The sequence below is a fragment of the Nocardiopsis prasina DSM 43845 genome (genome assembly GCF_000341265.1).
In the GTDB taxonomy this organism is placed as follows: Bacteria; Actinomycetota; Actinomycetes; order Streptosporangiales; family Streptosporangiaceae; genus Nocardiopsis; species Nocardiopsis prasina.
In genome coordinates this window covers 1-56,597 of sequence record NZ_ANAE01000194.1, presented here as the reverse complement: position 1 = coordinate 56,597, position 56,597 = coordinate 1, and the positions used below count along the sequence as shown (strand labels likewise).

54 protein-coding genes and 4 tRNA genes (1 of these 58 running past the window's edge) are annotated in these 56,597 nt (G+C 69.7%); 27 read left to right on the top strand and 31 right to left on the bottom strand.

The window, feature by feature from the left end; all coding sequences use genetic code 11:
• Positions 1-636 carry the 3' portion of an ArsA family ATPase gene (locus D452_RS0123955; RefSeq protein ID WP_017546673.1) on the top strand. 597 nt of this gene lie to the left of the window's left edge, so the window shows 636 of its 1,233 coding nt (coding positions 598-1,233); the start codon falls outside the window, past its left edge; the stop codon is at positions 634-636.
• Between the two features lie 18 nt (positions 637-654).
• On the opposite strand, the gene D452_RS0123950 is transcribed toward D452_RS0123955, so the two are convergent.
• Positions 655-972, bottom strand: a complete 318-nt coding sequence (locus tag D452_RS0123950) for a WhiB family transcriptional regulator (RefSeq protein WP_017546672.1) — start codon at positions 970-972, stop codon at positions 655-657.
• A gap of 437 nt (positions 973-1,409) precedes the next feature.
• Between D452_RS0123950 and D452_RS0123945 the strand changes: the two genes are divergently transcribed.
• A complete protein-coding gene (locus D452_RS0123945; RefSeq protein WP_026129632.1) occupies positions 1,410-3,800 on the top strand; it encodes a penicillin-binding protein in 2,391 nt (796 codons plus the stop codon).
• 65 nt (positions 3,801-3,865) lie between these two features.
• On the opposite strand, the gene D452_RS0123940 is transcribed toward D452_RS0123945, so the two are convergent.
• Positions 3,866-4,318, bottom strand: coding sequence for a GatB/YqeY domain-containing protein (locus D452_RS0123940; protein ID WP_017546670.1), 453 nt, complete (start codon positions 4,316-4,318; stop codon positions 3,866-3,868).
• A 97-nt stretch (positions 4,319-4,415) separates the two neighbouring features.
• On the opposite strand from D452_RS0123940, the gene D452_RS0123935 reads away from it, so the two are divergent.
• On the top strand, positions 4,416-5,336 hold the full coding sequence (locus D452_RS0123935) for a metallophosphoesterase (RefSeq protein ID WP_017546669.1): 921 nt from the start codon (positions 4,416-4,418) through the stop codon (positions 5,334-5,336).
• 74 nt (positions 5,337-5,410) lie between these two features.
• Positions 5,411-5,484 (top strand) — tRNA-Pro (locus D452_RS0123930).
• 73 nt (positions 5,485-5,557) lie between these two features.
• On the opposite strand, the gene D452_RS0123925 is transcribed toward D452_RS0123930, so the two are convergent.
• Entirely contained in the window at positions 5,558-6,787 is a 1,230-nt protein-coding gene (locus D452_RS0123925; protein WP_017546668.1) for an amidohydrolase, read from the bottom strand.
• 167 nt (positions 6,788-6,954) lie between these two features.
• Between D452_RS0123925 and D452_RS0123920 the strand changes: the two genes are divergently transcribed.
• Positions 6,955-8,415 (top strand): amidase, encoded by a 1,461-nt coding sequence (locus D452_RS0123920; RefSeq protein WP_017546667.1) that lies wholly within the window; start codon positions 6,955-6,957, stop codon positions 8,413-8,415.
• Positions 8,416-8,450: 35 nt separating this feature from the next.
• On the opposite strand, the gene D452_RS28880 is transcribed toward D452_RS0123920, so the two are convergent.
• From D452_RS28880 to D452_RS0123905, 3 genes are all read right to left on the bottom strand, one after another.
• Positions 8,451-9,044: a hypothetical protein gene (locus D452_RS28880; RefSeq protein ID WP_017546666.1), complete on the bottom strand. Its 594-nt coding sequence runs from the start codon at positions 9,042-9,044 to the stop codon at positions 8,451-8,453.
• Between the two features lie 223 nt (positions 9,045-9,267).
• Entirely contained in the window at positions 9,268-9,888 is a 621-nt protein-coding gene (locus D452_RS30745) for a hypothetical protein (RefSeq protein WP_017546665.1), read from the bottom strand.
• Positions 9,889-10,358: 470 nt separating this feature from the next.
• Positions 10,359-10,883, bottom strand: a complete 525-nt coding sequence (locus D452_RS0123905) for a lytic polysaccharide monooxygenase auxiliary activity family 9 protein (RefSeq protein WP_026129630.1) — start codon at positions 10,881-10,883, stop codon at positions 10,359-10,361.
• Positions 10,884-11,490: 607 nt separating this feature from the next.
• On the opposite strand from D452_RS0123905, the gene D452_RS28875 reads away from it, so the two are divergent.
• Together D452_RS28875 and D452_RS0123895 are read left to right on the top strand one after the other, a co-directional pair.
• Positions 11,491-12,609, top strand: a complete 1,119-nt coding sequence (locus tag D452_RS28875; RefSeq protein ID WP_239646439.1) for a DUF4037 domain-containing protein — start codon at positions 11,491-11,493, stop codon at positions 12,607-12,609.
• A 131-nt stretch (positions 12,610-12,740) separates the two neighbouring features.
• On the top strand, positions 12,741-13,583 hold the full coding sequence (locus D452_RS0123895) for an oxygenase MpaB family protein (RefSeq protein WP_017546663.1): 843 nt from the start codon (positions 12,741-12,743) through the stop codon (positions 13,581-13,583).
• 22 nt (positions 13,584-13,605) lie between these two features.
• On the opposite strand, the gene D452_RS0123890 is transcribed toward D452_RS0123895, so the two are convergent.
• Entirely contained in the window at positions 13,606-16,584 is a 2,979-nt protein-coding gene (locus D452_RS0123890; protein WP_083927609.1) for an AfsR/SARP family transcriptional regulator, read from the bottom strand.
• Positions 16,585-16,770: 186 nt separating this feature from the next.
• Positions 16,771-16,926: a hypothetical protein gene (locus tag D452_RS30955; protein ID WP_017546661.1), complete on the bottom strand. Its 156-nt coding sequence runs from the start codon at positions 16,924-16,926 to the stop codon at positions 16,771-16,773.
• Positions 16,927-17,971: 1,045 nt separating this feature from the next.
• On the opposite strand from D452_RS30955, the gene D452_RS0123880 reads away from it, so the two are divergent.
• Complete coding sequence (locus D452_RS0123880; protein ID WP_017546660.1) at positions 17,972-18,448, top strand: NUDIX hydrolase; 477 nt, start codon at positions 17,972-17,974, stop codon at positions 18,446-18,448.
• 339 nt (positions 18,449-18,787) lie between these two features.
• Here D452_RS0123880 and D452_RS0123875 read toward each other — a convergent pair whose 3' ends face one another.
• Entirely contained in the window at positions 18,788-19,336 is a 549-nt protein-coding gene (locus D452_RS0123875) for a TIGR03086 family metal-binding protein (RefSeq protein WP_017546659.1), read from the bottom strand.
• A gap of 391 nt (positions 19,337-19,727) precedes the next feature.
• On the opposite strand from D452_RS0123875, the gene D452_RS0123870 reads away from it, so the two are divergent.
• Positions 19,728-20,165: a hypothetical protein gene (locus D452_RS0123870; protein ID WP_017546658.1), complete on the top strand. Its 438-nt coding sequence runs from the start codon at positions 19,728-19,730 to the stop codon at positions 20,163-20,165.
• Between the two features lie 146 nt (positions 20,166-20,311).
• Entirely contained in the window at positions 20,312-21,124 is an 813-nt protein-coding gene (locus D452_RS0123865; RefSeq protein ID WP_017546657.1) for a DUF2786 domain-containing protein, read from the top strand.
• Between the two features lie 212 nt (positions 21,125-21,336).
• Here the strand turns inward: D452_RS0123865 and dnaN are convergent, their stop codons facing one another.
• Both dnaN and D452_RS0123855 read right to left on the bottom strand, forming a co-directional pair.
• On the bottom strand, positions 21,337-22,458 hold the full coding sequence (gene dnaN, locus D452_RS0123860) for a DNA polymerase III subunit beta (RefSeq protein ID WP_017546656.1): 1,122 nt from the start codon (positions 22,456-22,458) through the stop codon (positions 21,337-21,339).
• A gap of 73 nt (positions 22,459-22,531) precedes the next feature.
• Entirely contained in the window at positions 22,532-22,990 is a 459-nt protein-coding gene (locus D452_RS0123855) for a DUF4442 domain-containing protein (RefSeq protein ID WP_017546655.1), read from the bottom strand.
• Between the two features lie 127 nt (positions 22,991-23,117).
• Between D452_RS0123855 and D452_RS0123850 the strand changes: the two genes are divergently transcribed.
• The 3 genes from D452_RS0123850 to D452_RS0123840 all read left to right on the top strand — a co-directional run bounded on the left by D452_RS0123850 (position 23,118) and on the right by D452_RS0123840 (position 24,105).
• Positions 23,118-23,206 (top strand) — tRNA-Ser (locus D452_RS0123850).
• A gap of 181 nt (positions 23,207-23,387) precedes the next feature.
• Positions 23,388-23,600: a hypothetical protein gene (locus D452_RS0123845; RefSeq protein ID WP_017546654.1), complete on the top strand. Its 213-nt coding sequence runs from the start codon at positions 23,388-23,390 to the stop codon at positions 23,598-23,600.
• 295 nt (positions 23,601-23,895) lie between these two features.
• Positions 23,896-24,105 carry a hypothetical protein gene (locus D452_RS0123840; protein ID WP_110051936.1) on the top strand — a complete coding sequence of 70 codons (210 nt, stop codon included), beginning with the start codon at positions 23,896-23,898 and terminating at the stop codon, positions 24,103-24,105.
• Between the two features lie 30 nt (positions 24,106-24,135).
• Here the strand turns inward: D452_RS0123840 and D452_RS0123835 are convergent, their stop codons facing one another.
• The 3 genes from D452_RS0123835 to D452_RS29915 form a co-directional block, all read right to left on the bottom strand.
• Positions 24,136-25,068: a universal stress protein gene (locus D452_RS0123835; protein WP_026129628.1), complete on the bottom strand. Its 933-nt coding sequence runs from the start codon at positions 25,066-25,068 to the stop codon at positions 24,136-24,138.
• A 97-nt stretch (positions 25,069-25,165) separates the two neighbouring features.
• A complete protein-coding gene (locus tag D452_RS0123830) occupies positions 25,166-26,083 on the bottom strand; it encodes a universal stress protein (protein ID WP_026129627.1) in 918 nt (305 codons plus the stop codon).
• Between the two features lie 78 nt (positions 26,084-26,161).
• Positions 26,162-27,910, bottom strand: coding sequence for a MinD/ParA family ATP-binding protein (locus D452_RS29915; RefSeq protein ID WP_017546650.1), 1,749 nt, complete (start codon positions 27,908-27,910; stop codon positions 26,162-26,164).
• Between the two features lie 194 nt (positions 27,911-28,104).
• Here D452_RS29915 and D452_RS0123820 point away from each other — a divergent pair, with 194 nt between their 5' ends.
• Together D452_RS0123820 and D452_RS0123815 are read left to right on the top strand one after the other, a co-directional pair.
• On the top strand, positions 28,105-29,079 hold the full coding sequence (locus D452_RS0123820; RefSeq protein ID WP_017546649.1) for an NAD(P)H-quinone oxidoreductase: 975 nt from the start codon (positions 28,105-28,107) through the stop codon (positions 29,077-29,079).
• A 33-nt stretch (positions 29,080-29,112) separates the two neighbouring features.
• Positions 29,113-29,661, top strand: a complete 549-nt coding sequence (locus tag D452_RS0123815) for a bacterial proteasome activator family protein (RefSeq protein WP_017546648.1) — start codon at positions 29,113-29,115, stop codon at positions 29,659-29,661.
• 55 nt (positions 29,662-29,716) lie between these two features.
• Here the strand turns inward: D452_RS0123815 and serS are convergent, their stop codons facing one another.
• Positions 29,717-30,997, bottom strand: a complete 1,281-nt coding sequence (gene serS / locus D452_RS0123810; protein ID WP_026129626.1) for a serine--tRNA ligase — start codon at positions 30,995-30,997, stop codon at positions 29,717-29,719.
• Between the two features lie 59 nt (positions 30,998-31,056).
• On the opposite strand from serS, the gene D452_RS30510 reads away from it, so the two are divergent.
• Positions 31,057-31,323 carry a hypothetical protein gene (locus tag D452_RS30510; protein WP_110051924.1) on the top strand — a complete coding sequence of 89 codons (267 nt, stop codon included), beginning with the start codon at positions 31,057-31,059 and terminating at the stop codon, positions 31,321-31,323.
• A gap of 10 nt (positions 31,324-31,333) precedes the next feature.
• On the opposite strand, the gene pheA is transcribed toward D452_RS30510, so the two are convergent.
• The 7 genes from pheA to D452_RS0123770 all read right to left on the bottom strand — a co-directional run bounded on the left by pheA (position 31,334) and on the right by D452_RS0123770 (position 37,454).
• The gene (gene pheA, locus D452_RS0123800) at positions 31,334-32,281 is read right to left on the bottom strand and encodes a prephenate dehydratase (RefSeq protein ID WP_017546645.1); all 948 of its coding nucleotides are present in this window, start codon (positions 32,279-32,281) and stop codon (positions 31,334-31,336) included.
• A gap of 37 nt (positions 32,282-32,318) precedes the next feature.
• Complete coding sequence (locus tag D452_RS0123795) at positions 32,319-32,906, bottom strand: DUF4446 family protein (protein ID WP_017546644.1); 588 nt, start codon at positions 32,904-32,906, stop codon at positions 32,319-32,321.
• A gap of 36 nt (positions 32,907-32,942) precedes the next feature.
• A complete protein-coding gene (locus tag D452_RS0123790; RefSeq protein WP_017546643.1) occupies positions 32,943-33,797 on the bottom strand; it encodes a glycosyltransferase in 855 nt (284 codons plus the stop codon).
• A 4-nt stretch (positions 33,798-33,801) separates the two neighbouring features.
• Entirely contained in the window at positions 33,802-34,158 is a 357-nt protein-coding gene (locus D452_RS0123785) for an STAS domain-containing protein (protein WP_193374276.1), read from the bottom strand.
• Between the two features lie 130 nt (positions 34,159-34,288).
• Positions 34,289-34,879 (bottom strand): ATP-binding protein, encoded by a 591-nt coding sequence (locus D452_RS0123780; RefSeq protein WP_017546641.1) that lies wholly within the window; start codon positions 34,877-34,879, stop codon positions 34,289-34,291.
• A 227-nt stretch (positions 34,880-35,106) separates the two neighbouring features.
• Positions 35,107-37,032 carry a sensor histidine kinase gene (locus D452_RS0123775; RefSeq protein WP_017546640.1) on the bottom strand — a complete coding sequence of 642 codons (1,926 nt, stop codon included), beginning with the start codon at positions 37,030-37,032 and terminating at the stop codon, positions 35,107-35,109.
• Between the two features lie 89 nt (positions 37,033-37,121).
• Positions 37,122-37,454, bottom strand: coding sequence for a rhodanese-like domain-containing protein (locus D452_RS0123770; RefSeq protein ID WP_017546639.1), 333 nt, complete (start codon positions 37,452-37,454; stop codon positions 37,122-37,124).
• Between the two features lie 82 nt (positions 37,455-37,536).
• Between D452_RS0123770 and D452_RS0123765 the strand changes: the two genes are divergently transcribed.
• Entirely contained in the window at positions 37,537-38,028 is a 492-nt protein-coding gene (locus tag D452_RS0123765) for an SSI family serine proteinase inhibitor (protein ID WP_017546638.1), read from the top strand.
• 59 nt (positions 38,029-38,087) lie between these two features.
• Here D452_RS0123765 and D452_RS0123760 read toward each other — a convergent pair whose 3' ends face one another.
• Together D452_RS0123760 and D452_RS0123755 are read right to left on the bottom strand one after the other, a co-directional pair.
• On the bottom strand, positions 38,088-38,699 hold the full coding sequence (locus D452_RS0123760; protein WP_017546637.1) for a TenA family protein: 612 nt from the start codon (positions 38,697-38,699) through the stop codon (positions 38,088-38,090).
• A 425-nt stretch (positions 38,700-39,124) separates the two neighbouring features.
• A tRNA-Leu gene (locus tag D452_RS0123755) sits at positions 39,125-39,210 on the bottom strand.
• Positions 39,211-39,438: 228 nt separating this feature from the next.
• Between D452_RS0123755 and D452_RS0123750 the strand changes: the two genes are divergently transcribed.
• The 8 genes from D452_RS0123750 (at position 39,439) to D452_RS0123715 (ending at position 49,053) form a co-directional block, all read left to right on the top strand.
• The gene (locus tag D452_RS0123750) at positions 39,439-40,203 is read left to right on the top strand and encodes an FhaA domain-containing protein (protein WP_017546636.1); all 765 of its coding nucleotides are present in this window, start codon (positions 39,439-39,441) and stop codon (positions 40,201-40,203) included.
• 292 nt (positions 40,204-40,495) lie between these two features.
• The gene (locus D452_RS0123745; RefSeq protein WP_193374275.1) at positions 40,496-40,996 is read left to right on the top strand and encodes an FHA domain-containing protein FhaB/FipA; all 501 of its coding nucleotides are present in this window, start codon (positions 40,496-40,498) and stop codon (positions 40,994-40,996) included.
• Entirely contained in the window at positions 40,993-42,381 is a 1,389-nt protein-coding gene (locus tag D452_RS0123740) for a Stp1/IreP family PP2C-type Ser/Thr phosphatase (RefSeq protein WP_017546634.1), read from the top strand. Before D452_RS0123745 ends, D452_RS0123740 begins: the two co-directional genes overlap by 4 nt.
• Before the next feature lie 4 nt (positions 42,382-42,385).
• The gene (locus D452_RS0123735) at positions 42,386-43,792 is read left to right on the top strand and encodes an FtsW/RodA/SpoVE family cell cycle protein (RefSeq protein WP_017546633.1); all 1,407 of its coding nucleotides are present in this window, start codon (positions 42,386-42,388) and stop codon (positions 43,790-43,792) included.
• Positions 43,789-45,252 (top strand): peptidoglycan D,D-transpeptidase FtsI family protein, encoded by a 1,464-nt coding sequence (locus tag D452_RS0123730; protein ID WP_017546632.1) that lies wholly within the window; start codon positions 43,789-43,791, stop codon positions 45,250-45,252. The genes D452_RS0123735 and D452_RS0123730 overlap by 4 nt, the downstream gene beginning before the upstream one ends.
• A complete protein-coding gene (locus D452_RS0123725; protein WP_017546631.1) occupies positions 45,252-46,733 on the top strand; it encodes a serine/threonine-protein kinase in 1,482 nt (493 codons plus the stop codon). The genes D452_RS0123730 and D452_RS0123725 overlap by 1 nt, the downstream gene beginning before the upstream one ends.
• Before the next feature lie 80 nt (positions 46,734-46,813).
• The gene (pknB, locus tag D452_RS0123720; RefSeq protein WP_040694760.1) at positions 46,814-48,625 is read left to right on the top strand and encodes a Stk1 family PASTA domain-containing Ser/Thr kinase; all 1,812 of its coding nucleotides are present in this window, start codon (positions 46,814-46,816) and stop codon (positions 48,623-48,625) included.
• 173 nt (positions 48,626-48,798) lie between these two features.
• Entirely contained in the window at positions 48,799-49,053 is a 255-nt protein-coding gene (locus D452_RS0123715; protein WP_017546629.1) for a cell division protein CrgA, read from the top strand.
• Between the two features lie 251 nt (positions 49,054-49,304).
• On the opposite strand, the gene D452_RS0123710 is transcribed toward D452_RS0123715, so the two are convergent.
• Together D452_RS0123710 and D452_RS0123705 are read right to left on the bottom strand one after the other, a co-directional pair.
• On the bottom strand, positions 49,305-50,021 hold the full coding sequence (locus tag D452_RS0123710; RefSeq protein ID WP_239646438.1) for a rhomboid family intramembrane serine protease: 717 nt from the start codon (positions 50,019-50,021) through the stop codon (positions 49,305-49,307).
• Positions 50,022-50,267: 246 nt separating this feature from the next.
• Positions 50,268-50,792 (bottom strand): peptidylprolyl isomerase, encoded by a 525-nt coding sequence (locus tag D452_RS0123705; protein WP_017546627.1) that lies wholly within the window; start codon positions 50,790-50,792, stop codon positions 50,268-50,270.
• A 243-nt stretch (positions 50,793-51,035) separates the two neighbouring features.
• On the opposite strand from D452_RS0123705, the gene D452_RS0123700 reads away from it, so the two are divergent.
• Positions 51,036-51,593, top strand: coding sequence for a hypothetical protein (locus D452_RS0123700; protein WP_017546626.1), 558 nt, complete (start codon positions 51,036-51,038; stop codon positions 51,591-51,593).
• A gap of 118 nt (positions 51,594-51,711) precedes the next feature.
• Here the strand turns inward: D452_RS0123700 and D452_RS0123695 are convergent, their stop codons facing one another.
• The 5 genes from D452_RS0123695 to D452_RS0123675 form a co-directional block, all read right to left on the bottom strand.
• A complete protein-coding gene (locus tag D452_RS0123695; RefSeq protein WP_017546625.1) occupies positions 51,712-52,362 on the bottom strand; it encodes a DUF1707 and DUF4870 domain-containing protein in 651 nt (216 codons plus the stop codon).
• Positions 52,363-52,622: 260 nt separating this feature from the next.
• Complete coding sequence (locus D452_RS31775) at positions 52,623-52,955, bottom strand: WhiB family transcriptional regulator (protein WP_026129623.1); 333 nt, start codon at positions 52,953-52,955, stop codon at positions 52,623-52,625.
• An 837-nt stretch (positions 52,956-53,792) separates the two neighbouring features.
• Positions 53,793-53,865, bottom strand: a tRNA-Ala gene (locus D452_RS0123685).
• A 155-nt stretch (positions 53,866-54,020) separates the two neighbouring features.
• Positions 54,021-54,143: a DLW-39 family protein gene (locus tag D452_RS31515; RefSeq protein ID WP_014912962.1), complete on the bottom strand. Its 123-nt coding sequence runs from the start codon at positions 54,141-54,143 to the stop codon at positions 54,021-54,023.
• 185 nt (positions 54,144-54,328) lie between these two features.
• A complete protein-coding gene (locus D452_RS0123675) occupies positions 54,329-55,159 on the bottom strand; it encodes a helix-turn-helix domain-containing protein (protein WP_083927607.1) in 831 nt (276 codons plus the stop codon).
• A gap of 227 nt (positions 55,160-55,386) precedes the next feature.
• Between D452_RS0123675 and D452_RS0123670 the strand changes: the two genes are divergently transcribed.
• Complete coding sequence (locus D452_RS0123670; RefSeq protein WP_017546622.1) at positions 55,387-55,695, top strand: hypothetical protein; 309 nt, start codon at positions 55,387-55,389, stop codon at positions 55,693-55,695.
• Positions 55,696-56,597 lie beyond the last annotated feature (902 nt).

Sequence of the window (56,597 nt, the reverse complement as noted above, 5' to 3'; positions counted from 1 at the left end):
GCCACCGGTGCGTTCCGGCTGCTGGGCGCCGGGTTCAACGTGGTGGGCTCGGTGGTGGGCAAGATCGTCGGGGCCCAGTTCCTGGCCGACCTGCGTTCCTTCGTCTCCGCGTTCGACACGGTGTTCGGCGGGTTCCAGGAACGCGCCGAGCGCACCTACCGGCTGCTCCAGACGCCGGGGACGGCCTTCGTGGTGGTGGCGACCCCGGACACGGACGCGATGCGCGAGGCCTCCTACTTCATGGACCGGTTGGCGGCGGAGTCCATGCCGCTGGCGGGCCTGGTGCTGAACCGGACGCATCCGCTGCCGTCCGGGCCGGGGGCGCGTCTGGGCGCGGACGAGGCGCTGGCGGCCGCCGGTTCCCTGAAGGAGTCGGACTCCCACCCGCTCGCGGCGGCGGCCCTGCGCCTTCACGCCGAGCGGGTCCGGGCACACGAGCGCGAGGAGCGGCTGCGAGCCCGGATGCTGTCGGCCCACCGGGGGGCGCGGGTGGTCGAGGTTCCGGCGCGGCCCGAGGACGTGCACGACCTCGCCGGTCTGCGCGGGATCGGCGTGGCGCTCGCCGGAGGCACCGAAGGAGCGTCCTTCACCGGAGGGGCCGCGAGCCCCGGGGAGACCGCGCCGGAGGACTCCTGAGGCCGTTCCGGGCCGGTGTCAGGCGGGCGTGTCCCGCAGGGTCCACGCGATCCGGGAGAGGTCGTCCGCACCCTCCCGGCGGGCCTCCTCCAGCAGGGGCGCCCAGTCGGTGATGTCGGGGTGCTTGCGTAGCAGGGAGCGGCGTTCGCGTTCGGTCATGCCGCCCCACACCCCGAACTCCACCCGGTGGTCGAGCGCGTCGGCGAGGCACTCGACACGCACGGGACAGCCGTGACAGAAGAGCTTGGCGCGGTTCTGCGCGGCGCCCTGGACGAAAAGGGCGTCGGGGTCGATCTGACGGCACAGGGCCTCTGTCGTCCACTGATGGGTCCACATGTGGCGCACTTCCCAGACGTGTGCTAGCGCTCGCGGTCAAAGGTGGTTGGTGTGCTCTGGTTGAGTGGAGGTGAACACGGTGGCCTCCCGCTACCGCGTGGGGCGCGACGTGCACGCATCGTCACGGCGCCCCGTATCTCGAAAGTACGGTTCGGATCGCCGCGCCAACAGAACCCACTCGACCCACTTTCCGTCTCACGGATATGGCCCGAGCGGGCCATTGCGCGACCGGCCGACCACCCTCCCCGACCGGGGCTGGGGTGCGTGTCGGCTGAACCACACCCGGGGCTGTCTGCGTTAACCGTGGAAGGATGGTCCGGGGATACGGCTCGTGCGTAGTCATGGGCGATTCGGCGTGAAAACGCACCGTCCGTTACCGATCGCACCGCTTCTGAGCGTTCGTGGTCACTTAGTCTGATGGGGTGGGTCAGGGGACATTGCTTCAAAGAATCAGCCAACTGGTCGTCGTCGGTGTGATCGCCGGCCTCCTCGTCGCCGCACTCGCCCTACCGGCGGTCGGCGGCATGGGGATCACCGCCCGCAACATCGCCAGCGGCTTCCTGGACATGCCCAGCCAACTCGAGACACCTCCACCTCCTCAGCGGTCGACCATCTACGACCGCGAGGGCGGTGTGATCGCGGAGATCTTCGACCAGAACCGTGAGCTCGTCGACATCGACGACGTGTCCCCGGTGATGGTCGACGCCATCCTCGCCATGGAGGACTCCCGCTTCTACGACCACGGTGGTCTGGACGTGTCCGGCACCCTGCGTGCCGCCCTCCGGACCATGGGAGGCAACACCGAGGGTGCCTCCTCCATCACCCAGCAGTACGTGAAGAACGTGCAGATCGAGGCCGCCACCTCACAGGAGGAGCTGGAGGAGGCCCGCGAGGAGACCATCGCCCGCAAGATCCGGGAGTTGCGTTACGCCGTCGCCCTGGAACAGAGGATGACCAAGGACGAGATCCTGGAGGGCTACCTCAACATCGCCTACTTCAGCGACGGCGCCTACGGCGTCGAGTCCGCCGCGCAGCACTTCTTCCAGGTGCCCGCGAGCGAGCTGGAGCTGCACCAGGCGGCGACCATCGCCGGTCTCGTCCGCTACCCCTACCTGTACAACCCGCGCTTCTTCCCCGAGCAGACCACCGAGCGGCGCAACGTCGTCCTGGACCGCATGGTCGCCACCGAGGCCATCACCGAGGAGGAGGCCGAGGAGGCCAAGGCCGAGGACATGGAGCTGGACCTGGACACCCCGCCCAACGGGTGCGTCCCCAGCGACCAGCCCTTCTTCTGCGACTACGTCGTGCAGGAGATCGAGCAGGACGAGCGGTTCGGTCCCAACGAGACCGAGCGGGCGCGCTGGTTGCGCACCGCCGGTCTGGAGATCCACACGACCCTGGACCCGCAGACGCAGGAGTCGGGCCAGAAGGCCGTGGACAAGTGGGTGCCGCGCGAGAACGACTCCCGCAAGGTGGCCGCGCAGGCGGTCGTCGAACCGGGCACCGGCCACATCCTCGGGATGATGCAGAGCCGCAACTACGGTCCCGACGAGAGCAAGCTCGGCGAGACCTCGATCAACTTCACCACCGACTCCGACCGGGGCGGCAGCAGCGGCTTCCAGGCCGGGTCGACGTTCAAGGCGATCACCCTCGCCGCCGCGCTGGAGGAGGGGTTGCCCTTCGGCACCTCCTTCAACTCACCGAGCTCCACCACGGTGAGCGGCCAGACCTCCTGCAACGGCGGTCGGCTGGAGTCGTGGTCGCTGAGCAACGCCGGTGACAGCAACGCGGGCAACCACAACATGGTGTCCGGCACCAAGGCCTCCTCCAACACCTACTTCGCGCAGCTCCAGGCCCGCGCGGGCCTGTGCAACACGATGAAGATGGCGGAGAAGCTGGGGCTGAAGCGCGCCGACGGCACCCTGTTCACGGAGAACGACAACTCGCTCGCCAACAGCAGCTTCACGCTGGGCAGCGAGGAGGTCTCCCCGCTGCGGGTGTCCAACGCCTACGCGACCTTCGCCTCCGGCGGCATGTACTGCGAGCCGCAGTCCATCACCAGGATCGAGGACCGCCAGGCGGGCGCCACGATCGACATCGAGCCGCAGTGCGAGCGCGTGATCGACGAGGACGTCGCCGACGGCACCAGCTACCTGCTGTCGCAGACCTTCAACGGGGGCACCGCCGCCAGCCTCGGTATCGGCCGTCCGGCGGCGGGCAAGACCGGAACCACCGACGGTTCCGCCGCCGCCTGGTTCGCCGGGTTCACCCCGCAGATGGCCAGCAGCGTGTTCGTCGGCGACCCGCGCGGTCCCCAGCAGTACCCGCTGCGCAACGTCAGGATCGGCGACCGGTACTTCGGGACCGTGTACGGGGCGACCATCCCCGGACCGATCTGGCAGGAGACCATGCGAGGCGCCCACGAGGGCCTGGACACCGAGAGTCTGGCGTCCGCGCCCGGCAAGTTCGGTTCCACCTCCGAGCCCCGCGCTCCCCGGGATGACGATGACGACGGGGACGAGGACGCCAGCCCGGCCAGCGACGACGGCGGCGTTCCCAACGTCGTCGGTCTGGGCGAGTCCGAGGCCGTCGCCGCCCTGGAGGCCGCCGGTTACTCGGTGAACGTGTCCGGAACGACGGTCCGCTCGTCCGAGAGCGAGGGTTCGGTGGCCGCGGTCAACCCGAACCCGGGCACCCGCCTCCCTGAGGGAGCGACGGTCAACGTGTTCCTGAGCAGCGGCGGCGGCCGTGCCAACTCGGAGGGGAGCCCGGACCGCGGCGGTTGGCACCCGGTGGTCCCGGCGGCCCAGCCCAGCCGGAGCGACTGACCCCGAGCAGCACGGAGGGGGCGGCGGTGACCTGGTCACCGCCGCCCCCTCGTCGTTCCGGGGCCCTAGGCCAGCTGGCGCTTGACCTCGGCGGCCACACGGGCGCCGTCGGCACGCCCGGCGATCTGGGCGTTGACGATCTTCATGACCTTGCCCATCTCCTTCATCCCGGAGGCGCTGGTCTCGGCGACCGCGGCCGTGACCAGCTGGGAGAGCTCGTCGTCGGTGAGGGGCTTGGGGAGGTAGTCCGACAGGACCTCGCTCTCGGCCCGCTCGTTGGCGGCGGCCTCGGGGCGGTCGCCCTTGTCGAAGGCCTCGGCGGCCTCGCGACGCTTCTTGGCCTCGCGGATGAGGAGCTTGGTGACCTCGTCGTCGCCGAGCGCCCGCTGCGAGGAGCCCGCGGACTCCTCGGTGGCGATGGTGGTGAGCACCATGCGCAGGGTGGCGGTGCGGACCTTGTCCTTCGCCTTCATGGCGGTGGTCAGGTCGGTCTTGAGACGGGCTTTGAGTTCGGACATGGCCCGATCCTACGGCCGCCCCGGCCACGCCCACCAACGGTTTGCGCGCGGGGCACCCCGGATCTGAGACGATCGGTACTCGACGAAGGAGGGCCGGATGGGCGCCGACAACAGACCACTCCTGCGCCGGATCGGGCGCGCGGCAGCGATCACCGGGGCGGTCGGTGTGGCCGGGCTGGGATACGCCTCGGTCATCGAACGCAACTGGTTCCGGCTGCGCCGCTACGAGCTGCCGCTGCTGCCCCCGGGCAGCCCCCGACTGCGTGTGCTGCACCTGTCCGACGCGCACCTGACGCCCGGGCGGAAGATGCTGATCGACTGGATCCGGGGACTGGAGGCCTACGAGCCCGACCTGGTGATCAACACCGGGGACTCGCTGGCCCACCCCGACGCGGTGGGGCCGTTCATCGACGCCCTGGGGCCGCTCCTGGACCGTCCGGGCGCCTTCGTGTACGGGTCCAACGACCTGTTCTCCCCGCAGTTGAAGAACCCGGCGCGCTACCTGTGGCGGACCAGCAAGACGGACTACCGCAAGCGCCGGGCGCCGGACCTGCCCTGGCGTGAGCTGGGCGCGTCGATGTCGGCCTCGGGCTGGTTGGACCTGAACAACCACAAGGGCTCGCTGAAGGCCAACGGGCTCGACGTGGCCCTGGCCGGGGTGCACGACTCGCACATCAAGCTGGACCGCTACGACGACGTCGCCGGTCCGGCCGACCCGCTGGCCGACATCAGGCTGGGTGTGCTGCACTCACCCGAGCCCTCGAACCTGGACCGCTTCGAGGCCGACGGGTACCAGCTGCTGCTCGCCGGACACACGCACGGCGGGCAGCTGTGCCTGCCGTTCTACGGGACGCTGGTCACCAACTGCGGTATCGACCGCAGGCGCGCGTGGGGCCTCAACGAGTACGGCGACGCGTGGCTGCACGTGTCCGGCGGCCTGGGCACGTCCCCGTACGCCCCGGTGCGGTTCTGCTGCCGCCCGGAGGCCTCGCTCCTGGACCTGGTCCCCCGCCCCTGACCAGCGGGTCCGCCTCCGCCCGAATCGAATTACCCAAGCACTCCCCGAGTCCGCTAGACTTGGGGACGTTGCTTCGGGGTGTAGCGCAGCTTGGCAGCGCGCTTCGTTCGGGACGAAGAGGTCGTGGGTTCAAATCCCGCCACCCCGACAGAGCACGAAGGCCGGTCCCACGGGACCGGCCTTCGTCGTGTCCGAGGTGGGTCCGCCGTCCGGAGCGCCCGTCAGCCTCGTGGATCGGTTCCGAGGTAGGCCAGGATTCCGGCGACGGCGGCCCGGGTTCCGGTGGTGAGCGTCGGTTCCATGACCGGGCCGAAGTGCGGGGAGTGGTTGACCGGGGCCTCCTCGCCCGGGGCCAGGTCGAACCCCCCGAACATCCAGAAGACCGAGGGCACCCCGATGGCCTCCGCCAGGTGGCCGAAGTCCTCGCTGCCCATCACCGGTTCGGAGACGGACACGTTCCCCTCCCCCAGTTCGGCCCTGAGCGCCGTCTCGACGCGTGCGGCCTGGGCCGGGTCGTTGTGGCAGCTCGGGAACGCGTAGACCTCCTCGACCAGCGGCTCCGGAGCTCCCGAGACCGCGGCCTCACCGGAGACGATCCGCCGCACGGCGGAGAGCACCTGCTCGCGGACCTCGGGTTCGAACGTGCGGATGTTCAGGGTGAACTCCGCGCGGTCCGGGATGATGTTCTCCTTCAGGCCCGCGTGGAAGGTCCCCGAGGTGACCACGGCCGGGGTGCGCGGGTCGAGTTCGCGGGAGACGATCGTCTGCAATCGGGCGATCATGTGTGCCCCGAGGACGATCGGGTCGATGGAGGACTGCGGCCGCGACCCGTGGGACTGCTTGCCGTACACCGTCACCCGCAGGGCGTCGGCCATGGCCATCGCGACCCCGTGGGAGATGTTGACGGTCCCGGCCCGGAGCGGCATGACGTGCTGGCCCAGGACGACCTCGGGGACGGGAGCGCGCTCCCACAGGCCGTCGTCGACCATCGCCCGCGCACCGGCCGCGACCTCCTCGCCGGGTTGGAAGACCAGCACGAGGGTCCCGGACCAGGCTTCCGGGTGGGACGCCAGCGCGCGGGCGGCGGTCAGCAGGGACGTGACGTGGGTGTCGTGCCCGCAGCCGTGCATGACCGGCACCGTGGTGCCGTCCTCCAGCGTTCCGGTGGCACTGCTGGCGTACTCGAGCCCGGTGTCCTCGGCGATGGGCAGCCCGTCCGTGTCGGCGCGGAAGGCCACCACCGGCCCCTCTCCGTTGCGGAGGACGCCGACCACGCCGGTGCCGCCGCAACGGAAGTTCCCGATTCCGAGGTCGTCCAGTTCGGCCGCGACGAAGTCCGCGGTGGCGTACTCCCGCATGGAGAGTTCGGGGTGGGCGTGCAGGTGCCGGTAGATCCGGTGTGCGCGCCCGGTGTCGAGTCCGGACAGGACGGTGTCGGTCGGGCTGGTCATGCGGAGGCCTTCCTTCGCGGTCGGGGGCGGGAGTGAGCCCCCGTGTGGTCGTTTCCCGAAAAACCAGGACGAATCCACAGAGGGGAGGTTCCGGAACGTGCGGCCCGCAACGGAGACTGGGGCGCCACTGAACCGGCGGAGACCGCAGAAGGAGCCAGCGCCCCACCATGAACGAGATCCAGCTGATGTCCGCGACCACCCTGGTGGCGGCGATCCGCCGCCGCGAGGTCTCCGCGCGGGAGGCACTCGACGCCCACCTGGAACGGATCGAGGAGGTGAATCCGGCAGTCAACGCCGTGGTCACCCTGGATCCGGAACGGGCCCGGGCCGCCGCCGCGGCCGCTGATCAGCGCACCGTGTCCGGCGCCGCGCTTCCTCCGTTGCACGGGTTGCCGATGACCCACAAGGACACCCACGCGGTGGCCGGGATGCGCAGCACCAGCGGCTCGCGGCTCCTCGCCGACCACGTGCCCCCCGAGGACGACGCCGTCATCTCCAGGTTGAGGGGCGCGGGCGTCGTCTCCACGGGCAAGAGCAACGTCCCGGAGTTCGGCGCCGGTTCGCACACCTTCAACGAGGTCTTCGGCACGACCACCAACCCCTACGCCCCGGAGCTGAGCGCGGGCGGCTCGTCCGGTGGCCTGGCCGCAGCCGTGGCAAGCGGGATCCAGCCCCTGGGCGAGGGGTCGGACATGGGTGGATCGCTGCGCATCCCCGCGTCGTTCTGCGGTGTGGTGGGGCTGCGGCCCTCCCACGGGGTGATCCCGGCGCCGTCGGCGAGCGACGACTGGGCGTGGCTGACCCGCACCGGCCCGATGGCCCGCGAGGTGTCCGACATCGCCCTGTTCATGTCCGCGGTCGCCGGGCCCTCGCCCCGGGTCCAACCCCCGGCACCGGTCACCGGAACCGACTTCGCCGGGCCGCTGCTCGGGGACCTGCGCGGGGTACGGGTCGCCTGGAGCCCGGACCTCGGGCTGGGCCTGCCCGTGGAACCGGAGGTGCTGGAGGTCCTGGAGGGACGGCTGCGCGTCTTCGAGGAGGCGGGGGCCATCGTCGAGGAGGCCGCTCCGGACCTCAGCGGGGCGGACGAGGTCTTCCGCACCACCCGAGCCCTCGACTTCGCCGCCGCTCTCGGGCCCGTGGTGCGCGATCTGCCGGAGATGATCAAGCCCGAGGTGGTCTGGAACGTCGAGGCCGGATGGGCGCTGAGCGCACGGGAGATCATCGACGCCACGGCCGCGCGGACCCGGCTGGCCGCCGCCGTCCGAGCCTTCCACACCCGCCACGACCTCCTGGTCAGCCCCGCCGCCCAGGTGCTGCCCTTCGACGCCCGGCTGCGCTACCCGACCGCGATCAACGGAGTGGAGTCCACGACCTACCTGGACTGGATGCGTTCGGCGTGCGCGCTCTCCGCTACCGGGCTGCCCGTCCTGGCGCTCCCGGCGGGGTTCACCACGTCCGGGCTCCCGGTGGGTTTCCAGCTCTCCGCGGACCACTACCGGGACGTGGAGCTGCTGCGCTACGCGAAGGCGTTCGAGGACCGCACGCGCTGCGTCGACCGCCGCCCGGAGATCGGGGCGGGCACGGGGCAGCGCGTGCGTCCGGTGACGACGGCAGCGGCCCGGTAGACGGCCGCGGGATAGACGGCCGCCGCGTGCCGGGGTCACCCCAGACGGCTCACGGCACCTTCGGCGATCGAGATGATCACCTCCTCGCCGACGGTGAAGTCGACCCGGCCGCTCCTGTCCTCCCCGGCCTCCAGGACCCTGATCTCGACCAGGTACTCCGCGTTCCGGACGAGCACCGTCGCGTTACTGCCCTGCCCGTCGGTGCCCGCGAGGTAGTGGGAGACGAAGGACTCGTCTCCCAGGTCGAGGTCACGCCCCTCCAGGATCTCGAAACCCCGTGGGGCGTCCACGCCGTCGACCAGCTTGCCCCGCTCCTCCGCGAATCTCCTGGCCGTGTCGGACGGGTCGCGGGTCCTCTCCCCCTCCTCGTTCTCGGGGACGCTGTAGGTGACCCGGAGCGACCCCGGGGACCCGTTCGCGAACTCCGTGCTCCACCAACACGCCGTGCCCGCCTCAGAGTACGAGGCGGAGGCCAGGACGGCGTTGAGGGAACGCAGGTCCGAACTGCCGGGCGCCGAGCACGGGTCCAGGTCCAGACCTTCGAGCGACGGACCGGCGTGGTGGGAGCCCGAGGAGGAGGTCACCGCCCACACGCCGCCGACGACCAGGCCGTAGATCGCGAGTGTCACCGCCGCGGTGATCGCGATGACGCGCCCGGTGCCGCGCCGTCCGGGTGGCGACCCCGAAGCTGGGGTCCGGGCGGCGGGGGGTGACCCTTCGGGTTCCTGCGCTCGGGGAGCCTGGCCTGGGGTTCCGGACCCGTCGTGCTGTGGGGGGAACTGCTGTGGGGGGCCGTTGTACACGGCTGACCTCCTGTTTCTGTGCGACGCCCGCGCGCCTGGGGGAAGGGGATCAACCGAAGGCGTCGGCTGCCACGTCGGCGAGAAGCTCCTCGGCCTCGTTCAGATCGATGTCGTCGACGGTGGAGCCCAGGTTGAGGGTGACCTCGCTGACAAGGCGTCCCTCCCGGACGACCAGTGCCACCACCTGCTCGTGAGAGTCGCCGGAACCGGTGGGGAAGTCGGCGAGGACCAACGTGCTCTCGTCGCCGAACCTCAGCGGTCGGTCCCGCGACTGCGCGGCCTCGCTCCGCGCGCGTTCGGAGGCCCCTTCGACGGTCGACTCGTAGAGCTCCCGAGCATCAGTGGGCAACTCCTCCGCCTGCGGGTCACGTTCACGGAGCAGGGCGGCGTCCGCCGCGGAGAACGGCACGGAACGACGGAAGTGGAGGGAGATCCTCTCCTCCCCCGCCAGAGTGACTCTCCAGTCGCAGCCGCTGGAGTAGGAACTCGCTCCCCCGTATCTGGCCTCACCGTCCATCGACGCGAGGGTTCGGTCGCTGAGGACCGCGCAGGGGTCGTCAGTCGGCAGCCCGCTCGCGGGACTGATCCGCGCGGAGGAGGCGGTGGTGGCGGTGACCACCCACGTGAGGGCGCCCGCCACGGCGAGCGTGACGGCGGCGGTGAGTGCCACCGTGAGTGCGGTTCGGGGCCGACGTCGGGACGCCGGGGGCTGGTCAGGAACACCCGGGAAGCCCGGGTGGCCGGGAGGTCCGGGCGGGGGCGGGTTCGACGGAGCTCCGGGGTGGCCGGGCGGGCCCTGGGGGTAAGGCGGCCGGGGCGGCGGCTGACCCGGTGGGCCCTGCTGCCCGAACGGGGGCTGCCCCTGGTGGCCGGAGTGGCCTGGCGGGGTCGGCTGGAGGGGGTGTCCCATGCGAGGGTCCATCCACGAGTACGTGTGTCCTGACCCGTCGCATGTTCCCATAACCGCCCCGACGAATCCGGGCACGAGCACCACCCGGGTGGAAAACGGCCACCTCCGGCCAACCGGAACCCGGTCCCGTGAACGGGGACGCCCCGGGCCGGCGCTGGGCCGGACCGGGGCGGAACGCCGTGACGCCCGGGGCGGGGCGTCACGGCGTACGGAGGTGATCCTCCACGTGCCTACGCGGCGCCGACGTTGAGGTCGACGCAGACGTAGAAGGCCATCGGGGTGTCGGCCACGTTCCAGCGGGCCAGCACCGTCTGCTCACCGCTGTAGCCGGAGAGGTCGATGGTGTGGGAGAAGTTCGCCGGCGGCTGCGCACCGCCGTCGTCGATGCTCTCGATCTGCTGACCGTCGATGAAGTATTCCCACGTGCTGGTCGAGTGCCGCGCGGTGATCGTCCAGTCGAAGGTGACGGAGTTGCCGACCGGGGTGACGTCCCAGCCGTAGTTGTCGTCGTCCAGCTCGGAGAAGGCGGCGTTGCCTCCGGAACAGCTCATCAGACCCTTGGGGCCCTCGACGCTCTGCGGCTCCCACTGGATCGGCCCACAGGAGACCGTTCCGGCGGCGCACTGCGCCTGGCGGCTGGGCGGGTTGTTGATGTAGCCGTGGGCGCTGGCGGTGCCCGCGGGCATCAACGTGAAGGCCAGGGCGGTGGCGGCACCGACGGCCGCGGTCGAGCGGATCTTGCTGCTGATGCTCATGAGGGAGCCCTTCTGCTGGGTCACGACCCTGGGGGCCGTAGCGGGGTGACCCGGACCGTCTCCGGACCAGGGCGGGTGGAACGCACTCACGGCCGGTTATTTCCGTGAGCCCGGACGGGGGTTGCCCGGGGACGTTCCCGTGGGTTTCGGGAGCCGCCGTCCACCCAGTACCGAGGACGGTAAAGAGGTTGTCACCCCTCGTCAAGATCCCTGTTACCAGAGGGTGCGGATGGACACCCGTACCAGTGGAAGGGCCCAGAGACGGAGGCGCGGGCACTGGTACTGGTGGTCGTGCCGCAGGTACGGCAGCCCGAACAGGGCCGATGATCATCGCCGCGCGGGACCGGTCTGCCGCTCACGGACTGGACCAAGTGGTCGACCCGAACGCCGTTCCACCAGACCTCACCCGAAGGTGACATTCACCTTCCCCCCTTCCGTGCGGAGGGCGGGGGCGATCCGTCGGAAAAGCAGTGGACGGGGTCCGTGGTGAGTGACAGAACGGAGCACGGACGTCAGGCACGGAAGCCTCGGCACGCTGTGGCGACCGAGCCGAGGGCCAGGGCACGGACCCCGCGCGGCCCGGCCCACGGGAACGGAGTGAACGCGCATGACCGACCACCCCCCGCCCTCTCCGGCGGAACACGCGGCACCCCCTCCCCCTGAGGCGGACCGGGCGTTCCTGCCCGGGCTGGAGTTGTCGCGCGCCCTCTACGAGGAGGGGGTGGCCCCTCTTCTGCAGGGGGTCCCTCACGCCGCCGCCCGAGTGGGTACGGGTTCGGAGGTGCTGGGCCTGGACACCGCCCGCTCCACCGACCACGACTGGGGGCCGCGCCTCCAACTGTTCGTCTCCCACGGCCACGGACGCGTGCGGGCGCTCCTGGAGGAGTGCCTGCCCCGACGGGTGCGCGGCTGGCCCACGCGGTACGAACCGGTACCCGACGACCCCGGGGTGCACCGGCTCACTGACGGCCCCGGAGGGCGGCACCTGGTCGACGTGGTCGAACCCGGCACCTGGTTCACCGAGTGGCTGGGGTTCGATCCGAACGCCGAGGTGACCACCGCTGACTGGCTGGCGACCCCGACCCAACGGCTGGCGGGGGCGGTCGCCGGTGCCGTGTTCCACGACGGGGTCGGGGAACTCACCGCCGCGCGCCGGACCCTGCTCGGGTACCCCACCGACGTCTGGCGGTACGTGCTGGCCTGTCAGTGGCTGCGAATCGCCCAGGAGGAGCCTTTCGTGGGACGATGTGCGGAGACCGGTGACGAACTCGGAGCACGGGTGGTCGCCTCCCGTCTGGTTCGCGACCTCATGCGCCTGTGCCTGCTGCTCGCGCGCCGCTACCCGCCCTACTCCAAGTGGTTGGGGTCGGCCTTCTCCGCTTCCCGAGGCGGCCGAGGTGGGCCCCGTACTGCGCAGGGCGCTCTCCGCGCCCGACCCGCAGCACGACCTGGCCGAGGCGTGCCGGATGGTCGCGGCCTGGCAGAACCGGACCGGGTTGGCGGAGGAGCTGTCCCCCGAGCCCCGCCCCTTCCACTCGCGGCCGTACCCCGTCCTGGACGCCGCGCGCTACACCGAGGCCCTGCTCGCCGGGGTCGAGGACCCTCGCTCGTCGGTCTGCCGCCGGTGGGCGCCGTCGACCAGTACGTCGACAGCACCGACGCCCTGGAACGTGTCGGACTGGCCCGGAACGTGGCCCGCGCCGTGGGTCGGCTCGGCTCCGGCTAGGGCCCGATCGGAGCTCCCGTGGGCCGGGAGGGCCGTCCGGAAGCCGGGCGAGACGAACGTGGAGGAAGCCCCATATACCAGGATGGGCGCGTCACCTGCGACGAAGCAGGGCGCTGCCCTACGATCCAGGCATGGACCTATCCCACGCCCCGCCCGTTCTGCGGAGGCTCAACACCGAGGCCAGCATCCTCGCCGGGGCCGGTTACGCGATCCTGCTCCAGGTCGCCCACCCGAGCGTCGCCCGAGGAGTCGCCGAGCACAGCGACTTCGCGGCGCGCCCGCTCGACCGGCTGCGCGGCACTCTCTACTACGTCTACGGGACCGCCCTGGGCACGCCGGAGGAGCGCGAGCGCGTCCAGGCGATCGTGCGCGCCGTGCACCGCAAGGTCCGGGGGCCGGGCTACGACGCCCTCGACCCCGAACTCCTGCTCTGGATCGGTGCGACGCTGTACCACAGCGCGGTGCGCCTGTACGAGATGACCGTGGCCGAACTGACCGAGGAGGAACGCGCCCAGTTCCTGCGTGAGACCTCGGTGTACGCCACCGCACTCGGCCTACCCCAGGAATGGTGGCCCCAAAGCATCGAGGAGTTCTCGGACTACTGGGAGAACGCCTACGCCCGCTTGGAGGTCGGCCCGGACGCCGTGGGCCTGACCGAGGGGCTGTTCCGTCCGAACAACCGGCTGCTGTGGCCCATGTGTGAGACACAGCGGTTCCTCAGCGGTGGCCTGTTGGAGCCGGAGCTGCGCGAGCAGTTCGGCATCCCCTGGTCAGAGGCGCGCCAGCGTCGCTTCGAGCGCCTGATGCGCCTCACTCGCAGGGTGTACCCGCGCCTCCCGAAGGCCGTCCGGAGTCTGCCCTCGACCCTGTACCTGAGGTCGTTGAGGAAGAACGGCGGCTGGAAGCCGTCGAAGTCGTCGAAGTCCGAGAGGACGAAGCGCCGGACCGGTGACGGCGGCTGTCCGAGGGGCTGAGCGTGACCCGCCGCGGAGGGGCTCAGAGGCCCTTGAGCGCTTCCCGCGCCTGGTCGACCTCGGGCAGCCCCATCTCCTCGAAGGCCTGGAGGGCGTCGGTGAGCAGCGACCGGGCGCGATCGGCGTCGACCACCGGCGCGGGCAACCTCCCGAGTGCCAGTGCGGCCCTGGCCGCGGTGTAGCGCTCACCGCGCTCGGTCGCGCTGGTCAGGGCCTTCTCCAGGGTTCGCGCGGCTCTGGCGGGCTGCTCGGCGGCGGAGTAGGTCATCCCGAGGTCCGTCAGGATCTCCGCGTCGGCGCTGCGGTTGCCGCTCCGGTCCGCCAACTCCAGGGCCCTGCGGTGTTCCGCGACGGCCTCGTCGAACCTCCCGCCCGCACGGTAGGCGGCCCCCAGGGAGTTGTGGGCGTACATCTCCTTCATGCTCTTGCCCTGGGCCATACTGACCGCGACCCGCAGCGCCTCGTAGGCGCCCTCCAGGTCGCCGAGGGCCGTCCTGGCCTCACCTGCGACCAGCGCAGCCTGGGTCCGGCTGTTGTCCAGACTCTCGTCCGCGCCCAGGGCCAGGACACCCTCGCTCTGTGCCAGGGCCTCCCGGTACCTCCCGAGGTTCAGATGCAGCACGCTCAGGTTGGCCCGCTGCATCACCTCCAACTGCTTGTCCCCCTGGGACACCGCGTAGGCGAGAACGCCTTCCAGGCACTCGGCGCTCTCCCGGAACCGTCCCATGCGTTCGTAGACCATGCCCAGGTTGGCCAGAGCCCGGATGATGCCTCGTTCGTCACCGAGTTCCTCCAGGAGTTCGCGGGCCTCCTGGAGGAAGGAGAGCGAACTGTCGAACCGCCCGGAGAGGCAGTGCGCGATTCCCATGCCGATGAGGGTGACCGCGCGGCCCCGTTTACTGCCACGACGCTCGCTGGCTCGGAGGGCCTTCTCCTGGGAGGTGAGCAGGAGGCCCATTCTTCCGCGCTGTGCGTAGAACCTCCACACCGCGTCGGCCATCCTCCAGGCCTCCTCGACGCTCTGCCCGTCGCTGTAGAAGTCGATGACGTCGGCGACGTTGTCCTGGTGGAGGTCGAACCAGGCCTCGGCCTCGGCCCGGTCAAGCAGCTCGGCGTGGTACCGCGAGCCTCCCGCCTCGTCCGGGCTGCCGTGCGCGCGTGGTCCCAACAGGTCGGCCGCCCGTTGTGAGACGGACATGTACTGGTTGGCCAGCCTCGCCCTTGCCTCGTCGGCCTCACCGGAGCTCAGGTCGGACGACCCCCGGTAACGCGAGAAGTCGCCGATGAGGTCGTGTAACCGGTACACGTCACCGTCCGGTTCCTCCAGTAGACAGACGCCCACCAGCCCTTGGAGGAGGTCGTCCGCGTCCTCCGGCTCCATGTCCATCAGGGCCGCCGCCCCGTGCAGGTCGACGGTGGTACCGATCAGCACCCCGAGCAGGAGGAAGGCCCGCCGCTGGTCGGGGTTGAGGCTCTGGTACGAGAGGTCGATCGCCGCCTCGACGTCCTGGCCGTCCATCTGGAGCTCGCGGAAACGGCGGCTCTGCTCGCTCAGCCGACGCTCGACGTGTCCGAAGGACCACTTCGGCCTGCTGAGCATCCGCCCGGCGACGACCCGCAACGCCAGGGGCAACCCGCCGCAGATCCGAACCACCCTCAGGGCCTTTTCCCGCTCCCGAAGGACCCTGTCCTCCCCCAGGACCTTTCCGAGCAGTTCCAGTGCCGACTCCTCGCCCAGCATGCTGAGGGAGACGTAGTCCGTACCGCTGAGACCGGCCAGGTCGTTCCGGGTGGTGATGAGTGTGAGCGTGCCCTCCGCCGAGGGCAGGATCGGGTTGACCTGCGCGTAGCTGACCGCGTTGTCCAGGATCACCAGCAGGCGCCTGCCCCGCAGGGTAGCTCGCCAGAGCGCGGACCGTTCATCCACTGAGTCGGGCAGGTCCTCGAAGGGCACGCCGACCGCACGCAGGAGGGCGCCCAGCGCAGCGCCCTCGTCCAGGGGCCTCTTCTCGGCCGTGTACCCGTACAGGTCGATGAACAGCTGTCCGTCCGGGAAGTGGGACACCAGTTCGTGTCCGGCACGAACGGCGAGCGTGGTCTTCCCGGACCCCCCACTGCCCGAGATCACACAGACTCTGGCTCGTTCGCCCTGCGAGGTACCCACTCCGACCAGGTGGTTCAGGCTCTCACGACGTCCAGCGAAGTCCTGGATGTCCCGAGGGAGGTCGTTGCGGACCACGAAGTGGTCCTTCACCGCGGGGAAGGGTGAGGGCAGTCCCTTCACGGGTGTGTGCTCGGGTGTGTCCGCACGCAGGATCTGGGTGTGCAGCGCCGTGAGGTCCGGGTCCGGGTCCACTCCCAGTTCCTCCGCCAGGCGGGAGCGGATCTCCTCGTAGGCCGACAACGCCGCCGCCCGTTCACCGCTGTGCCAGAGGGCGGAGACGAAGAGGTGGTGCAGCCGTTCCCGGAGCGTCTCCTCCCGCACGATCGGGGTGAGGTAGGAGACCACTTCGCTGGCACGGCCCAGTGAGAGAGCGCAGGAGGCCCACTCGGCCACCGCCGCCCAGCGCTCCTCCAGGAGCGGGGAGACCACCGAGTAGTAGAGGTGTTCGGCCCCGACCCCGGAGAAGGGGACCCCGCGCCAGCACTCCAGCGCCTCGGAGAGGCGCTCGAGAGCGGTCTCCGGGTCGGCGGGGTCGGCGCTGTCACGCAGGCGCCGGAACCGGTGCAGGTCGACGCGGCCCGGGTCGACGTCGGCCAGGTAACCACCGGAGGTGGTGCTGATCATCCCGGGGAACTCGCGGCGCAGGTGGGAGATCTGGACCTGGATGACCGAGCGGGCGGTCCGCGGTGGATCGTCGCTCCAGAGGTAGCTGATCAGCTGGTCAAAGGTGACCTCACGCCCCGCGTACACGAGCAGCGCGCCCAGAACACACCGCTGGCGTGGTCCACCGACAGGCAGGGGCCGTCCTTCGGACCACGCGGCAATGGGGCCAAGCACGCCGAATTCCACAAGGAGCAACCCTAGCAAGCTCGACTTGTGGAATTCGGTGTGCGTCGGAGCCGCTCACACCGAGCAACCCTCTTACCTGGGACCCGGAGCAGCGGCGCCTGGAGTCGGGTCCGTCCACGCCGAGTGCCCCCCTCTTCTACAGCACTCGGTGCGGCGCCCCCGAAAGGAATCTGGCTACTTCTCTTCCTTCTTCTCCTCGGGCTTGTCCTCCCGCTCGGCGGGGAGGCTCTCCTTCGGAGCGGGCTCCTGGAAGGGATCAATTCTCGCCGTGATCTCGACACCGCCGACGATCGCGTCGAACTGCTCGTTGACTGTGAGCATCTCGGGCACTCGGACTCCTTTGCGTACGGCACTCGCGTAGAGCCTGAGAGTCGCCCTACGTCGTCTACGAAGCATCAAGGGGCACCGCCTTCCGACGGAGCCGCCACCCGTGGCGCTGCCGCCTCAGCTACGCCACGGATGGCATGTGTCCGACGGACGCCGGACGCACTGGGAAGCTGCGAGCCGTCCTCACGCAGCTACCGATCCGACGAACGTGCACCACACTAGAGAGATCCTCTTCCGCTCCGCTTTCAACCGGCTTTCAATCCCGAACGGAAAACCCAAGGTCACAACGCCGCTACCCGTTGTTCGCTTCTCGCACCGCAGCGAACTCCCCAGGGGCGCCCCACCGCTTCCCGTCACCGCGCGAACACGAATCACCGGATTCTCGACACCTCTCGAAGGTGGCTGGGGAGTGGAGGCGGCTTTCCGAAATACGAACGGCGGCGGGGAACAGTCTCACACCAAGGGGCGTTCCTACCCCCACAGGGGATCCCGCGAACATTTCCGACCCTTCCTTACCCCCTCGAACCCTCACCCGTCACGGTTCCGAGCACCGGAATCCTTCCGCGAGCCGGGACGTTCGCAGTGCCCTCTTTCGGTCACGTTCGGGGCGCCTTGGGGGGTCGGGGCGTCCACCCCGGTTCACGGCCCGACCCGCCTGCGCGGACGACCTCCGCCCCCGCTCCGACGTCCGTCATCGGCCCCGGCCTGAGCAGCTGGAACATGACGACGAAGGTGGTCAGGGTGACGAGGGGGGTGAGACCGAGCCCGGCAGGGGAAGGGGTGGGGTTGACCGTCGGTGAAGGCGACCAGCCCGCGCATGAGCGGCGTGTGGGTGAGCATTCCGGCGGTGTGGACGCACAGCGGGAGAACTCCGTGGCTTCTGACGAGGCCGGGGGCGTACACGAGCAGAGAGGCTGCGGAAGAGGTCGAGCGGGCCATAGGTTCAAGAGATGAGCGGGAATGATCTCCGTGGATCCGGTTGTCCACAGGGCCGTGGGCCGAGGACCCCTGATCGTGACACGAACGACAGCTCTGGTTGGAGGGCTTGATGCAGGAGGGCGACGGAAACGGCTGGGTGGACCTGGCCGACGGATCCCGCAGGTGGGGTCGGTACGGCGCGGCCGGGTTGCTGTTGTACGCCACCGACGCGGCCGGGTCCGGTCACGTCCTGCTCCAGCACCGTGCGGGCTGGACGCACATGGGCGGGACCTGGGGCATCCCCGGCGGGGCCCGCAACCGGGACGAGACCCCACTCGAGGCGGCCGTGCGCGAGTTCAGCGAGGAGGTGTCCGGTGACCTCGGGCAGTACACGGTCCTGGGCTCCCACGAGCAGGACCTGTCCGTGTGGCGCTACGACACGTTCCTGCTGCGGATTCCCGCCCTCACCCCGTTCCGCCCGGGGAACTCGGAGAGCAAGGAGATCCGGTGGGTCCGGGTGGACAGCGCCGAGGACCTCCCACTGCTGCCCGCCTTCCGTTCCGCCTGGCCGCACCTGAGCGCCGACCTGCGGGCCGCGACGGCGTAGGCGGGGTCGGGGGCGGTGCCCCCGTGCCTCACCGGCCGCTCCAACCCCTGCGGCCGACCCAAACGCCCCAAACGCATCGCGGCGCCGCGCGACGGCGTGGCGTGGCCGGCACCGACCGGCCCGTCTCCGCCTGGTGGGGAGGTCCCTCTCCGCCAGGCGGAGACGGGCGCGGGGGCCCGATGTGCCCACAGCCACGCCACTCCCAGTCGTGGCCACCGATCGACCGTGGACGAGCCCGGGGACGCGGTGTTGCCCCACACCCCACGGAGGAGACCACGTTCACGTCGACGCCCGAACGGGACCGGGGAGTCCCGCCTGCCCCGAGGCCCCTCTGTCCGGCTACACGCCCCGGCCCATCCTGGCGAGGACGCGCTCCTGTCGGGAGGCCCCGGGCGGCGCCTCGGGGCCGCGCACGAACACCCCCTCCATGTACGCGTGCTCGCCAAAGGACTCCAGAGCCGCCTCCAGACGGTCGACCTCCGCCTCGGTGAGCTCGGTGTCCCCGCCGACGGCCCGGGCGACGTCCCACCGGTGCGCGATCATGTCGAACACGTAGTAGGTGTCGAGGGTCCGGGTGACGGTGGTCGTGCCGAACATGCCCTCGTAGGATCTCTCGGCGACCTCGGGATCCGAGAGCAGGTCGAGCATCCCCCTCTCGTGGACGGTCCAGGCCTCGGCCGGATCGTCGTCCACGTCGGGGACGGCCGGGAGTGCGACCCCCACGCCCTCGAGAAACGACCTCTGGGTTCCGATCAGGTGGCGTACGACGTCTGCGGCGGACCACCCCTCGCAGGGCGAGGGGGCGGACCACCGGTCGCTCGGCACGGTGCGCAGGAGCTCGCCGAGGGGCCGAGCGGCGGCACGGTAGTTCTCATGGACGGTCGACATGGATCCATCCTCTCTCCGAAGGCGGATCCGGGTCCTGAGGAGTCCCGGCGAGCGGGGGCGTGTCCTCCGAGGAGACCCGTTCCGGGGGCTCCGCGAGGACGCCGCACACCCGCGCGGACACTGACACCCCAGGTCGGAACCGTGAGGACGACAACCTCTGCGGAACGGGCACTTCCGGGCCCCGTCGATCGTTGGACTCGGCAGAGGCGGCGACCACACGGTTCTGGGATGATGATTCGTGTCGGCTTCCCCCGCGCGCCAGGTGCCAAGGCACCGTCTCGGGGGTAAGTCAGGGACGGGCCCTGATGTGCTTGACCGCCCCGACCCCGCATGCTGGAGGGGACGGCCCTGCGAAGAGTGGGCGCCACGCGATTCGACTGGAGCTGTGAACATGACGCTGGAGCGCGGTAACGCATTCACTCCCGTCGCCTCGGCGACGATGATCTGGCCGTGGGGGGCGTCCGTCGTTGGCGGCACCGTGGCCGGTGCCCTCTCCTTCCTCGCCAACTTCGGACTGGCCGGCATCCCGGCCGCCGTGACCACCGGAATCTTCTTCTTCGCCCTGATCGGCGGGGTCGGCGGCGTGCTGAGCAAGAAGGGCGACCGCCGCGGCCGCCGCTGGGCCGCCGCCTATCCGTTCCGCTACGCGAGCGCCCCGGCGATCCTCGGCGGTGGCGCCACCGCCGTGGTGAGCTACATCGTGTCCGTGATCACCGACTTCGCCATCATCGGCGGCCTGTTCGGCGGGCTCTGGGCGGGTCTCGGTGTGGGGCTGGCCCTGTGGCTCATCATCGGCGTCGTGGCCATGGTCGCGGGCGACAAGAAGTAGGCGCACACCGGGGTCGTTCGGCGCCGCCGTGATGGTGGAGGGGAACAGAAGGGCCTAGGCTCGATGTTTTCCGCCAAGGAGCGGATGGACCACACCTCACCTACGGGAGACAACCGGCGCCGATGACTGAAGCTGCTCGTCAGAAGATGGTCGAGCGGGTCCGCGGGCTCCTTCGCATGGCGGAGGACCCCGCGGTCACTGATGCCGAGAGCCAGGCGTTCACCGCCAAGGCCGCCGAGCTGATGACCCGCCACGCGATCGCCGAGGCCGAGGCCCGCGCCGAGAGGGGCGAGGAACCGGACGCGATCAGCCGCATGGACTACACGGTCCCGGGGGTGGGGGGTCACGGCAAGGCCCGGGTCAGAGCCCTCGCCGACATCGCCGCCGCCTACGGGTGCCAGTCGGCGGTGCGCGGGAACAACTCCGAGAACACCGAACGGACCATCATCCTGGTGGGGACGGTCAGCGCCCTGGACGCGCTGCGGATGCTGATGCCGTCGATCTCCATGCAGATGGAGGCCTCGGCCAGGTTCATGAGTTCCTCGCACGTGGCCGACATCCGGGAACTCCGCAACTACACCCGCTCCGAACTGGAGACCGAGCGCAAGCGCTACTACCGGTCGTTCGTTCGCGCCTACGGCCAGGCGGTGGCCGAACGCATTCGCGAGTTCCGGGCGCGACTCCAGGAAATGGCCGCTCACGACGGAGAACCAGGCGTCACTGAGGGTGACGGCGAGAACGGTTCAGTGCGTGGTGCGGAGTTGGTTCTGCGGGACGACGTGAACCGGGTGAACGAAGAGTTCCACAAGCAATTCCCACAGTTGCGTAAACACCGCCCCGAGCGCACCCACAGCGCCGCCGGATACCGCGCCGGCTACCGGCGCGGACGCCAGGCAGAGCTGGGTCTGGACACCCCGGTGACCAGCGGACGGACGTCCTCTCTGGCCGAGGGCGAATAGCTCCTCACCCCGAGTTATCCACAGGGTGTGCAGAGAATCCACAGGCTCACCGTTTTCCCATGTCACATAGGAAATACGAGCCGATTCAAGAGGCCGTTCAGGCCCCGGAGGGGGCCGATCACCCGGGGTTATCCACAGGCTGGGGGAGCAGCCTGTGGATAACCTGTGGACAGTCCTGTGGAGAACTTTCCCAAGAACACCAAAACCCCTGGTCAACTAACCCGAAGCGGTTGTACCAGGTAGCGGAAAGCGGGACTCTCGCCCTCCTTGGCCGGAACATCCGTGAACACCGCGGGTTTGGTCGGCTCGGTGAGGTGCAGGTGGGCGGTGTCGGTCTCCACCCCGTTGAGCCCGTCCGTCAGGTAGTCGGGCCGGAAGGCCAGCCGGATCGGGTCCCCCTCGAAGCCGACCTCCAGGGCCTCCACGGCCTGGGCGTCGTCACCCGAACCCGCCTCGAGTACGACCTCACGCTCAGTGAAGGCGAGCCGCAGCGGCGTGTTTCGGTCCGCCACCAACGCGACCCGCTTGACCGCCTCCAGCAGCGGCGCGACGGGCACCTCGGCCCGCGCGGCGAAGTCGGTGGGGAACCAGGAGGCGTACTTGACGAAGTCGCTGTCGATCAACCGGGTGGTGGTCCGGCGCTCACCGTTCTCGAACCCGACCATGCCCTCGGCGGGACCGGCCCCGGTGGACAGGGCGATGTCCACGTTGCTCTGGTTGATCAGACCCCGGACCGTGTTGGCCAGGGTGCGCGCGGGCACCAGTGCGGCGGCGTCGACCTCGGCGTCCTCCGGCCGCCACCAGAGTTCACGCACCGCGATGCGGTAGCGGTCGGTGGCCACGACACTCAGCTGGTCGCCGGTGAAGTCCAGGTAGGCACCGGTGAGCATCGGCAGGGTGTCGTCCCGACTCGCCGCCGGGGTGACCTGGCGAACCGCCGCGGTGAACGCGTCGGCGGGCACGGAGCCGATCCGCCCGGGCATCCCGGGCAGGCTCGGGTAGTCCTCCAGCGGCATGGTGATCAGGGTGAACCTGGCCGCACCGGCGCTGACCAGCAATCTGGCCCCGTCGGTCTCAAGGCGCACCGTGCCCGAGGGAAGGTTGTTGACGATCTCGGCCAACAGTCTCCCGGGCACCAACGCGGCGCCGGTCTCCTCCGAGAGGACCTCCACGGAGGCCCGGGTGGAGACCTCGTAGTCGAAGCCGGACATGTGCAGGGCACTGCCGTCCGGCGCGACCTCCAGGCGCATCCCGGCGAGCACGGGGACCGCGTGCCGGGTCGGCAGGGCCCTGGCGGTCCACGCGACCGCCTCCGCGAACGCGTCGCGGTCCACACGTACTCTCACTGCGCCTCCCGGTCGTTGCTTGCGGCCAACGTACCCAGCGGCACCGACACTCGACGGATGGCTACTTCCGGTTCGGACGCAGGGTCCACACCACGGTCATCCGGCCCGTGACGGTGCCGTCGTCCGTGCGCAGTTCGATCTCCACCGGGAACTCGGGACGCTTGCCCTCGTCCAGTTCGGCGAGGACCTCGTCCCGCGAGCGGCCCAGCGTGGCCTCGGCGGTCACGTCGCCCATGGCGAGCTTGAGGTAGCGGATCTCGGCGCTGACGGCCAGCGGGACCGCGCGCTCCAGCTGGTCACCGAAGGTGCCGATCACGATGGCACCCGAGGCAGACTCGGCCAGCGTGAACATGGCGCCCGCGTGCGGGCCGCCCACGTGGTTGTGGTGGTCGGCGTTGTCGGGCAGCCGCATGGTGGCGCGCCCGTAGTCGAGGTCGCTGAAGGTCACGCCCAGCGTGCGCGCGAAGGGAACCGAGGCCAGGAACCCGGACTTGACCATCTCCGCCGTCTCGGCGTCCATTTTCTGCATACCCCCAAGGTTACTCACGAGTAACCCGAGAGCGCCACCCCCAACCAAGCCCGAATACTCCCGCGAAGCCGCCCCCGCCGTGGGCTACCATGTCTGGCGGAGAGGACTCCTCTCCCAAGGAGGGTTCGCATAGCGGCCGAGTGCAGTGCTCTTGAAAAGCACCAAGTCCTTGACGGGGCTTCATGGGTTCAAATCCCATACCCTCCGCAGAAGAGAAGGCCGGTGATCCGGGTCCGCGCGGGACCAGGGCCACCGGCCTTCGTCGTTCCTAGTTCCAGAGCCCCAGGTGCTCAGCTGGTCAGACCTGCCGCCGACCTGGTCCGCGTTTGACCGGTTTCGGGCGCGGTAAACCCGGAGTAGCGGCCGCCCCCGGTCCCCAAGGACTCAGATGACCGATCTCCCCCGCTGGCTCACCTCGCCGGGAGCTTCGATGGCGCTTCTCGTGGCGGTGGCTGTCACCATCGGCGTCCTGATCGGCTGGATGTTCTCCCCACCACCGTGGGTCATTGGAACGATCGTCGGTGTCGTGTGCGGTACCGGCGCTCCCCTGGTCGTCAAGAGAGCGATAGCCCCGGAAGCGCGGGAGACGGACGAACGATGACGGGAGGGCATCGGGAAGTCCTGCCGAGGCGGACGGCTGTCAGCGCGGTCCTTGCTTCACGGTGACGGGCGTCGGCTACATGCACCGCTTCCGGCACGACGACCCTCCGAAGACCCCTCGAACAGGCTCACACCGGAAGGCCTGAGGGAAGCGAGCGATCGAGCACCCGATGGTCGCGGCTGGGACCTGTCGCTTTGTCGACAGATCGCCACTGGGGGTTTGACGCGCTTCTGGTTCGGTATGCCGGAGAGTGACCGGTTCGACACTGGTCCGCAGCCATCCACGGAAGTTCGAGGTGAGGACGATCGGAAAAGCCCCCTGGAGACAGAAGGTCCTGTGGATCACCCTCGGGATCGTCTTCGCGGCCGGCGCCCTGGCGGTGCTGGTCCCCACCCTCGGAGGGTCGTGGACCGTCTACTTCTTCGTCCTGGCGCCGTTCGTGGTGAGCGGCGTCTGGGTCCTGGCCAGCGGCGGATCCCGCAGCAGGTCGGAGCTGGGGAGCTAGGCACGGGGCGGTCCTCGGGCCGCCCCTTCGCTAGTTCTCCTCGTCGGCGTGCTTGGGCAGCACCACCACGGGGATCTTCGCGTGGTGCAGCACGCCCTGGCTCACCGAGCCCAGGAGCAAACCTCGGATGGTGCCGCGGCCACGGGACCCCACGACGATGGCGTCGGCCCCCTCGGCGGCCTCCAGGATCGCGTCGACGGGCCCTGACTGGGTCCGCACCACGGTGACCTCGATGTTCACGTCCTCGCGCTGCTCGTCCATGGCCTCGGCCAGCAGCTCGGCGACGAGCTCCTCGGACTGCCTCTCGAAGATGTTCTCCTGCGGCTGGTGGCCCGCCGCCGTCATCGCGATCGGGTCGTACGGGTAGGGGACCTCCCAGCTGTTGACCACGACCAGCTCACCGTCGGTCTCGGCCGCCAGGTTCACGGCGAGGCCGAGGGCGCGCCGGGAGGGGTTCGACCCGTCGACACCCACGACGATCCGGTCCAGCTTCGTGGTCGCGGGCTTCCCCTTGGGCCCGGAGGGGACCACCACGACGGGGCACGGGGCCTGCGCGGACACCCGGACGCTCACGGAGCCCACGAACATCGAGGCGAACGCCCCGAGGCCGCGGGTACCCAGCACGATGAGGTCGTGCGGGTGGCTGTCCCGGATCAACGCCAACGGCGGTTCCTCCAGAGCCGTGAACGTCTCCACCCTCACGGACGGGTGTTCCTTGCGGACCAGGTCGATGGCCTCAGAGAGGATCGTGGTGGCCTGCCCCGAGATCTCGTCGGAAGGCTCGAAGCGGGTCGGTCCCCCGTAGGCGGACACGATCAGTGGCATCCCGAGTGCGTACACGACGTGCAGCTCGACGTCCCGGCGCGCGGCCTCGGCCGCCGCCCATTCGAGGGCCGCCCGCGAGTGGTCCGATCCGTCCGCGCCCACAACCACCCTGCTGGGACGTTGTCGTTCGCCTGACATGGTTCCCCCTTGAGACGAGTTCTCCCTCTACCCATCATCATCACCGAGTCCAGCACGAACACACGTGAACGGCACAGGGAAAACGGGCCCGTCTGTGTCAGTCCTCCTCGTCGGAGTGCGGCGGCAGCACCGCCACGGGGCCGCGCGCCCGGCTCAGCACCCCCTGGCTGGTGGAGCCCATGACCAGGCCCCGCACACCTCCGCGCCCACGGGAGCCCACCACGATGAGGTCGGCCCGCCCACCGGCCTCGAGGAGGGCGTCCACCGGGTCGGCCTGCATCCGCACGGCGCTGATCTCCACTGCCTGGGTCCGGTCGTCGATCACCTCCGCCAGCACCCCGGCGACCACCTCCTCGGACTGGCGGTCGAACATCTCCTCGTGCAGTGACTGGGTGTCGGCCGAGAGAGAGTCCGGATCCTCCGGGAGCGGCACCTCCCAGCTGTTGACCACCACGACCTCGGCGTCCGTGGCCAGCGCGTGCTCCAGGGCGAAGCGCAGCGCCCGGCGTGAGGACTCCGAGCCGTCCACCCCGACCACCACCGTGTTCCGCGGGCGCTCCGGGGCCGGTTCCGGGACGACCACCACCGGGCAGGGGGCGTGGGAGGAGGTGTGCTGGCTCACCGAGCCGAGCATGATCGCCCGAACCGCGCCCAGCCCTCGGGAACCGACGACGATGACGTCGCCGTGTCGGGCCTCGTTGAGCAGGACCGCCGGGGCCTCCTCCGGGGAGAGCGCGGTGGCCACGTCCAGGTCGGGTCGGGCGCTCCGGGCGTACTCGGCGCTCTCGGCGAGCAGCGCGTGCCCGGCCTCCCGGGCAGCCTCCCCGGCTTCGTACCGCTCCGTCGCGGAGTCGACGAAGGTCCCCGTCACCGTCGGCAGGCCGAGGCCGTGCACGATCCTGAGCTGTCGCCCGTATCTGGCGGCGGTGTCGGTCGCCCAGGCCAGCGCCGCGCGGGCGATGGGTGAGCCGTCCACCCCCGCAATGACCGCTGGCGGGCGTTCCTGTGCGTTCATGTCCACCTCTTCCCCTCACTGTTCATTGTCGGGACCGGTCGGCGGGAAACCCGCGAGGGAGGGCCCGCGCGTCTCCCGTCAGCGTGCGAAGGCCTCCCCCACGCTCGCCGCCAGTTGCAGGTACGCGTCCCTGGTCGCGGGGGCGAGCTGTTCCAGGTCGACCTCGGCTCCCTCTTCCAGGTGTCCGTCCCAGGGCACGCGCACGACGGACCGGCAGCGTCCCGCGAAGTGGTCCTCCAGTCGGTTGAGGTCCACGCTGCTCTTGCTGTTGGAGCGGACCATGGACAGCACCACGGCGGCGCCGCGTACGAGGTCTCCGTGGCCGTGCGCGTCCAGCCAGTCGAGGGTGGCGCTGGCGCTGCGCGCGCCGTCCACGGAGGCCGAGCTGACCAGCACCACCTGGTCGGCCAGGCCGAGCACCCCGCGCATCGCGGCGTGCAGGAGTCCGGTGCCGCAGTCGGTGATGCAGATGGAGTAGAAGTGCTCGACGATCCGGGCCACCTCGCGGTAGTCGGCGTCGCTGAACGCCTCGGAGACCGCCGGGTCGCGGTCGGAGGCGAGGATCTCCAGTCGGCTGGGCGCCTGGGAGGTGAAGCCGCGGATGTCGGCGTAGCGCGACACCAGGTGGCGTTCGTTGAGCAGGTCCCGGATGGTGGCCGCGGTCTCCAGGCGCACCTTGTCCGAGAGCGTGCCGCGGTCGGGGTTGGCGTCCACGGCGAGGACCCGGTCCCCGCGCAGGGAGGCCAGGGTGGCGCCCAGGGCGACCGTGGTGGTGGTCTTGCCGACGCCGCCCTTGAGGCTGAGGACCGCCACCCTGTGGTGCCCGGACGCGACCGGGGTGCAGGCGCGGGCGACCAGCTCGCGTTCACGCAGCACCTTGGGCGACTCCCCCGGGTTGATCAGGCCGAGGCTGGCGTTGTGCACGGCCTTGCGCCAGCCGCTGCTGGGGCCGTAGCGCCGGTTGCGGACGAGGGTGGCCGCGCTGAGGGAGTCGGAGGTCTCCCCCTGGTCGGTGTGGGGCGCGGGCGGTCGGGCCGGCGCCTGGCTCCCGCTCCAGGGGTTGGGGCCGGGTCCCAGCCCGCTGCCGGGGCCGGTGTCGCGGGGGCCGGTCAGGGACGCGGGCGGCGCGGGGCGTTCCGGCAGCGGCTCCGCGCGTTCCACGGAGGCCGCCCCGAGCCCGGGCAGGCCCCAGGGGTTCTGGATGCCCGCGTTCTCCGTGCGACCCGCACCAGCGAACCCGGGGTCCTGCCCGGCGCCGGGCGGCGAGGGCGGTAGGGGACCGGGACCGGCGGCCCAGGGCGACGGACCCGGGCGCTCCTGTTCCGCGGGTTCGGGGCGCTCGGCCTCCAGCGGCGGCAGCTGTTCGGGCTCGGGGACGTCGGAGTCGCCGGGCGTCCTGCGCGGGGCCAGCGGGTCCCTCTCCTCGCCCGCCGGACCTCCGAGGCGCTGGGGTCGCTGGGGACGGCGCTCCTCCTGCCACGGGCCTGAAGGCGGCCGGTTCCGGGCGCCGGGCAGCAGCCGGACCGTGTTGCTCGGCAGCTCCTCGGGCTCGTCCGGGGTGTCGTCCCCTCCCCCTTCCGGCGCCGGTGCCCGGAAGGCGGTACCGGGGGTCGGGGGCGGGGTGTCCTCGGGCAGGCGCGCGTACGGCNCCCCCCCCCCGACCCCGCCGAACCACTGTTCCCTGGGGGTGGGTGCGGACGGACCCGGTGCGCCCTCGACCTCCTCCGCGAAGTCAGCCGCGTCGTCATCCGTCCGGCGCCGGATCGACTCCGTGCGCTCGTGCGGCTCCGGCTCGGCTCCTGACCCGTTCTGTTCCTGCTGTGCCACCGGGGCTCTCCTGCGTCGAGGGGATGTGCTGTGGAGGAAGGGCCCTGTCGGGGTTGCCGGGGTGGGGCCCTCGGGGTTCTCATACCCGCGCTGAACAAGAAAAGCATCCCCCTCGACGCCCTGAACAGAGTGATCCCCCTTCCAGCGCGGAACCCTCCTCCCCTTCGGTCGCGTCTCTGGGTACTGTCGGCCCCATGCACGCGATCACAATCACCGAACCCGGCGGCCCCGACGTCCTGGCCTGGTCCGAGGTCCCCGATCCCGTCGTCCGGGAGGGCGAGGTCCTGGTGGACGTGGCGGCCACCGCGGTCAACCGCGCGGACGTCGCCCAACGCCAGGGTGTCTACCCCCCGCCCCCCGGCGGCTCCGAGTACCCGGGCCTGGAGTGCTCGGGCACCATCGCCGAGCTCGGCCCCGGCACGGACGGGACCGGCTGGTCCGTCGGTGACCGGGTGTGCGCCCTGCTGACCGGCGGCGGGTACGCCGAGAGGGTCGCCGTCCCGGTCGGCCAGCTCCTGCCGGTGCCACGCGGGGTGAGTCTGACCGACGCGGCGGCACTGCCCGAGGTGGCCTGCACCGTGTGGTCCAACCTCGTGATGGTGGGCGGGCTTCGTGCCGGGCAGACCGTCCTCGTCCACGGCGGCGGCAGCGGCGTGGGCACGTTCGCCGTCCAGTTCGCGAAGGCCCTGGGCGCCCGTGTGGCGGTCACCGCGGGCAGCGAGGAGAAGCTGGAGCGCTGCCGTGAACTGGGCGCCGAGATCACCGTGAACTACCGCACCGGGAACTTCACCGAGGTCCTGCGGGCCGAGGGCGGCGCGGACCTGATCCTCGACATCATGGGCGGCTCCTACCTGGACGCGAACCTGCGCTCACTGGCCACCAACGGACGCCTCGTGATCATCGGGCTGATGGGCGGCGGCGCCTCCGAGATCGACCTCGGTCGCATGCTGGTCAAACGTCTCTCGGTGCAGGCCACCACGCTGCGCTCCCGGCCGGCCGAGGAGAAGGCGGCCATCGTCTCGGGAGTACTGGAGGAGGTTTGGCCGTTGGTAGAGGAAGGAACCATCCGCCCCGTCGTGGACCGCGAACTGTCGATCGAGGACGCGGCGGAGGCCCACCGCGTGTTGGAATCGAGCGCGCACACAGGCAAGATCCTTCTCACCCGTTGACAGCGTGCCGGACACAGCCGAACTAGGGGATCGATGAGCAACGCAGACGACCAGAAGGAACCGCAGGTCCTGGTGGTCGGAACCGACGACAGCCACGGGAACGGCGACGAGGACGGCTCCGGGGAGCCGCGCACCCTCGCGGACATGGTGGAGCAGCCCGCCAAGGTGATGCGGATCGGCAGCATGATCCGCCAGCTCCTCGACGAGGTGAAGGCGGCCCCGCTGGACGAGGCCAGCCGCACCCGGCTGAAGGAGATCCACACCTCCTCGATCAAGGAGCTGGAGGACGGGCTCGCACCCGAACTCATCGAGGAGCTGGAGCGGCTGACCCTGCCGTTCGCCGAGGGCGCGGCGCCCAGCGACGCCGAGCTGAGGATCGCCCAGGCCCAGCTGGTGGGCTGGCTGGAGGGGCTCTTCCACGGTATCCAGACCACCCTGTTCGCCCAGCAGATGGCGGCCCGGGCGCAGCTGGAGAACATGCGCAAGGCGCTTCCGCCGGGGGTGTCCGGGCTCCAGGCCCAGGGCCCCGGCGCGGAGTCGCAGGAGGACCACCCGCACATGGGGTCCGGCCCCTACCTGTAGGGCCGAACACGACGGAGCCCGCCCCTCACGTGAGGGGCGGGCTCCGTCGTCGTGCCTACTTCTTGCCCTTGGCGGCCTGGACGGGTTCGAGGACGTCCTTGCCCAGGTAGGGGCGCAGGGCCTCGGGGACCACCACGGATCCGTCCGCGCGCTGGTGGTTCTCCAGGATCGCGACGATCCACCGCGTGGTGGCCAGCGTGCCGTTCAGGGTGGCGGCGAAGCGGGGCTTGCCGTCCTCGTCCCGGTAGCGCACGTTGAGGCGCCGGGCCTGGAACTCGGTGCAGTTCGAGGTGGAGGTCAGCTCGCGGTAGGTCTCCTGGGTCGGGACCCACGCCTCGCAGTCGTACTTGCGGGCGGCGCTGGTGCCCAGGTCGCCTCCCGCGATGTCCACCACGCGGTAGGGAAGCTCCAGCTTGTCCAGCATCTCCCGCTCCCAGGCCAGGAGCCGCTTGTGCTCCTCGTGCGCCTGCTCCGGGCGGGTGTAGACGAACATCTCCACCTTGTTGAACTGGTGGACGCGGATGATGCCCCGGGTGTCCTTGCCGTAGGACCCGGCCTCGCGGCGGAAGCAGGACGACCAGCCCACGTAGCGGTTGGGCAGCGCGTCGGCGGGCAGGATCTCGCCGCCGTGATACCCGGCCAGCGCCACCTCGGAGGTCCCCACGAGGTAGAGGTCGTCGGCGGGCAGGTTGTAGACCTCGTCGGAGTGCTCGCCGAGGAACCCGGTGCCCTCCATGGTCTCGGGCTTGACCAGCACCGGCGGGATCATCGCGGTGAAGCCCGCCTCGATGGCCTGGTTCATCGCCATGTTGAGCAGGGCCAGCTCCAGCTGGGCACCCACACCGGTGAGGAAGTAGAACCGGGCGCCGGAGACCTTGGCGCCGCGCTCCATGTCGATGGCGCCGAGCATCTCGCCCAGCTCCAGGTGGTCGCGCGGGGTGAAGTCGAACCCGCGGGGCTCGCCCACGGTCTCCAGCACCACGAAGTCGTCCACGCCGCCCTCGGGGGCGCCCGCCTCGACGAGGTTCGGCACGCGCGCCAGCACGGCGTCGAGCTCGTCCCCGAGCCGTCCCGCCTCGGCCTCGGCCTCCTTGACCTCGGCCGAGAGGGCCTTGGCCCGGGTCAGCAACTCCTCGCGCTCCTCGGGTGAGGCCTTGGAGACGGACTTGCCCACGCTCTTCTGCTCGGCGCGCAGGGTCTCGAACCGGGTCAGCGCGGAGCGCCGACTGGAGTCCAGTTCGAGCAGCCGGTCGGCCACGGCGGGGTCCTCACCGCGGGCCCGCTGCGATGCACGGAGTCGTTCGGGGTCTTCTCGAAGAGCGCGAAGGTCGATCACGTCTTGCAGGTTACCGCCCACCCCACCCGCGCCCCACATCTTTTGCTGACACTCACGTCATGAACCGTCCCCGACCCCGTCTCTCCATCGAAGGACCGAACGGGGAGCGCGAGCCCCCGGGCGGCACCGACGACGATGGGGGAGAAGTCGTGAAACCGCTGGGTGAGATGACCACCGAGGAACTCTCCGGTGCCCTGGAGGCCCTGGACGACGCGCGCCCGGAGGACACGGCGCTGAGGCTGGCGCTGTACCTGGAGCTGCGCCGGGCGGCAACGGAGGAGTGGCTCTTCGAGGAGGGCGCGAACGCCCCCGTCGAGGCCACCTGACGGGTTCGGCTCAGCCTGTCTCGCCCGCGCGCACGCGGGTGAGCCAGAGTTCGGCCTCAGCGAAGTCCGCGTCGGTGGCCGGGCGGGGGCGCATCGCCGGGGTGATCTCGGTGTCCCGGTCGCCGCGCGGGTAGCTGCCCAGGAAGCGCACGTCCCGGCAGACCCGGCGGATGCCCATGAGGGCCTCACCGACGCGCGCCTCGGCGACGTGCCCCTCGGCGTCGATGCAGAAGCAGTAGCTGCCGAGGCCGTCGCCGGTGGGGCGCGACTCCAGGCGGGTGAGGTTCACACCGCGCACCGCGAACTGGTTGAGCACCTCGATGAGCGCTCCGGGGTGGTCGTCGGCGATGAAGGCCACCAGTGAGGTCCGGTCGGCGCCGGTGGGCTCGGGGAGCGCCCCGGCGCGGGACAGGTAGACGAAGCGGGTGGCGGCGTCGGGGCGGTCGCCCACCCCGGTGGCCAGTGCCCTCAGCCCGTAGCGCTCACCCGCGATGACCGCGCAGATGGCGGCGTCGTAGGGGGCTCCCGGCTCGGACACGGCGCGCGCGGCGGCGGCCGTGGAGGACACGGTGTGGGTGTCGGCCTCGGGCAGGTTGCGGGCGAGCCAGCCACGGCACTGAGCGAGGGCGTGGGGGTGGGTGGCCACCCGCTTGACGTCCTCCAGCACGGTTCCGGGCCGGACGAAGAGAGCGAACTCGACCGGGACGGCGGTCTCCCCTGTGATGAGCAGGGGCTCGCCGTCGATGAGTTCGGCGATGGTGGCGGTGACCCCGCCCTCCACCGAGTTCTCCAGCGGAACGACCCCGCCGTCCACGACCCCGGCTCGGACCGCGTCGAAGACCGCCGCCACACCGTCGCACGGGACGCGTGCCTCTTCGGTTGCTTCCGGACGCAGATCGCGCAGGGCGGCTTCGGTGAAGGTGCCCTCAGGGCCGAGGTAGGCGTAACGGTTGGGCATACTGCTCAGGCTATACGCAGCCGGTGACCCCGGGTGGTCACTTCTCCGGGCGGGGCGCCGGAGGAACGTGGGTTCCTCCGCTGCCCTCGGGCGAGGTGTCGGCGTCCTCGGCGCCGCTCTCCTTCCCCTCGGCCCCCCGCACCACCGTGACCAGGGCTTCCGCACCCTCGTCGGATTCGTCGGCGGACGGACCGGCGGGTTCGGCCGGGGTGGGGTCGGGCAGCGTGGCCCCGATCCCGTTGCCCAGGCGCGCCGAGCGGATCACCCGGTACTCCTCGGGGCTGAGCAGGTGGTCGGCCTCGCCCCGGGTGACGGCCTTGGCATAGGTGCGGGTCTCGGTACGCCCGTTGATGGACGTGACGACCACTCCGTCACCGTGGCTGTTGAGCATGGCCAGGGAGAAGGAGCGGGCGCCCGACATCTCCTCCAGGGCGTCGTAGTGCAGGACGGCCACGTCGCGGACGGCCCTGGGGTCGGCCCCCGAGGCGTTGACCGCGAGGGCGCGTTGGGCCAGGACCTGGTACTCACTGCGGACCTGGCGGGTCCGGTACAGCGCGTACACACCGAGGGCGAGCCCGGCAAGCCCGGCGAACAGTGCGATGGATGCGATGAAGGTAGTGAACACAGCGCGAGCGTATCCCTACGCATCGCGCCCATGGGGTCACTCTTGGCGATTTTTGCGAGTAATGTGCCCGGTTTTTCGGATGTGTTCACGCCCGCCGCCGCTGCTCCTGGCCGTCACTCCCTGCCAGGTCCGGCGCAGTGTCGGCCGCAGCTCACGGGCGGTCAGGGCACGGGCGACGTCCACGAACTGGTGCGCGCGGTGCAGCTGGGCGCGCAGGTCGGTGCCGGTCGCGCGGTGCTCCAGCGGTACCTCGACCTCCATGACGCGGAAGCCCGCGTGCAGGACGTCGATGGTCAGCCCGGTCTCGACCCCGAACCCGGGGGCGAGGGGCCGCGCCGCTTCGAAGGCCGCACGGCTCATGCAGCGCTGTCCGTTCAGCGGCTGCTCGGGCTCCCACCCGGTGCTCCTGCGCACGCCCTCCCGGGCCAGGCGGACCACGAATCCGTGCCCGCCCAGTCGCAGCCGGGTGGCCGGGAACAGCGCGATGGTCATGTCCGAGGTACCCGCCAGCACCGGCTCCACCAGGGGCGCCGCGTCCTTGGCGGTCTCCCCGAGGTCGGCGTCGAGGAAGAGCAGGTGGCGCGGGGCACGGATGGCCCCCTCCGCCGCCTCGCGCTCCTCGGTCAGGCGCACGCCCTCGGCGCCCGTCTCCATGGCGGCGCCCTTGCCCCGGTTGCGGCCGTGCCTGAGTACCCTGGCCCCCGCCTCGAGGGCGAGGTCCGCGGTGCGGTCGGTGGAACCGTCGTCGACCACCACGACCAGGTCGACACCCGGCAGCGTGTGGGCGGCCACAATGGTGGCGCCGATGCGGTCGTCCTCGTTCTTGGCGGCGATCACCACGGCGACCGCCGCGTCCGTCGGCTCTTCGGGCCGTCCTCGTACCACGGACACCCGGCTACTGCGCCGAACCGGTTCCCGCGGCCACCGGCGACGCGTCGACGTCGGGATGGATCACGAAGACCTCGTCCAGACCGGTGACCTGAAGGACCTTCATGACCGCCGGCTTGGGCGCCACGAGCTCCAGGTCCCCGCCCCGGTCACGGGAGCGCTTCATGGCGGAGAGCAGGACGCTGATCCCCGTCGAGTCGCAGAACTCCGCCCTCGACATGTCGATGACCAGGCGCCGTGCCCCCATCTCCAGGGACTCGACGAGTTCAGTGCGCAACTGGGGTGCCGTGTACAGATCGATCTCACCGCCCACGGTTACCACTGCGACGTCATCTTGAGATCGGCTTGATATCTTCAACTCCACGGTCGTGACTGTAGCGTCCACGCCAAGGCCAGGCCACCTCGTTGGCGGCGTTTCGCTACATCGGTCACGTTCCTCCGCTCGAAACCACCGAAAGACCAGCTCAAAGCGGATCAGACCGGTGATTCCCGGGTCAGGGCAGGACACTCCAGGCGTGCTGGCCCTCGCGGACACCCAGGTCGAGTTCGACCACGTCGGCCGCGTACGACCGGGCGCACCCCTCGTCCGAGACGGGGGCGTTCGCGACGGTGTCCCCCGCTTCCTCGGCGATCTCCAGCACCGCCCAGACCGTGGTCGTCGTGGCGTCCATCTCGGTGCCCCAACGGCCGGCGAGGGACTGCACGATGCCCAGGCCGCGCCCGCCCAGACCCGAAAGCGAGGGGCGGGACACCCGGGGCATGGTGGTGGAGCCGCCGTCGCGCACCGAGATCTCCAACCAGTCAGCGGTCGGGCCGTCCGGGTCGATCTCGGCCCGCCAGCACACACCCACCGTGTCGTCGGGGAGGGCACTGGCGTGTCTGAGGGCGTTGCTGACCAGTTCGCTGAGGATCAGGGCCGCGTCGTCGATCCGGTCCGCCCTGACGTCCAGGGCGCGCAGGTCCGCGCAGAGCGCCTGTCTGGCCCCGGTGACGCTCTCGGGAACGTAGGGAAGGATGACGCTTCGCTCGACCTTCCGAGGCGCGCGGTGGCCCCCGTCGTCGTGTGCGGCGTTGTCTCCTGACACAGCTTTCGTCCCCGCGAGTTCGTGCTTCTCGGTCGGTCCGGAACTCGCCCGAAGTGTGCCAGCGAATTCCACCAGGGGTGGAAATGCCCCGATCCCCCGCAGGGGAAACCAGCCCGTGGGCGAATCCACGTGGACGATCCCGGCCACGCCCGCGTACAACTCCGACGTGACAGGGCTTGAGGGGCCGTTGAGGTTTTTGTTGTTTTCTGTGTGTCGCCGTGTCCGTTCTACGCCTTTGCCGGGGAAACCTCCGGCTCTCCCCTGCTCTTCGGCGTTTCGGACCCCAGGACGCCGAGCTCGGCGTCCTCACCCCGGTGCCGGGGCAGGGTGACCCGCATCCGGGTGCCGTTCTCCATCCGGTGCGCGGTCACCTCACCGCCCTGTTCCCGCACCAGCTGGCGCACGATGTACAGGCCGATCCCGAGCCCGCTGTACCCCCGGCGGTCTCCCCGTTCACCGCTCTGGAAGAAGCGCTCGAAGATCCGTTCCTCGTCACCCGGGTCGATCCCGATGCCTTCGTCGTCCACGTGGATGGTGACGACGTCCTCGTCCTCCTGGACGGTGACCCGCACGGTCCCGCCGCTGGGTGAGAACTTCAGCGAGTTCTCCAGCAGCTGGTCGATGACCATCCCCGTGACCAGGGGGTCTCCCACTGTCCACAGGGTTCCGCCGGAGTCCAGGATCAGCTCCTGGCGCTCGGCCAGGGGACGGAAGGCCGTCACGGACTGGCCCAACAGCTCCACGAGGTCGAAGGGGACCTTGTCCACGGTCATCTCGCCGCTGGCCACGTCCGAGCCCAGTCGCAGCCGCTCCACCAGCTTGGCCAGCGAACGGGCGCGGTCGAGGATGATCTCGCTCGCCTCCTGACGACCCTCCGGGCCCAGCCGCTCACCCTTGCGGGACAGCAGCGCCGCGTACCCCTGGATCACCGTCACGGGTGTGCGCAGTTCGTGCCCGGTGCTGGCCAGGAAGAACTCCCGCTCCTCCTCCAGCGCCTTCTGCGCGGTGATGTCGCGGAAGTCCACCACCCACTCGTCGGTGTCCGGGATGCGCGCCATGAGGATCTCCAACCACCGGCCGCCCTCGTTCTTGTGCTTGACGGGCTCACCGTGCGCGGCCGGTATCGGGAACGGCGGGTGACGGCCCTCCATCTCCTCGAACGAGTAGCCGGTCAGCTCCGCGGCCGACCGGTTCCACTTGCGGACCTTGCCGGTGGAGTCCAGCACCGCGATCCCGTCCGCGCTGGAGTCCGACACCGCCTGCTCCCTGGCCCGCTGGAGCTTGAGTTCCTCGTAGGCCATCGCGTTGCCTATGGCCACCCCGGCGTGCTCCGCCAGCAGTTCCAGGAGCTCCAGCTCCACGTGCCCGACCCTGCGCTCGCTGTACAGCGCGTACAGGGCGCCGTAGGGGCGGCCCTGCACGTTGGACACGCACAGGGCGATGGTGTGCAGGCCGGGCAGGTCGGCCCAGACCAGGTCCTCCAGGCTGCGGGTGGCGCTGTTGGCAAGGAGCACGGACTTGCCGCTGCGCAGGAGCTCGCCGAACAGGCTGGACTCCAGGGGCGCGCTGACCCCGTACAGCTCCTCCGACAGGTGGGTGAGGCTGACCAGCTCCACCCGGTTCTCGTTGAGCAGGACGAACCCGCCCGCGTCGGCACCGGTCAGCTCGGTGAGGCTGCTGATGATGCGGTCCAGGACCGACTTGAGGCTGAGGTCCGCGTTGATGTCGGCGACCACGTCGGTCAGCCGTCGCACCAGGCGGGCGCGCTCCATGGCGGAGGTCTGCGCCTGGACCTCCTTCTCGCTCGGGTAGAGCACCAGCACCCACCCGGCGTGGCTCCCGCGCTCGTCGTGCACGCAACCGGTGCTGACCCGCACGTCGACGGCGGTGCCGTCCCTGCGCATGCGGCGGGTGAAGATCGTCAACGGGGTCCCGTTGCGCACCTGTTCCAGCACCGCGCCGTGCTCCGGCCGCAGTTCCTTGGGGATGATCGGCAGCTCGCCGCCGAGCACCTCGGCGGCGGGCCAGCCGAACATCCGCTCGGCCGCCGGGTTCCAGACGGTGACCCGCAGCCGGTCGTCGATGCCGATGACCGCGTCCGCCGAGGACGCCAGCACGGCTTCGGCACTGAGGGGCGCGCGGTCGGAACTCACGTCGTCATAGTGCCATTCGTGGGGCTCCGCGTGGCGGGCCTTCGCACAATCCGACCAAATTCGACGACCACCGCGTCACAGCGTGACCACTAGATGACTGTGGGCTCACCTTCGCCCTCGGCCGCCATGTCACGGGCGGCGTGCTGCCAGGCCTGCATGCCCCCGGCGACGTTGACCGCGTCCCAACCGGCCTGGTTGAGCGCCATCGTCGCCTGGGCCGAGCGTCCGCCCACCCGGCAGACCACGTAGACCTTCCGATCCTTGGGCACCTCGCCCGCGCGCTCCCCCAGCGTCCGCAGCGGGATGTGCGCGGCGCCGGGCACGTGGCCGGCCCTCCACTCGTCGTCCTCGCGGACGTCGAGAAGGTAGGCGCCCTCGGGCACGTCGTTGACGAGGACCTCGGCGACCTGCTCACCGAACATGTTGGTGACTCCCTGTGTCGGGTGTGTTCCGAAAATCGAGAAAACGGTGGAACCCGGGAACCGGGCCCTCCGTCCAACCAGTATGCGTAAGCACACCTTCGCAACGGCCCTGCCGACCCGCCTCGCCGCACTCGCAGCTCTTGGCCTGCTCCTCACGGCCTGCGGCAACGAGCCCACCGAGGTGAACGCGCCGGCTCCCGACCAGACAGCCCCCGACGAGACGACCCCCGACGAGTCCGCCGAAGTGGAACTCGTGATCGAACGCTCGCTGTCCGAAGAGGACGCCCTGACCCCCGAGGAGGGGTTCGAGGAGGACGAGTGGACGCTCACCTGTGCCCCTGCGGGCGGTGACCACCCCGACCCCGAGGCCGCGTGCGCGGAGATCGAGGCCGTCGGGACCGAACCCTTCACCCTCGACACCAGCGACGCCATGTGCACGATGCAGATCGGCGGCCCCGAGGTCGTCCGCGTCACCGGGCACGTGAACGGCACCGACATCGACACCGAGTTCAACAAGCGCGACGGTTGTGAGATCGAGCGCTTCGAAGAGGTCCACACGGTCCTCAACCCGTAGGACCACGGTCCTCGACGAGTGGAACCACGGAGGGGCGGACCCGGTCCGCCCCTCCGCGTCTACGCGTAGGGGGTGTCCCAGAAGGCCACCTCGTGGCGCATGCCCTCCAGGAAGAAGCGCTCCGCCCTCGCCGGATCGGGTCGCGCCTCCTCCAGCATGCGTCCGTACTTCCGGGTCAGATCGGTGAAGGCCGGATCGGCGTAGGTGTCGATCCACCGCTGGTACCTGGGGTCCTCCGGCCTGGCCCGGGCCAGTTCGAGCCCCAGCGTGTTGTAGCCCCACATGCACGGGTAAACGGCCGCCAGCCCGTCCCGGTAGTCGGCGGCCGCGTCCAGGAGCCAGGACGTGTAGGCCTCGCAGGCGGCGCCCTTCTCCTTGGTGTCCAGGTCCGCGCCGAACTCCCCGGACAGGGAGCGGTGCAGCTCCAGTTCCTCGGTCAGGGTGCTGTGCGCGATCCCGACCAGGTCGGCGAGGTGGCCGTCCGGCGCCTGCCAGGCGAGCCGGGAGAAGGCCCGGGCGTAGTCCAGCAGGTACAGGTGGTCCTGCTCCAGCCAGTACCGGAAGGCCCGTTCGTCGAGGTCGCCCCGGGCGATCCCGGAGACCGTCGGATGCGCGAGCTGTTCGGCGACCAGCGGCCGCCCGATGTCGTGAAGTCTCTCGATGATTCCCACGCCCGGAGTGTCCCATTCGCACGGATGGTCCCCGGAACCCGCCACCCTCGGTGTCCGCATCCGGCCCCGACCTAACGATCGAAGATCGTTAGTGGGCAGCCCGGCCCGTTGGGGCAACCCGAATCCCGTGCTCAACGGCGACCGAAAGCCGCGCCACGCCCGAAGTCCCGACAGAACTGCCAAAAACGGCAGACCGACTCCAACGGAGGACCAACCCGCACGCCTGACCAGGCACAAGGACCAGCCGTGGACCCGAGCGCCCCACCACACGGAGAGCCAGGGGACCGGCTCATCCACGGACGTGCCGGAAGCCGGACGACCGGAGGCCGAGTGGCACATCGGGGGCGCTGCGCTTCGCTCCCACAGGGCACAACGAAACGACCCCGGAAGCTGGCCTGAGGCCAACGACCAGGGTCGTCTTCGTTTGGTGCGCGAGGAGGGATTTGAACCCTCACATCCTTTCGGACACACGGACCTGAACCGTGCGCGTCTACCGTTCCGCCACCCGCGCTGGTGTGACTCATGAAGTTGTGTTGCCAGGTGATCCGGGCGTTTTGCCTGTTCCCCCTGGCGACATGAATAAGGCTAGCACGGCTTCAAGGCGGGTTGCACACCGTTTGTCGCGGGCCCGGATCAGGGCTCCCGGAGCCTCCCGACAGGGGTGCGCCTGAAACCAGGGACACCCGGGCCCGGTTACGATCGTCTACACATACGGAGTGGAGTACAAGGGAGGTACCTCGTGGGAGTGCTCCAACGCTTCGAGCGCAGGCTTGAGGGCATGATCGAAGGCACCTTCGCGATGGCCTTCAAGTCTGAGCTCCAGCCGGTCGAGGTCGCGAGCGCGGTCCAGCGTGAGATGGACGAGCGCGCGGCGATCGTCGCCCAGGGACGCACACTGGTTCCGAACGACTTCATCGTCGAGCTCTCGGCCAGTGACAAGGAGCGCCTGGAAGTCTACGCCGACAGCCTCGGCCAGGAACTGTCCAAGCTGGCCCGCGACTACGCGACCGAACAGGGCTACTCGTTCGTCGGTCCGGTGCGGGTGCAGTTCAGGTCGGACGAGGGTCTGAAGACGGGTCGCTTCCGCATCCGCTCGGGCGTCGTCCGAGGAACGATGGTCAAGGACGGAGAGGTCCGTCAGCCCGTCGGCGACCCGGGCCCGGGCGGGGGACCGCGCCAGACCGGCCGTCCCCGACTGCTGATCTCCCCCGGCGGCGCGACCGCCGAGGGCAACATCGCCAGCCAGGGCATGCAGCAGTCCTTCGAGCTGACCACACCGGTCACCCTGCTGGGGCGCGGCACCGACTGCGATCTGCGCCTGGTGGACAACGGTGTCTCACGTCACCACGTGGAGATCCGGGTCGACGGCGACGAGGTCGTCCTGGAGGACAAGGGGTCCACGAACGGGACCTTCGTCAACGGACAGCAGGTCAGGCAGGCCAGGTTGGTGGACGGGACCCGGATCAGCCTGGGCCGTACCACGATGACCTTCCGCCGGGACTGACCGCCCGGCCCCGATCCGTCGGGCGATCCGGCCGAACCGGACCGCAACCAACCGCCCCGATTCGGCGTCTGAAAGGTCGATGTCCGAGTCAGGCCTGGTATGGACCTGTGTCGGAACTCCGGCCGGGAGGGTAGTCTCCGCGATGACCTGACCGATCGGGCAGAATGGCCGCGCCCGGCTGGGCCGCGGACCAGCGACCCAGACTCACCGACTCGAAGGTGGGGCAGAAACGGTGGCGGCGCCGATGACCGCCACCCCGGCCGAAGCACGACAGGGGCTGAAGAGCAGTTCGATGTCCAACTTGACCCTCATATTGATCAAGATCGCGTACCTCGCGGTGCTTTGGCTGTTCGTCCTCATGGCGGTCGGCGTCATCCGCACGGACCTCTTCGGCCAGTCGAAGAAGAAGCCCCGGAAGAAACCTCGCCCCTCCTCGGCGCGTCCGGCCCCGCGCCGCGCGGCGTCGTCGTCCCAGGAGCGACCGCAGCGTCCCCGCCGCAACGAGCCCACGGTCCTGGCCGTGACCCAGGGCCCGTTGACGGGAACCACGGTCAACCTGTCCTCACAGCCCATCCTCATCGGCCGCGCCCCGGACTCGACACTGGTCATCACCGATGACTACGCCTCGGGTCGCCACGCGCGCGTCTACTCCGAAAACGGCCGCTGGTTCGTCGAGGACCTGAACTCCACCAACGGCACCTACCTCGGCCAGCAGAAGCTGAACCGCCCCCAGCCCATCACGGTGGGTCAGCCCATCCGTATCGGCAAAACCGTCCTGGAACTGCGCAAATGACAATCGCTCTCCGATACGCGGCGTACTCCGACGTTGGATGCCTCCGCGAAGGCAACGAAGACTCCGGCTACGCCGGCCAACACCTCCTCGCGGTAGCCGACGGCATGGGCGGTTACGCGGGCGGTGAGGTGGCCAGCTCCATCGCCATCTCGTCCATCCGCCAGCTCGACACCCAGGACGACCCCAAGGCCGAGGAGATGGCCGAGGTCCTCCAGCGCGCGGTCGAGCGGGCCAACGAGTCGCTCGCCATCCGCATCCGGCAGGAACCCCAGCTGGAGAACATGGGCACGACCCTGACCGCCATGCTGTGGTCGGGCTCCCAGGCCGCCCTGATCCACATCGGCGACTCGCGCGCCTACCTGCTGCGCGGTCCGCGCTTCGAGCAGATCACCCACGACCACACCCTGGTGCAGACCCTCGTCGACGAGGGCAAGATCACCGAGGAGGAGGTCGCCACCCACCCGCAGAGGTCGCTGATCCTGCGCGCGCTGGACGGCAAGACCCCCGTCGACCCGGACATCTCCATCAGCAAGGCGAAGGTCGGCGACCGCTACCTGCTCTGCTCCGACGGCCTGTCCGGCGTGGTCAGCAAGAAGACGATCCACGAGACGCTCGTCGCCGAGACCGACCCGCGCGGGGCCGCGAAGAAGCTGATCGAGCTGGCCATCCGCGGCGGCGGCCCGGACAACATCACCGCGGTCGTCGCGGACGTCATCGAGACGGACACCGACCGCGAGGGTCCGACCAACGTCTCCCACACGGTGGGCGCGGCCGACCAGCGCGACGAGTCGACGGGGCCGAACGAGACCAGCCCCGCCAGACGGGCGCAGGAGCTGCGCGGCGCGGGAGGCGACACCGCCGAACTCGACCCGGTCCGGGAGAACGCCCAGAACCAGGACCCCGCCTACGGCGCCCCCTACGAGGAGCGGGCCTACGACACCCACGACGACTACGACGCGCCGCCCTCGCGTGGCCGGGACGCCGAGCCCGAGTACCGCACGCGCAGCTGGTGGCCGATCATCGTGGTCTTCATCGTGGTGGTGGCGCTGGTCGCGGGCGGCGGTTACTACTTCGGCCGCCAGTACGTGGAGAGCCAGTTCTACGTGGGCCTGTCCCCGAACGGCGAGACGGTCAGCGTCTACCAGGGCATCGACACCGACATCGCGGGCATCAGCCTCTCCGACGAGGTCGAGACGACCGACCTCCAGTTGGGGTCGCTCTCCGAGGCCGACCAGGAACTGGTCAGGAACACCATCACGGTCGACGACCGTGCCGACGCCACCCGCGTCGTCGGGGAGCTGGAGGAGGCCGCCGACGGCGCCGCCTCGAACGGGTCCACGACGGGCGGCGCCAACAGGGAGACCGAGACCGAGGAATCGGGGTGACCCTGTGAGTACCACCGCGCCCGAGGCGCCCACGGCACTCCCCCCGATCCAGCGCCGCAACGCGGAGCTGGTCCTGATCGGGATCACCATCCTCATCACCATGGGTGCGATGGCGATCTCGGGTCTGAACCTCAACGGCCAGGTCCCCGGCGCCATGTGGGGCTACGGCCTCATCTTCGGAGCCCTGGCCCTCGCCACCCACGTGGCACTGCGCTTCATCGCCCCCTACGCGGACCCGCTCATCCTTCCGTGCGCGCTGTTCCTCAACGGCATCGGCGTCGCGATGATCTGGCGTCTGGACGCCGCGGACTCCGGCGAGATCGAGCACGCGGGCGTCGGCATGCAGCTGATCTGGACCGCGGTCGGCATGGTGATGTGCATCGCCCTGCTGTTCTTCCTCAAGGAGCCGCGGGTCCTCCAGCGCTACACCTACATCAGCGCGCTGGCCGCTCTGATCCTCATCGCCCTCCCGATGATCCCGGGTCTGGGCGTCTCCGAGTACGGCGCCCGGCGGTGGATCGGCATCGCGGGCCGCACGATCCAGCCCTCCGAGTTCGCCAAGATCGCGCTGGTGATCTTCCTGGCGTCCTACCTGGTCACCAAACGGCAGGTGCTGTCGTTGGCGGCCCGGCAGGTGAAGATCGGCCGGTTCAAGATCCTGGACCTGCCGCGCGCCCGTGACTTCATGCCGATGGTCGTCGGCTGGGTCGCGGCGATCGGTCTGCTGGTCATCACCAAGGACCTCGGCACCTCGCTGCTGCTCTTCGGCACCTTCCTGGCGATGCTGTACGTCGCCACCCAGCGCTCCTCCTGGGTGATCATCGGCCTGACCGTGTTCCTCGGGGCGGCCGCGCTCGCCTTCCAGCTCTTCTGGCACTTCCGCCAGCGCGTCGACATCTGGTTCAACGCCTTCGACCAGGAGGTCTACGACCGTCTGGGCGGCAGCATGCAGCTGGTCCAGGGCCAGATCGGCATGGCGTACGGCGGACTGTTCGGCACCGGCATGGGCGGCGGCCAGGCCCACAACATCTTCGCCGCCGACAGCGACTTCATCCTGGCCTCCCTCTCGGAGGACCTCGGGCTGACCGGCCTCATGGCGATCCTGATCGTCATCTTCATCCTGGTGGAGCGGGGCATGCGCATCGCCCTGGCCTCCCGTGAGCTGTTCGTCAAGATGCTCGCCAGCGGCCTGGCCTTCGTCATGTGCTTCCAGGTGTTCGTGGTGCTCGGCGGCCTGACCCGGCTCATCCCCCTGACCGGTATGACCACGCCCTTCATGGCCGCGGGTGGTTCCGCCCTCATGGCCAGCTGGTTGATGATCGGCCTGTTGCTCCGGATGAGCGACAACGCGCGGCGCCCGGCGCCGCAGGCCATCCAGGACGAGGGGGCCACCCAGGTGATCCAGCGATGAACACACCCATCCGACGCCTCAGCGTCTTCTCGATGATCCTGTTCGCCGCCCTGATGGTCCAGCTGACCTACATCCAGGGGTTCCAGGCCGAGGCCATCCGCGACGACCCGCTGAACGCGCGCCAGTACACCGAGCGCCTCAGCGAGCAGCGCGGTCCGATCGTGATCGGTGACGAGAACGTCGCCTCCTCCACGAACATCTCGGAGGAGGGCGACCCGGCCCGCTACCAGCGCGAGTACGTCGGCGGCAGCATGTACACCCCCGTCGTCGGCTCGTTCCGCCGGTTCGGCGCCTCGGGGATCGAGTACACGGAGAACGCCCTGCTGGACGGCAGCGACGACCGTCTCGCCGTGCGCAACTTCCGCGACATCATCACCGGCCGCGAGCCCGAGGGCGCGCGGATCGAGCTGACCATCGACCCGGCTGTGCAGGAGGCCGGTTTCCGGGGCTTCGAGGCGCTGGGCAAGAACGGCTCCGCCGTGGCCCTGGACCCGAACACCGGAGCGGTCCTCGGTTCTGTCTCCTACCCGTCCTACGACGGCAACGACGTCTCCAGCATCACCGACGTCACCGAGGCCAACGAGAACTACGTGGCTCTGGAGAACGACCCCAACCAGCCGCTGCTCAACCGGGCACTGCGCGAGCGCTACCCTCCGGGTTCGACGTTCAAGATCGTGACGGCCGCCGCCGCCATCGAGCACCTGGACGCCGGTCCGGACAGCACCATGGACGCCCCGGACGTCCTGGAACTGGGGCACTCGCTGCCCAACGCGACCCCGGGCGGCACCTGCAACGGCGGGCAGCCGGACACCCTGGCCCACTCCATCCAGATCTCCTGCAACACCTCGATGGCCAACTGGGCGATCGAGATGGGCGGGGAGGCCCTGGCGGACCAGGCCTCGGCGTTCGGCTTCTCCAAGACCCCCGACGAGCGCGACACGCTGACCGTCCCCATGGACGTCGTGCCGAGCCTGGCGCCGGTCGAGGACGACCGCAACATCCTGGGGCGCGCGGGCATCGGGCAGTCCAACGTCGAGGCGACGCCGCTCCAGATGGCCATGGTCGCCGCCGGTGTGGCCAACTCCGGCGAGGTCATGCACCCGTACCTGGTCGACTCGGTGCGCGACGCGGACCGCTCGGTGGTCACCCAGACCACCCCCGAGGTCTACAGCCAGGCGATGAGCGCCAGCACGGCGTCCACCCTGACGGACATGATGGTCCTGGTGACCGGCCCGGACGGGTCCGGCACCAACGGCGCCATCCGGGGCATCGACGTCGCGGGCAAGACCGGTACCGCCGAGACCGGCGGTGAGAGCGGAACGCACAACTGGTTCATCGGATTCGCACCCGCGGACGACCCGCAGGTCGCGGTCGCCGTGGTGATCGAGCACGGCGGCGGCAGCGGTGGCGAACTCGCCGCGCCGATCGCCCGCCAGATGATGGAGGCAGTGGTCCAGTAGTGAGCGCCTACGAGCCGTCTTCCCAGAACGGCCCCGGTGGACTGGCCGGGGCCGTTCTGAGCAACCGTTACCGCCTGGAGGAGCAGATCGGCTCCGGCGGTATGGGCACCGTGTGGCGGGCGACCGACACACTGCTCAACCGTTCCGTCGCGGTGAAGCTGCTGCACCCGGCCCAGATGGCCGAGCCGACGGCACGAGAGCGCTTCCGAACGGAGGGCCGGATCACCGCCGGCCTGTCCCACCCGGGGATCGCCCAGGTCTTCGACTACGGCGAGGAGGAGGGCCGCGCGTTCCTGATCATGGAACTCGTGGTCAGCGAGCCGCTGTCTCAGGTCCTGCGCGAGCAGGGCCAACTCAGCTCCGACCAGACCCTGGACTTCGTGTGCCAGGCGGCCAAGGCGCTCGCCGCGGCGCACGCCCGCGGTGTGGTGCACCGCGACATCAAGCCGGGCAACCTCCTGGTGACCGAGGACGGCCAGCTCAAACTGACCGACTTCGGTATCGCCCGGGGTGACACGTCGGTGACCCTGACCCAGACCGGCATGGTCATGGGCACCGCCCAGTACATCTCGCCCGAGCAGGCGTCGGGTCGGCCCGCGAGCGCCGCTTCCGACGTGTACGCGCTCGGTGTGGTGGCCTACGAGTGTCTGGCGGGGACGCCCCCGTTCACCGGGGACAGCCCGGTCGCCCTGGCGCTCGCGCACACCCGCGACGATCCGCCCGAGCTGCCCGAGTACGTTCCCGCCGACATCGACGACCTGGTCTTCTCGATGTTGCAGAAGGACCCGGAGGACCGCCCCTCCTCGGCGGGCGAGGTCGCGCACCTGGCCGCGGTCATCCGCTCCAACGCGGGCACCGGGCCGCCCACCCCCTCCACCGGTTTCCACGGCATGGCCCAGACGATGGTGGTCGGTTCCGTGCCGGACGGCGGACCCCGTACCGGACCGTCCGGAACCGTGCGGCGAACCGCCGGACAGTCAGCCGTAACCCCTGTTCAGGGCGGCGATTCGGCTAGTCTGGCCGAGGGTTCGGGGACGGAGCGACGCATCCGGACCCCCGTGGTGTTGGCCGCGGTGGCCGCGACCATCCTGATCGTGGCCGCGGCCGTGGCGGGGTTCGTCTTCAGCCCGGACCGCGACACCCAGAATGTCAACGACAGCACGAAGCCCCCGACCTCCGAGGTCTCCCCCTCGCCCACCCCCAGTGAGGACGAGGACGAGGACGAGGAGATCGAGCCCCATGTGCCGGTGGACGACACGCCGCACTGGACGCCCGATCCCGGCGGCTGGGAGGAGACGGAGAGCCCCCTGCCCGATGAGGGCGAGGAGGAGCCGACCGTCCCCGAGGACGACGAGAGCGACGGATCCGAGGAGGATCCCGGCACCGACGAACCCGCACCCGACCCGGAGGCCCCCGGTGACGGCGAAGGCGGGGGCAACGAACCCCCGCCCGGCTCGGGCGGTGGCAACAATCCTCCGTGAAGAGGGAACGAGCCAGAGACGATCAGGGTAGGCGGCGGCCCTCGGGCGGCTTCCGGATGACACGAGGATGAGTGCACGACATGTCCCAGCCCCGGCTTCTCGGCGGCCGCTACGAACTCGACACGGTGGTCGGGCGCGGCGGCATGGCCGAGGTACACCGCGCACGCGACCTCCGGCTCGACCGGCTCGTCGCCATCAAGACGCTCCGCCACGACCTGGCACGAGACCACGTCTTCCAGGCGCGCTTCCGTAGGGAGGCGCAGTCGGCGGCGTCCCTGAACCACCCGGCGATCATCGCGGTGTACGACACCGGCGAGGACATGGTCGACGGGGTCTCCATCCCGTACATCGTCATGGAGTTCGTGGACGGGCGCACGCTCAAGGAGCTCCTGGACGACGACCGCAAGCTGCTGCCGGAGCGTTCGGCCGAGCTGGTGGACGGCATCCTCAAGGCCCTGGAGTACAGCCACGACAACGGGATCGTCCACCGGGACATCAAGCCCGCCAACGTGATGCTGACCAAGAACGCCGAAGTCAAGGTGATGGACTTCGGCATCGCCCGGTCGATGGACGACAACCAGGCGACGATGACCCAGACCTCCCAGGTCATCGGCACCGCACAGTACCTCTCCCCTGAGCAGGCGCGCGGTGAGCGTGTCGACCCCCGCAGCGACATCTACTCGACCGGCTGCGTGCTCTACGAACTGCTCACCAACCGGCCGCCGTTCACCGGCGACTCCCCCGTCTCGATCGCCTACCAGCACGTCCGTGAGGACCCGGTTCCGCCGTCCGAGCTGGACGGGCAGATCCCGGAGTGGCTGGAGGACGTCACCCTCCGCGCGATGACCAAGGACCGCGAGGAGCGGTACCAGAACGCCGCCGAGATGCGCGCGGACATCCAGCGCGGTCTGGCCGGGATGCCCACCCAGGCCGGCACCATGGCGATGGCCGCGGCCGGGGCGACCACCGCGATGCCGCCCGCTGGCGACGACCGGTACGACGACTACGACGATGACGACTACGACGACTACCGGGACGAGAAGAAGGGCGGCGGGGGCAAGGCGGCCCTGTGGACCCTGCTGGCCCTGGGCGTGATCGGCTCGATCATCCTGGTGTTCTTCCTGCTGAGCCAGAACAGCAGGGACGACGTGGCGACGATGGCCGTCCCCGACCTGGCAGGGAGCACACTGCCGGAGGCGGAGGCCCAGCTCACCGAGGACGGGTTCGAGAACTTCCGCTCCGAGCAGAGGGCCGACGACGAGGTCGAGGAGGGGACGGTCATCGAGACCGACCCCACGGCCGGATCGGAGATCGAGGCCACCACCTCCATCGTCGTCTACGTCTCCTCCGGCCCCGGGGCCGTGGAGGTTCCGAACGTGGAGAACCAGTCGGAGGCCGACGCGCTGTCGACGCTCAACGGCGCCGGCTTCGAGAACGTCACCACCGACCGCAGGGCTGACGACAGCATCGCCGAGGGCAACGCGGTGGGGACCGAGCCTGACTCGGGCACGGACGCCGACCCCTCCGAGGAGATCACGCTGATCATCTCCTCCGGCCCCGACCAGGTGGGGGTGCCCGACCTCCAGAGGATGACGCGCGAGCAGGCGGAGAACGCGCTCAGCTCCGCGGGGCTCAGCGGCGACTTCCAGGAGCAGGAGAACGGCGACGCCCCGGAGGGGACCGTCATCAGCCAGTCGCCCTCCGCCGGGCAGAACGTGAACACGGGAAGCACGGTGACCGTGACGCTGGCGGTGGCCCCGGCAGAACAGCCCACCGACCCCGACGAGCCCACGGACCCGGAGGAGCCCACCGACCCCGGTGAGCCCGACGTGCCGACCTTCCCCGACTTCCCGGGCCCGGGTGGGGACGACTTCGTCTTCCGCAGGAACTAGGAGACGGTTGACACGACGGCGGGCGGGTGCTCCGAGGAGCCCCGCCCGCCGTCGTGTGCGCTCCGCAAGCCCGAGGCGTTGGGCTATTGGAACCTTCCTCCAGTGACGTGCGCCCCACCCGACCCGTAGACTGTGTTCGTTCCGAACCGCCGCTAATCCTTGGAGCAACGACCGTGCCCAAGTCCCGCAACGACCGCAAGAAGAAGGCTGTCTACACGCCGCCTCCTTCCAAAGAGAAGCCGAAGGTCAGTCCGCGTTGGCTCGTGCCGACGATGCTGGGGTTCTTCATCCTGGGCATTCTCTGGATCGCGGTCTACTACATCGCGGGTTCCCAGGTGCCCTACATGCAGGACTGGCACAACTGGAACCTGCTGATCGGCTTCAGCGGGATCATCGTGGCCGTCATCCTGTCCACGCGCTGGCACTGACCCCCGTCGCGCACCGCGCGGCACCCCCGACCCGAGCGGTCCGACAACGGCGCCGACGTCCCCCGTGGGCGTTCCACCAGCCTTGATCAGGTTTTCCACAGGGTTATCCACAGGCTGTGGGTAGCTCTGTTCGCATGCCCGGAAACGGAAGCGACCGACCAGCGTCCCGGGGCGGTGCGGCCCCGGTACCAGGAAGGCCCCCGGAGGAGTCGAACTCCTCCGGGGGCCTTCCTGGTACCGATCGGGTCGGCTCAGACGGACAGCACCGAGAACCAGAGCGTCGGCGCCAGGAACAGCAGCACGATCAGCAGGACCACGAAGGACGCCACGAGGACCGTGTGCGTCAGGGTCCGCCGCCCCTCCCGACCCGACGCCCCGGACGGCAGGTAGGCGAAGGCCGCGCCGAGGGCGAGCCCCGCCACGAGGCCGCCGATGTGCGCCGTCCAGGAGATGCCGGGAACCAGGAACGTGATGCCCAGGTTGAGCGCCAGCAGGACCAGGATCATCCGCATGTCCAGCCGGAGGCGCCGGCCGATCACGAAGACCGCCCCGAAGAGGGCGAAGATCGCGCCGGAGGCACCCACCGAGAGCTGACCGGGAGCGAAGAGCGCGCTCATGACGGACCCGGCCAGGGCGCCCGTCACCCACAGCGCGACGAACCGGCCGTGCCCGAGCCAGCGCTCCAACTGCTGCCCCAGGAGGTACATCGCGTACCCGTTGAACAGCAGGTGCATGACACCGCCGTGCAGGAACGCCGCGGTGATCAGCCGGTACCACTCGTGTTGCAGGATCGCGGCGAAGCCGTGCATCCCGAACTCGACGACCAGCGGTGACCGCCCGGCCTGGCCGACCGGGTCGGAGGTGCCCAGCTGCACGAGGAAGCCCACCGCCATCAGAGCCAGGATCGTCCAGGTCACGTAGGGCTTCTGGACGACCCGGCCGCCGAAGGTGGTCCGTGCGGACCGCACGCTCCGGTTCCCCTCCGCCACGCACTCGGGGCACTGGAACCCGACAGACGCCTCGACCATGCAGTCCGGGCAGATCGGCCGCGAGCACCGGGTGCAGCTGACGCCGGTCTCCCGACCGGAGTGCCGGTAGCAGGTACGGGGTGTTCCCGGCTCGGAGCCGGGTTCGGACGGGCTTCCTGGCGGAGGGGGGTACGCGGTCATGGGTGGGTCGTCACTCCTCTGGGTCTCACCGCTGTGGTTCCCGGTCTAGCGGGTGATCTCGACGCTGTTGATCACCACGTCCTCGTGGGGACGGTCCTGCGCGTCGGTCGAGACCTTGGTGATCTCGTTGACGACGTCACTGCCCTCGACGACCTCGCCGAAGATGGTGTGACGGCCGTTGAGCCAGTACGGCTCACCGACGGTGATGAAGAACTGCGAACCGTTGGTGCCCGGGCCCGCGTTGGCCATGGCCAGCAGGAACGGACGGTCGAAGCTCAGGTCCGGGTGGATCTCGTCCCCGAACTTGTAGCCGGGGCCGCCGCGACCGGTGCCCAGCGGGTCCCCGCCCTGAATCATGAAGCCGTCGATGACGCGGTGGAAGACCGTGCCCTCGTAGAGGCTGCTGTTGGACGGCTTGCCCGTGGTGGGGTCCACCCACTGCTTGGAACCGTCGGCCAGCCCGATGAAGTTGGCGACCGTTTCCGGCGCCTGCTCCTCGAAGAGCTTGACGACGATGGTTCCCTTGGAGGTGTTCAGCCGCGCGGTGGGCTGACCCGTGGAGTCCGACACCTCAGTGCCTTTCGGTCGAGTGAGATTTACGTGCTCACGTTACCCGTCCGTCCACCGCGTTTCGCCTGAACCCGATCGGCCCTTGACGGTGTCGAAACGTAGATCACAGACGCAGAGGACGTATGTTGAGATAACACCCGGATAACGGGGAAGGACGACGGGAAGCCGCCCGGGGGGCCGCACGCGTCGGCCGCCGGGTGGAGGAACCCAACGAACCTGAGATCGATCGAAGGAGCTGACGACGTGCCTATCACTGCCAAGCGTCGCAAGGCACGCAAGGAGGCCGAGGCCAGCCTCGCCCGCTTGCAGGACCTGGCCAAGGAGCAGGCCGACCGTTTCGGCCCGTACGCAGACCAGGCGCGGGACCAGGCGGCGCTCAGGCTCCTCCAGGCGCGTGGATGGACCGCTCCTCGACTGGAGACCGCCGCGCTCCGTGTCGAGGACACTGTGGCGCCCAGGGTGGCCGGGCTGCTGACCACGGCCGCGCAGCGGATCGACCCGAAGCCGAGTCGCCGCGGGCTGCGGCTGCTCCGGCGCGGGAACCGCCGTGTGCCTCGAGGGGTGCTGATCGGTGGCGCCGCCGTGGTCGGCGGCGTGATCGTGTACTCGCTCATCCGTATGCGCCAGGCCTCACAGGACGCCGAGTGGCAGGAACACCTGGACCAGGCCCGCGAGCAGGTCCGTGAGACCCGTGAGCACCTGGAGGAGAAGGCCTCGGACGCCGCGGACACCGCTACCGAGACCGCCAAGGCCACCAAGGCCAAGGCGAAGGAGACGGTCCGCGCCGCCAAGAAGGACTGACGTCCCGGACCTGACATCCCCCTCCCGGTGAGGGCGGGGCCCCTCCGGGAGGGGCCCGCCGACCGGTCCGTTCTGTGAGCCGCGTCGAAGTATCGGCGCGGCCTCAGTCGTGTTCGGGTCAGTTGTCCTTGATCAGGCGGTAGACCAGCGGGTACTTCCAACTCCGGCCCATCAGGGCTCCGGCCGCCGCGATGATCGGCAGGATGAACCAGCCGAGGAAGATTCCGACCAGGACGAGGGCCGGTAGCACCAGCCAGACCAGCAGGAGGCTCACGATCGCGCCGACGAGGCAGAAGAGCTGGAAGTTGAGCGCCTCCATGGCCTGGCGCCGCAGGTACGGCGACAGCTCCCCGCCGATGAGCAGCAGTACCAGCGGGGCCAGGAAGGGAAGGAAGAACGCGGACAGGTGTCCCGCGGCCGCCCCGACCTTCTCCACCGGGTTGTCGGTGGTCAGCTGCGGCTCCTTCTCTCCCTTGCCCTGTTGCGGGCCCGCAGCCCCGCGGGCGTTCCCGGTCCCGCCGGGCGAGACGCTGACCCCCAGGTCGGCCGTGAGCGGCACGAGGTCGGCGCTGACCTTGGCCCGCATCGCGTGGTCGAGCCGGTCACCGAACTCGTCCTCGTCCAACTGTCCCTGCGAGTAGGCCTCGCGGAGCACCTCGGCCACGGCGTCGCGGTCGGCGTGGGTCAGCCGGATCTGCGGATCGGGAACGGCGGGGCTCTGATCCCACGGGTTCCGCCTCGGCGGCTTCTGAGGGTTCTGCACGGCCATCCCCACTCCCAGTGTGCTCGGTGAGCACGGCCGTACGAGGATGACCGCGCCCTCCTCCATGATGCGGCATCACACGCGGCGCGGGTATGGGGGGCGTCCCTGATCCTCCCCTGATCCGGTCCTCCCCCCGAGGGAGGAGACCGGCATCGACTTTGGTCGGAACGCGCCACACACCGCCGCGGTCGCCGTCACGGATGGGCGCGAGCATCCCCGTGGCCGACCGTCATCCGTCCGGGCTCCCCTCCCAGACGGGTCTCACCTCACTGACGCGCGGCCGCGGGCACCCCGGGACGCGCCACGGGCTCCTGCTCGGTCCGATCCTCCTCGTAGCGCCGCTCGGCGCTGGTGAGCAGGTCGAACCAGCTCGTCACGTCCTTGCGCCGACGCAGCAGGGCACGGCGCTCGCGTTCGGTCATGCCTCCCCAGACACCGAACTCGATCCGACTGTCCAGCGCCTCGGCGAGGCACTGGGTACGCACCGGGCATCCCCGGCAGATGAGCTTCGCGCGGTTCTGCGCGGCACCCTGAACGAACAGGGCGTCAGGGTCGATTTCGCGGCACTTGGCTCGGGCCGCCATCTTCTCATTCCACATGTTGCCCCACTCCCAAGATCAGCATGTGTGGTGTTCGAATCCCACCGGACGGCTCAGGCCTTCCGGTGGACGAGGAACAGCGGACCGAAGCGAGGACGGTGCACGATGCCGGGCGGGGGGCCGCGCGGCTCGCCTTCGGGGGTCGTCGTTTCGGCGCGCTGTCTTTCTCGTTGTCGTTGGTGTCGAAACTACGGATCGCCGGAGTTCACCAACAGGCCCCAAGAGGCCTATTTCTCATATGGCCCACTAGGACCATTGCCTCTTCAGGAAGTGTCATCATACACACACGGAGAGTCACTGCATGTGATACAAGCACCCCTGCGCAACCACAATGAAAGGTCGGTCTCAGACCATTCCCTGAAAAGCATGATGACCTGCGACTTCACGCCATCCCAAGAGCGACTGTCCCCACTGCGACAGGCCTGCCCCAACAGGACAGGCTGTCACCGAACCCACCCGATCGGGCTATGCGGACGCCCCGGACAGACGTGCAGGGCAACCACACAGGTCCCCCAATTCACTCCCACACGAACACATACAGAACTACTGTTTAGTAACCTCGTGGAATTTTTCGCCCGACCGTTCCGGAGCACCCCACCCAATGTGACCAAAGGTCCCAGCACCGGGATTTCGGCACGAATGGCTCACGGTCCATGATTCGCGGCGGTCCACCAGGACCTGCTTGGCGTCGCCCCGATCGAACAGCGTGGTCCTGGCGCCCGCGCGCGCCAACGAGAACATCACCGGCGTGTCCGCCCCCTACGGGATGACCGAGAGACGGGTCTCCCACCAAAACGAAGAAGCGGCCCTGTGCCAAGCACAGGACCGCTTCAGGGGTGGAGCCAAGGGGAGTCGAACCCCTGACCTCCGGTATGCAAAACCGGCGCTCTGCCAGCTGAGCTATGGCCCCGTCGGGCCCGGGAACTTCCAGGCCACTCCGAGAGCATACCCGCATCGTGGGGCCGCACAGCACAAAGCCGTGGGTCGCACCACGGGATTGTCGGCCCACCCACGTCTTCGTGTCACCTGGAAAGCTCTCGGCCCCTCATGAAGGCCGAAGGGCGATCAGCTCTCGCTGGCCGCGGTGGCTTCCGTCCACAGGTCGAGCTCGGCGCGGTCCGCCTGGATCTTGCGGTAGACGGCGAAAGCCCCGAGGGCCACCAGCGCCAGAACGATGATCTTCTTCACTGTCCGGACCCTTTCACTGTTGGAAAACCGGTCGTACGCACGGGCTCCCTGAACGAGAGCCCCGTGGGCAACTTTATGAGGTTGTCACCTAGCAGACTAGCAAGCCATGGCGGGCGGTCCCTGCCATGGTGGACGGATTCACACCGTCTTCTTCCGCTGATCCGCCCTGAGGGGGTTCCGTACGGTCAGGTCAACAGCGCCATCCGCCCCAGGATCCCGACCGTGGACTGGGGGGAGGCCGCGATGCGCGTGAGCTTCTCCCAGACCCTCCGGCACGAACGGAGCGACTCCTCCGCCTCGACGATCCCCCCGCCCTGCGTGGCCTCCACGTACGCGAGGTCGGCCTCGTCCTCCTCGAACTCCAGTATGGAGAAGGGGCCCGCCAACCCCGGATGGGGTCCCGCGGACGTCGGCAGCAGCTGGACCGTCACATGCGGCTCGGATGCCAGCTCGACGATCCTCCTCGTCTGCCCGCGCAACAGGCCCAGATCACCGGAGACGCGTTGAAGGGCGTCCTCCTCGACGACCGCGTGGTAGTGCCCCAGGGAGCCGGAGTCGAGAATCTCCTGGCGTTTCAGGTACGCGGCGACCATCCGCTCCGCCGCGTGGTCCCCGTGCCCCAGCCCTCGCGCCAGGGCGGCCGTGTAGTCGGGTGTCTGCAACAGATCGGGGACCAGGATGCCCGCATAGGACCTCAACGACACGGCTCCGGCCTCGTTCCCCACGTAGGCCGACGACAGCACGTCCTCGTACTCGGTCCACCAGGGCCTCAGCCGCGACTCCCGCACCAGCGTCAGGACGGCCTCCCGCTGCCCCCCGGTGACCCCGTACAACCGCAGCAGCGCGGAGATCTCCATGACCGAGGGCCACTTGCGGATACCCGTCTCGATGTGACCCAGCTTGGCCGGCGACCACTCCAGCTCCTCCGCCACGTCGTTGAGGGTCATGCCCGCCTGGACACGGCGACGTCGGAGTTCGGCGGACAGTCGCCGTCGGCGAACAGTGGGGCTAGTCATAGCACTGATCCAATGACGCAGAGTGTCGGGTCTCTCAGCGAAACACGACACCTAGCATCTAGCAATGAGTTTCTAGAAAAGAGCGACCGATTCGATGCATTACGAGACGGACCTCAAAGCCAAAACCGAAGGTTTGTTACGATAAGTAACCACATCCGCCACACGAACCCACAGTTGGAAAGCGCGTACGATGCTTGAGGGCGTACCCGCACACATAGAGGAAACCCATGAGCTACCCGCTTGACGACGCAGAGCAGTTGATCGCGAACGCGGAGGCCCAGATGCCACCCAGCACCCGGTCACGCCTGATCGCGAAACTCCGCATGGGTAAGCACATCGACGACGCCGCCAAGGAGCTGGACATCAGCCCCAAGCAGGTCTTCTCGACGGCGCGAGTCCTCAAGCCCTTCGGCGAGCAGCTCGACGCCACGCTCACGAGCCAGCGCGACCCCTCACTCCCCCACGGCAGCGTCACCGGCTACAACAAGCGCTGCCGCTGCCCCGAGTGCCGCGGCGCCCTCCAACAGCGGGTCTGAACCACCCCGTCCTCTTCCGGCCACCTCCCCCACCTGCACCAACTCCCCGTTAACCCAGACTTCTCGAACCAATACGCCGAACAGAGGCTTACGGACGTGGAAGTTGGGGAGACCGCTGAACATGAACGAGCACGTGGACTGGTCGACGTTGAGCGAGGACGACTTCGTTGCGCTGCTGCGGCAGCTCATAGACACACCAGAAGCCGACGAGGACTGACCCCCTCTTCGGAGCTGCACCACACCCACGAGCGCCCCACCCTCCTGCGGGTACCACTTACTGCACCCCACACCGCCGTTGTGAAGCAGTGGCCCGCAGGGGGTCGAACCGCGTGCTGTTGCGACCCGCACGGCACCACCCCCTCACCCCCAGGGGGTGCGCTTGAAGCTCGGAGACCGCTGGTTGAACCCGCACGGCGCAAATCCCCTCAGACACAGCGGGGTACAAACGTGCACCTGTGTGCTTGGTTCAGTGGTGCGGGTTGGCCGTAGAGCGGCAAGTGGCGCCCGGACGGCGGGGGTTTTTACCAGAGGTGGGGACACGCATCTCTAGAACACGTCAGTAGTCCTGGGGGGTGGCCCGTGTCCGTACTTGGCCCTGAACTACCAGACGTGCACCGCTCTACACATCCGCCAAGTGCGGTGCGGGCACAGCACCATCCACCCACCCCGCCCTGAATAAACCGAGAAACCCCAAGGGGTACGGTTGAACCCGCACCCGACCGCCTTTAGCTAATGGGAAAAACGGGTTGGCCGTAGAAAGGCCGCGCCACAGCAACCCCCACCGGCGAGGCCGCACACCCACACCAACCCCCAGTGGCCCTCGGCCCCGGGAGATCTCTCATAACCCAACCCACACCCGAAAACCACAATTCACAAACGCACAAACAACCCCAACAAAAAAA

What these genes read in the sequence shown, in the direction of transcription:
- D452_RS0123950 (WP_017546672.1), bottom strand. Translation starts at nt 972, where the DNA reads ATGTGGACCCATCAGTGGACGACAGAGGCCCTGTGCCGTCAGATCGAC.
- D452_RS0123940 (WP_017546670.1), bottom strand. Translation starts at nt 4,318, where the DNA reads ATGTCCGAACTCAAAGCCCGTCTCAAGACCGACCTGACCACCGCCATG.
- D452_RS0123935 (WP_017546669.1), top strand. Translation starts at nt 4,416, where the DNA reads ATGGGCGCCGACAACAGACCACTCCTGCGCCGGATCGGGCGCGCGGCA.
- D452_RS0123925 (WP_017546668.1), bottom strand. Translation starts at nt 6,787, where the DNA reads ATGACCAGCCCGACCGACACCGTCCTGTCCGGACTCGACACCGGGCGC.
- D452_RS0123920 (WP_017546667.1), top strand. Translation starts at nt 6,955, where the DNA reads ATGAACGAGATCCAGCTGATGTCCGCGACCACCCTGGTGGCGGCGATC.
- D452_RS0123905 (WP_026129630.1), bottom strand. Translation starts at nt 10,883, where the DNA reads ATGAGCATCAGCAGCAAGATCCGCTCGACCGCGGCCGTCGGTGCCGCC.
- D452_RS28875 (WP_239646439.1), top strand. Translation starts at nt 11,491, where the DNA reads ATGACCGACCACCCCCCGCCCTCTCCGGCGGAACACGCGGCACCCCCT.
- D452_RS0123895 (WP_017546663.1), top strand. Translation starts at nt 12,741, where the DNA reads ATGGACCTATCCCACGCCCCGCCCGTTCTGCGGAGGCTCAACACCGAG.
- D452_RS0123880 (WP_017546660.1), top strand. Translation starts at nt 17,972, where the DNA reads ATGCAGGAGGGCGACGGAAACGGCTGGGTGGACCTGGCCGACGGATCC.
- D452_RS0123875 (WP_017546659.1), bottom strand. Translation starts at nt 19,336, where the DNA reads ATGTCGACCGTCCATGAGAACTACCGTGCCGCCGCTCGGCCCCTCGGC.
- D452_RS0123870 (WP_017546658.1), top strand. Translation starts at nt 19,728, where the DNA reads ATGACGCTGGAGCGCGGTAACGCATTCACTCCCGTCGCCTCGGCGACG.
- D452_RS0123865 (WP_017546657.1), top strand. Translation starts at nt 20,312, where the DNA reads ATGGTCGAGCGGGTCCGCGGGCTCCTTCGCATGGCGGAGGACCCCGCG.
- D452_RS0123855 (WP_017546655.1), bottom strand. Translation starts at nt 22,990, where the DNA reads ATGGACGCCGAGACGGCGGAGATGGTCAAGTCCGGGTTCCTGGCCTCG.
- D452_RS0123845 (WP_017546654.1), top strand. Translation starts at nt 23,388, where the DNA reads ATGACCGATCTCCCCCGCTGGCTCACCTCGCCGGGAGCTTCGATGGCG.
- D452_RS0123835 (WP_026129628.1), bottom strand. Translation starts at nt 25,068, where the DNA reads ATGTCAGGCGAACGACAACGTCCCAGCAGGGTGGTTGTGGGCGCGGAC.
- D452_RS0123830 (WP_026129627.1), bottom strand. Translation starts at nt 26,083, where the DNA reads ATGAACGCACAGGAACGCCCGCCAGCGGTCATTGCGGGGGTGGACGGC.
- D452_RS0123820 (WP_017546649.1), top strand. Translation starts at nt 28,105, where the DNA reads ATGCACGCGATCACAATCACCGAACCCGGCGGCCCCGACGTCCTGGCC.
- D452_RS0123815 (WP_017546648.1), top strand. Translation starts at nt 29,113, where the DNA reads ATGAGCAACGCAGACGACCAGAAGGAACCGCAGGTCCTGGTGGTCGGA.
- D452_RS30510 (WP_110051924.1), top strand. Translation starts at nt 31,057, where the DNA reads ATGAACCGTCCCCGACCCCGTCTCTCCATCGAAGGACCGAACGGGGAG.
- pheA (WP_017546645.1), bottom strand. Translation starts at nt 32,281, where the DNA reads ATGCCCAACCGTTACGCCTACCTCGGCCCTGAGGGCACCTTCACCGAA.
- D452_RS0123770 (WP_017546639.1), bottom strand. Translation starts at nt 37,454, where the DNA reads ATGTTCGGTGAGCAGGTCGCCGAGGTCCTCGTCAACGACGTGCCCGAG.
- D452_RS0123765 (WP_017546638.1), top strand. Translation starts at nt 37,537, where the DNA reads ATGCGTAAGCACACCTTCGCAACGGCCCTGCCGACCCGCCTCGCCGCA.
- D452_RS0123745 (WP_193374275.1), top strand. Translation starts at nt 40,496, where the DNA reads ATGTCCAACTTGACCCTCATATTGATCAAGATCGCGTACCTCGCGGTG.
- D452_RS0123740 (WP_017546634.1), top strand. Translation starts at nt 40,993, where the DNA reads ATGACAATCGCTCTCCGATACGCGGCGTACTCCGACGTTGGATGCCTC.
- D452_RS0123730 (WP_017546632.1), top strand. Translation starts at nt 43,789, where the DNA reads ATGAACACACCCATCCGACGCCTCAGCGTCTTCTCGATGATCCTGTTC.
- pknB (WP_040694760.1), top strand. Translation starts at nt 46,814, where the DNA reads ATGTCCCAGCCCCGGCTTCTCGGCGGCCGCTACGAACTCGACACGGTG.
- D452_RS0123695 (WP_017546625.1), bottom strand. Translation starts at nt 52,362, where the DNA reads ATGGCCGTGCAGAACCCTCAGAAGCCGCCGAGGCGGAACCCGTGGGAT.
- D452_RS31775 (WP_026129623.1), bottom strand. Translation starts at nt 52,955, where the DNA reads ATGTGGAATGAGAAGATGGCGGCCCGAGCCAAGTGCCGCGAAATCGAC.
- D452_RS0123675 (WP_083927607.1), bottom strand. Translation starts at nt 55,159, where the DNA reads ATGACTAGCCCCACTGTTCGCCGACGGCGACTGTCCGCCGAACTCCGA.
- D452_RS0123670 (WP_017546622.1), top strand. Translation starts at nt 55,387, where the DNA reads ATGAGCTACCCGCTTGACGACGCAGAGCAGTTGATCGCGAACGCGGAG.